The sequence below is a fragment of the Achromobacter sp. FW305-C-28 genome (assembly GCF_058783235.1).
Genome location: NZ_JBYSYL010000002.1, coordinates 503978 through 559907, shown reverse-complemented (window position 1 = coordinate 559907; position 55930 = coordinate 503978). Strand labels below are relative to the sequence as shown.

Sequence of the window (55930 nt, the reverse complement as noted above, 5' to 3'; positions counted from 1 at the left end):
CTGGACGTCCTGCTGTTCGACCGCTCGGGCCACCGGGCGCTGCTGACGCCGGCCGGCGAAACGCTGCTGAAGGACGGCCGCCACGTGCTGCAATCGCTGGACGACCTGGCCTGCCGGGTCAAACGTATCGCCACAGGTTGGGAGGTGGAGCTGCGCATCGCGGTGAGCGCGGTGCTGCCCTGGCGCCCGCTGTACGACCTGATCGAGGAATTCCAGGCGCTGGAGACGGCAACGACGCTGCGCTTTTCAACAGAAGTGCTGAGCGGCAACTGGGACGCACTGACGTCAGGCCGCGCAGACCTGGTGATCGGGGCCGGCGCGGCGGGCGAACCGACCGGCCCGTATCGATCCCAAGCAATGGGCCAGGCCCAGTTCGCGTTCTGCGTGGCGGCGCACCACCCGCTGGCCTCGGCCCCGCAACCGCTGAGCCGCGCGGACATCACGCGCTACTGCGCGGTCGTCGTCGCCGACACGTCACGCAATCTGCCGCCACAGTCGCGCGGCATCCTGGCGGAACAACCGACGCTGGTGATGCCGACGATGCAGGCAAAGATCGACGCGCAGATTCGCGGGCTGGGGTGCGGGTATCTTCCCCTGACGCTCGCGGCGCCTTACCTGTCACAAGGGGTGCTGGTGGTGTGCGAAACGGACGAAGGCATGTCGCTGACGGAACACGTGGCGTATGCATGGCGGGCCGAGGCGCCTGGCGAGGCGTTGAAGTGGTGGCTGCAGAAGATGAAGTCGCCGCGGCTGTGTGAGGGGTTGTTGGGGTTGGGGTAGATGGCTCTTGGCTGGCTTCGAGGTTCGTTCTTGGGCCGCTCGGGGCGCAGGGCATGTGTGGGGCGGGCGCCCACGATTGCGGTCCGGAGCCTTCGCTCCGGACTGCCCCGTCGTCATCGTCGTCCGCCTTCGGCTCCCTTCCGATTCCCTCGGGCGCATCGAGGTTGCCCGCCCCACACATGCCCTGCGCCCCGAGCTACATATCGGCGGGTTTGAGGCGCTGCTACGGTGGCTTAATGCGGCGAGACTTGCGGGGCCCGTCAGTTGGGGCCGCGCGGGCGGCCCCGCCTGACTTACGCGGTGGTTGGGCGTCGTGACAATGACGCTGCGCGCTGGCCAAGAAAAGTGCTCTTGCCAGTGGTGGTGGCGAGCAAACGCCGCGACTCGTCTTTCTCTCTTCTCCACAAGCGCGCAGCGTCCCTGCCACACTTTCCAACGCCGCAATGCCAAACGTGACCGCCCGCGCGGCCGCGGCTTGGCGGCCCTGTGGATCTCATACCCTGACCACGGGTCTAGCAGCGCGACAAACCAAGACGCACGTAGCCCCTCGCGGCGGAGGCATGCGGGGCGGGCAACCTCGATGCGCCCGAGGGAATCCGTAGATACCGTCTTGGCCGTCAAGTAGAAAAAGCGTAATCAGGCCTATAAGGTTGCCGCGTCTTGAGCACGCCGAAGCACAGATGAACCACCTTGCGCATGCCGCCGCCGCGAGGGGCGACCTACGAAGAGATAACGCCACGATTCACGATGACCCGCGACAAATCATCACCGAGTGGGCCGCAACTTCAACGCCACCCAGATGCCCGCCAAGCACGCCACACCGAAGATCCAACCTGACAGCGCACCCGCCATCACCCCCGACAGCAATGTCCCGACCGTACACCCCAATGCTGTCATGCCGCCCCACCCCATCAAGACGCCACCGGTAAAGTTACGCGCCACCTCTCGCCAACCAGGCAACTTCGGCCGAAATGCGCCGGCCGCCAACGCGGATGCCCATGCACCGATGATCAGAGCCAATACGAATGCGCCGTTGTTTGATAGCAGGGCTTGCTTAATTGCCGTGGCGCAACCGGCGAAGGTATCCAGGCCTTCGAGCCGGGAAGGCAGCCAACCGGCGGCGGATGCCGTGGTGCGCGCCACGCTGCCAAGTTCCGCTGTCACGCCTAGCGGTGCGATGCGCAGGTAGGCAATCACGCCGATGAAGGCCACCAGCAGGCCGCCCGTGACGGGAGACCAGCGTTGTTCCAGCACGCTGCGCCATAGTGGAGCAGACGCATTATTTGCGGGGACGGCCGGGGGCGAGCCGCTGCCGATAGCCGAACTTGCACCTCGGTTCCCCAGCTGGCTCAACATCAACGCCACTATCGCCAGCGCCGCGCATTGCAGCAGCGCCGTGCCGCCGTATCCCAGATGGCGGGGCAGCCAGATGACCGGCGCTTCCTGGATCATCGCCAGGTACAGCGTGTTCCAGGTGGCGAAACCCAGCATGAAGCCCACGGCTGCGCCCAGCAGCGCGAATGGTGATGCCAGTGCGCCCTCGCCCAGGCGATAGAAATGGGCGCTGATGCACGAGCCTGAGATTCGCATGCCGATGCCGAACGTGAAGGCGCCGGCGACCAGCGCCAGACTGATCGGACCGATGTGGGCGCCGGGCGGCAGACGCCCGGGGCCCGGCAGCGGCAGGAACGCGCCGAATACGGCGTGGTAGCCCAGCGTGCCGACCGCCAGCGCGATCAGTACCGCGTAGGCGCCGCGTGGGTCGCGGCGTTCGATGGCGTCGCGGGCGATGCAGTAGAAGCAGAAGCGCGAGCGTTGCAGGACGATGCCGAACGCTGCGCCCAGCAGGAGCGACAAGGACAGGTTGCGGCCACCATCGGGCAGCGGTGCGAGTTGCCAGGCGGCGAGAAACACCGCCGCCAACAGCGTGGCGGCGGCCGTGTAGCGCAGGGCTGCATGGGTCGAGGGCACGGCATCATGCGGCGCCGCCGTCTCCAGCGGCGCGGAGTATCCCGGAACGCTCACCTTACGTCTTGCCCCATACCGTGCCGGACGGATTGCTGATCGGCGAGCCGACGCTGTTGCCGTATTCCGTCCACGAGCCGTCGTAGTTGCGTACGTCGTAGCCCAGCAGCTTGCGCAGCGCGAACCAGGAATGGCTGGAGCGTTCGCCGATGCGGCAGTAGGTGATGATGGGCTTGCTGCCGTCCACCCCCACGGCCTGGTAGATGGCGCGCAGTTCGTCGGCGGACTTGAAGGTGCCGTCTTCGGCGACCAGCTTGCTCCAGGTGACGTTCACGGCGCCAGGCACGTGGCCGGCGCGTACCGCCAGTTCGGGCACGCCGTTGGGCGCGAAGATCTTGCCGTTGTATTCGTCAGCCGAGCGGATGTCCACCAGCACACCCTGCTTGTCCTTGCGGGCCACGGCCAGCACGTCCTGCAAGTGGGCGCGCAGCGCGGGGTTGGCGTCCTTGATGCGGACGTTGCCGGCGGCCTGGGTCTTGGCGCTGGTCGAGAGCGGGCGGCCTTCGGCTTCCCACTTCTTGCGGCCGCCGTCCAGGATCTTGACGTTGTCGATGCCGTAGATGTCGAAGATCCAGGCGCCCCAGGCGGCGAACCAGTTGTTGTTGTCGCCGTACAGCACGGTGGTCGTGTCGGTGTTGATGCCGGTGCGTTCCAGCAGCCCCTGGAACTGCTTGGGCGGGGCGATATCGCGGTTGACGGTGTCGACCAGGTCGGTGTGCCAGTTCACGTTGCTGGCGCCGGGAATGTGGCCGCGCTCGAACAGGCCGGGGTTGACGCTGACTTCGACCACGCGCACCTTGGGGTCGTTCAGGTTCTTTTCCAGCCACTCGGTGGTGACCAGGAACTTGGCGTGCTGCGCCGTGGCGGGAAACGCCAGCAGGCTGGCCAGCGCGGCGAAGGCGCCCGCCAGCAGTTTGGATAGGGACATCATGTTCTCCGGAAGCAGGCGCGAACAGGCCTGGGAATCCGGAGAATATGTGTTCAGCTTACAGTCAGGAACAACTTTGTAGGCATAACCTGATTACTGGGATGCAATCAGCCGGATGTCTGCGCTGCCGTCGCGTTCCAGTTGCGCCACCAGGCCCAGTTCCCAGTCCAGGTAATCGCGAAAGCCCTGGTCGCGCGCCGACAGGTCGTCGAACAGGTAGGGGCTGATGCTCTGGTCGTCGTCCCCCGTCAGCACGCCGTCGGCGCCCTTGCCCAGCGCCAGGCCCTGGGCCTGCCAGGCGCGGGTGCCGCCCAGCAGGTAACGCACCGGCCGGCCGGTGCGCCAGGCGAGGTCGGCCGCGACCACGCTGGCCAGCACGCCATCGGGCGACGTCAGCACGATGGCGCGCTGCGTGTCGGTCGGCAGGAATTCCTGCAGGCGGTCGGGTGTGGCGTAGCGGGCGCCGGGCACGTGGCCGCGTTCGTAGGCCAGGCGCGATTCGACGTCGAAGACGTCGACCTCGCCCGCATCGAGCGCGGCTTGCAGCGCCTGGGCGCGCAGGGCCGGCGCGTCGGGCCGGTGGCGCAGCACGCGGCGCGGTTCCGCACCGCGTTCCAATGCAGCCAGGGCCGGCGGCTGGTACAGGTAGACCTCGACCGCGCCCAGTTGCGCCAGCCAGGCGCCGGTGGTCTGCGCCCGCACGCCGTCCCAGTCCACCAGCACCACGCGCGCACGGCGCGTGGCCAGGTATTCGTCGGTGGCCTGCACCAGCTGGCCGCCGGGCGCCCAGCGCCAGCCCGGCAGGTGGCCCGTTTCATACTCTTCGCGCGTGCGCACGTCGAACTTGTACAGCGTGCGCGACGCTTGTTCGGCCTCGAAGGCTTGCAGCGTGGCCGCGTCGATGTAGCCGATGCCGGCACGCTGCGCCACGTCGCGGGCCTGCTCGCGGGCGGCGGCGATGCTGTCGGCCGACGGTTCCGGCAACGCCGCCTGGCGGCCATAGGCCAGCTCGCGGCCGGACAGCAGCCATTCCATGGTGCCGTTGCGCAGCGAGGCCACGCGGTTGGGAATGCCGGCGTCGATCAGCGTCTGCGCGCCGACGATGCTGCGCGTGCGGCCGGCACAGTTCACCACCACGAAGGTCTTGGGGTCCGGCGCCAGTTCGCGGATGCGATACACCAGTTCGGCGCCCGGCAGGCTGTGCGAGAACGGCAGCGTGAAGTTGTGGAATTCCTCGGGCGTGCGGCTGTCGACCACCACGATGTCGTCGCCGCGGGCCACGCGTTCATGCAGTTCATCGACGTCGATCCACGGCGTGTGCTTCTCGTGTTCGATGACTTCGCCGAACGCCTTGCTGGGCACGTTGGTGCCCGAGAACAGTTCGCGCCCTTCTTTTTCCCAGGCATCGGTGCCGCCGGCCAGCACCGAGATGTCGGTCCAGCCCAGCCGCGTCAGCTTGGCGGCGGCCTGGTGCGCCAGGGTTTCGTCGTCGTCGACCAGCACGACGCGGGTGTCGCGGCGCGGCACCAGACGATCGGCCAGCACTTCCAGGCGCCACAACGGCGCAGGCACGGCGTACAGCAGGTGGCGGCGGGCGTAGCGGCCGGCCTCGCGCACGTCCAGCACCGCGATTTCGGCTTCGCCGCGCAGTTCGGCCTGCAGGCCCGCCGCCGACAGGCGTGCATGGTAGATGGCGGCCGGCGGCGAAAACGTGCGGTACGCGCCGCCCGCGGTGCTCTCGAACACCACGCGGCCGTGCAGGCGGTCCAGCGCCAGGCCATAGAAGTGCAGGTGCGCGCCGGGCGCGTCGTCGACCAGCTCGATGGTGTGCACGTCGTTCGGGCCCAGCACGATGGAATTGCCAGGGCCCACGTCCACGCGGCGCACGTGGGTCAGCACGTCGCGGCCCGGTTCGGTGCCGGCGCTGCGGGCATAGACCTCGTTGCGTTCGTTGCCGGATACGCCGGCGATGATGGCCCAGGTGGTGTGGTCGTGCGGCGGCTGGGCCTTGCCCGCTTCGCCCAGCGACAGGTACAGCGCATAGCCGCCGTCCACGTCTTCGGCGAGCCGGTAGATCGACGTGGGACGGCCCGGCACCACGGCGAAGGCGTCGGCGGGAAACAGTTCGCGGCGGCGGCCCAGGGCTTCGAGCAACGTGGCGACACGGGCCAATTGGTCGGGCGTGGCCTGGCGCGGGTCCGGCGCCACGGCCTTGACCTGGGCGATGAAGTCGCGCACGGCCTGGGCGCGCGCGCTGTCTTGGGACGTCGAGGTGGCGGCAGTGGCCGCGTGCAAAGAAGTGCTCATGGGATGGCCCGGAATTCCTAGGTTGAAGAACCGGACCAGCCTACGTCCGCGCCCCGGCGCGGACAACGTAGAAATGCGTCTATGGATATGCGGGCAGCGCACAGCCTTCCCGCTCAGCCCTCGCCTTTGAGCGCCTGGTCCACCACCGCGCGCGTCAGCGTCGGCACGAACATCTCGATGAAATGGAACGCGTAGCCGCGCAGCCAGGCGCCGCGGCGGATGGCCAGCCGGGTCAGGTTGATCTCGAACAGGTGGCGCGCATCGATGGCGCACAGACGCGTATCGCGCTCGGCGTCCCAGGCCACGGCGGCCACGATGCCCACGCCCAGTTCCAGTTCGACGTAGGTCTTGATCACGTCCGCGTCCATCGCGGTCATGACGATGTCCGGGGTGATGCCGGCGCGCGCGAAGGCCTCGTCGATGTGCGCCCGCCCCGTATAGCCGCGCCCATAGGTGATGATGGGGTAACGCGACAGCTGCGACAGGCTGATGCCGCCTTCGTGCGCGCTGAGCGGATGGCCCTTGGGCACGATGATGCTGTGGCTCCAGCGGTAGCACGGCAGGTTCAGCAGGCCCGGATAATCGGCCACCGCCTCGGTCGCCACGCCGATGTCGGCCTCGCCTTCCAGCAGCATTTCCGATACCTGCTTGGGCGAACCCTGGTGCAGGTGCAGCACCACCTCGGGGTAGCGCTGGCGAAATTCCTTGATGACCGGCGGCAAGGCGTAGCGGGCCTGGGAATGGGTCGCGGCAATCGACAGCACGCCCGTGCGGCTGTCAGCGTATTCGGCGCCCGCGTGGCGGATGTTGTCGGCGCACTGCAAGATCTGCTCGACCAGCGGCAGGATCAGTTCGCCGGGCGGGGTCAGGCCGATCAGGCGCTTGCCCGAACGCACGAAGATGTCCACGCCCACCTCTTCTTCCAGTTCGCGGATCTGGCGGCTGACGCCGGGCTGCGAGGTGTGCAGGCTTTCCGACACGTCGGTCAGATTGAAATCACGGCGCACCGTTTCGCGCACGGAACGCAATTGCTGGAAGTTCATGGATTCGCTGGGGCCTGGAAGGGTCCGGATTGAACCGGAAAAAGCCTTGCCCGGCCCTAGCCGAGAAAGGCCAGTTGGTTGCCGGAGGGGTCTTTGACGTACATGACGCGCTGGCCGGCGTCAGGCAGCGAACAGACGGGGTGATAGCCCGCATTGCGCAGGCGCAGCAGAATATCGTCGTAGGCGCGGGTCTTGATGGCCAGGTAGTCGGGCTTGACCTCGCGGCTGACCTCGGCCACCGGCGACAGCGACAGGGTCGCATCGCCCAGGGCGAACAGCAGCTGGCCGCCCGGGGCGGGCACTTCGTCCAGCCCGATGGCGCCGCGGTAGAACTCGCGTACCGCGTCCAGCCGCCGCGCCACAAAGGAAAGCTGTACCGAACCGATGGATGAAATAGTAGACATGCCCTGCCGCCAACCGTGGAACAAGGCAAATTCTAGTACCCGGGGGTACAACCGGACAAAGAGGTTGTAATTGCTTCTACATAATCAGAAACCCTTAAGACACGGAGTCATTTGCATATGCGTCAGGCGCTGCGGCGCAGGCTCTCGCGCACCACGCCAAAGGCCCGGTCCAGGTCGCCCACCAGGTCCAGCGGATGTTCCAGGCCGATGTGCAGACGCACCACTTCGCCCGTCCCTTCCCAGAAGCTGTGCTCGGCCAGGCGTTCGGGCGTGGCTTGCAGCGCCAGGCTTTCATAGCCGCCCCACGAGGCGCCGATCGAAAAGTAGCGCAGCGCATCGATGAAGCGCGCCGCCGCGCCCGGCTGCCCTGCCGGGAATGCGAAAGACACCAGGCCGCTGGCGCCGCTGAAATCGCGTTGCCACAGCGCGTGGCCGGGGTCGCCCGGCAGCGCCGGGTAGAACACCCGCGCCACGTCGGCATGGCGCGACAGGTATTCGGCCACGCTCAGCGCATTCTGGTGGTGGCGCGCCAGGCGCACGTCCAGCGTGCGGATGCCGCGCAGCGTCAGGTAGGCATCGTCCGCACCCACCGCCAGGCCCAGCGCGTCGTAAGTGGCGCCGATGCGCTGCGCCAGTTCGGCGCTGTCGACCGTCACCACGCCCATCATCACGTCTGAATGGCCGGCCAGGTATTTGGTGGCGGCCTGGATGGAGATGTGCGCGCCCAGCGCCAGCGGCTGGTAGTACAGGCCGCCGCTCCAGGTGTTGTCGGTGGCCACCAGCACGCCATGGCGGCGCGCGGTGGCGGCCAGGGCCGGCAGGTCCAGCACTTCGTACAGCAGCGAACTGGGCGATTCCAGGTAAAGGAGGCGCGTGGTGGGGCGAATCAGCGTTTCCAGGTCGTCACGGCCCGGCGAGAAATACTGCACCTCGATGCCATAACGCTGCAGCAGCGCCTTGTCGACCCGACGCAGCGGCGAATAGACGCTGTCCGACACCAACGCGTGTTCGCCCGGCGCCAGCGTTGCCAGCAGCACCAGCACGATGGCCGACAGGCCCGACGGCGCCAGGATGCTGCGATAGCCGCCTTCCAGCGACGCCACCGCGGCTTCCAGGGCCTGGTGCGTATCCAGGCCATGGCGGCCATAGGTGGCGACACGCTCGCCGGCCGCGCGCTGGCCGTTCAGCGCGGCATGCGTGGCGGTATCGGCAAAACGCACGGTGCTGGTGCGCACCACCGGCACGTTCACCGGCCCGGCGCCGCCAGTCAGGTCGGGGCTGCCGGCGTGCACCAGGCGGGTCTGCACGTGGGCTTGGTCCAGGCCGCTCATGCACGCTGCTCCTGGCCGGGCTTCATCTGAGTAGCGTTGTAGTTCACGATCTCGCCGGTGGCCAGGTCGATGCCGATGCGGCCCGACAAGGTTTCCAGCGGCTGGCCATACAGGTGAAAGTGCAGCGTCGGTTCGTCGCCGGTCACGTGGATGCTGTGGATGTCGTCCGGCAGGAACGACACCGGCTGGCCCGGCTGCACCACCACTTCACGCACCTGTTCCAGCGTGGCGCGGCCGGCCTGCGAGCCATCGTCGCTGCGGCGATAGACGCGGTTCAGTTCCTGCCCCGACAGCGCCACGATGGCCGCCCAGGTGGTGTGGTTGTGCGGCAAGGTGGTCTTGCCGGGGTTGATCGAATTCAGGTACAACGCCGGTTCGCCCGCGCCGTCGTCCGGATTCAGGCGGTAGCGGGTGGATGCGCCCACGCCCTGCCCCGGCGCTGGCGGCGGAAAGTCGGCCGAGGGAAACAGCGCCCGTTGCTCGGCCAACTGCTCCAGGCGTTCGGTCACGCGGGCCAGCAGGTCACGGGTCAGCGGCGCGGCGGCCAGCAAGCCGCGGATGTCTGCCAGGGCATCCTGCACCTGGCGGCGGCGTTCTTGGGAAACGGAAGTCTCGGTCGTCATGGCGGTTCTCCGGAAGGTCGGAAAAAAGGTCACACTGCAAGACGCAGCGGATCAAAGGTCAGGTAATCGTCGATCGGGTCGGGCTGCCCGCGCCTTGCCGGCGGTTCGGCCGACGCGCGTTGCAGGAATGCGCGGGTGCGTTCGCTGTCGGGATGGCTGAAGATGCGGGCCGGCGGGCCGTATTCCACGATGCGGCCGGCCTCGGTGAAGTACACCGTATCGCTGACTTCCTGCGCAAAGCGCATTTCGTGCGTCACCAGCACGCAGGTCAGGCCGTCGTTGACCAGGTCGCGGATGACGGTCAGCACTTCGCCCACCATCTCCGGGTCCAGCGCCGAGGTCACCTCGTCGAACAGGATCAGCTCGGGCCGCAGCGCCAGCGCCCGGGCGATCGCCACGCGCTGCTGCTGGCCACCCGACAGTTCACCGGGATAGGCGTTTTCCTTGTGATCCATGCGCACCTTGGCCAGCAGTTCGCGCGCCAGCGCCTGCGCCTGGGCGCGTGGCTGGCCGTTGACCTTGATGGGTGAGATCACCAGGTTTTCCAGCACGCTCAGGTGCGGAAACAGGTTGTACTGCTGGAATACGAAGCCGACCCGCTTGCGCAGCGCAATCAACTCGCTTTCGGATTTCAGGGCATCCACCCGGACGCCACCGACCTCGATTTCGCCGCGTTGCGGCCGCAACAGGCCGGTGATGCAGCGCAGGATGGTGGACTTGCCCGAGCCCGACGGCCCGATGATGGAAACGGCGTTGCCCGCCCGCACCTCGACGTCGATGCCCTTCAGGACCTCGGCCTGGCCAAAGGCCAGGTGCACGTCCCGCAAGCGGACCAGCGGGGTGTCGGCGGCGGCGCGCGCGCCGGTGTCAGTGGTGCGCATAGCGTCGCTCCAGGTAGCGCGTCCAGCGCGAGATGGGATAGCAATAGGCGAAAAACAGCGCCAATAGCGTGAAATAGACCAGCACGGTGAAGTCGCTGCGCGCCACCGTATTGCTGGCCACCGTGGCCGTATCGACCAGGTCGTGCACCCCCACCAGCGAGGCCAGCGAGGTGCTCATGGTGATGCTGGCGTACAGGTTCATCCACGACGGCAGCATGCGCCGCACGCACTGGGGCAGCACGATCATGCGCAGCACCTGGGTGCGGCGAAACGCCAGCGACTGCGCCGCTTCCCATTGCGCCTCGGGAATCGACTGGATCGCGCCGCGAAAGATCTCGGCCACGTTGGCGCTGGCCGGCAGGCCCAGTCCGATGACGACCTTGATCCAATCGGGAAACGGCAGGTTCCAGCGCCCCAGGTTCAGCTCGAACGGGAACACGTAGGTGGTGAAATACACCAGCACCAGGATCGGCGCGTTGCGAAACGCCAGCACATAGGCGCGCGTCAGACGCCGCAGCAGCGCCGACGGCGACAAGGACAGCGCGCCGATCACCAGGCCCAGCGCAGTGCCCAGCGCCATCGCCAGCACGCTGATCTGCACGTTCATGCCCAGCCCGCGCAGCAGCGCCGGCGACCATTGCCACAAAAAGCGCACCGCCGCGGGCGTGGTGTCCGTCAGCGCCCACCCGGCGCCCAGCGCAACCAGCGCCAGGAGCAGCACGAACCACGGATCGCGCAGCAGCGCGCCCGGCCCGAAACCACCTGTGCGGCGGGACGCCTGCGCATTCAATGCCAGATCATTGGCCATAACCGGGCATCCTCAAACGGGTTTCCAGCCAGCGCCCGCCCACGCTCACCAGCCAGGTGAGCAGGCCGAAATACAGCAGGATCAAGAGCAGCAGTTCCAGCACGTTGTCGCGGTGCGACCAGATCATGATCGACTCGTACGTCACGTCGCCCACCGCGATGGCCGATGCAATCGCGGTCATCTTCACCAGGTCGACCAGGTTGTTGACCAGCGCCGGCAAGGCAAAGCGCAGCGCCAGCGGCAGCTGCACCTGCGCCAGGATCTGGCGCCGCGAGAACGCCAGCGACCGCGCGGCCTCCAGCGTCACGGACGGCACGGCTTCGATCCCCGCGCGCAGGGCCTCGGCGTGGAACACGCCTTTGTGCAGCGCCACCACGATCACCACCCACATGAACGGGGTGATCGGACTGCCGCCGCCCAGCTTCTGCGTGATCAGCATGTTCAGCACCAGGAAGGCGCAGTACAGCTGCACCAGCGTGGGCGTGTTGCGGGTCAGTTCCACAAACGCCTGCAAGGGCCGCGCCAGCCAGCCCCGGCCACTGGTCAGCCCGGCGGCGATCAGCACGCCGAACGCGAGGCTGACGGGAATGGTCCAGAGGCACAGCTGCACCGTCACCAGCAGGCCATGGCCGAACGCGGCCAGTTCGCCGGGGTCCAGCACGAAGCTGTAGTTCAGGCCCAGGGGCTTGAAGAAATGCACCCAGGCCTGCAGCACCTGTTCGATCATGCAGCGGCCTCCAGCGTCTTGGCCGGCCGCAGCGCCGCGACCGCGCGGCCGATGCGCACCACCGCTTCCTGCAGCTTGGCATCCGACGCCGCGAACGACAGCCGCAGGTACGGCGACAGGCCGTAGGCCGCGCCGCGCACCACCGCCACGCCTTCGGCGTCGAGCAGCCAGTCGACCACGTCGCCGTCATCGGCGATGACACGGCCATCCGGACGCGCCAGGCCGATCAGCCCGGCCACGCCGATCCACGCAAAGAACGAGCCTTGCGGCACGGCCACGCGCAGCCCCGGCACGGCGCCCAGGCCATCCACCACCACGCGGGCGCGGCGCGCATAGGCCTGCCGCGCCGTCTCGACGAAATCGTCCGCCACGCCCTGCAAGGCGGCCAGCGCCGCGGCCTGGCCCAGCGAACTGGGGCCGGACGACACCTGCGACTGCACCGCTTCCAGCACGCCGATCAGCGCCGCCGGGCCCACGCCCCAGCCGATGCGCCAGCCGGTCATGGCGTAGGCCTTGGACACGCCGTTGACCGCCAGCGTGCGCCCGGCCAGGTCGGGCGCCGCACGCAACAGATGCGTCGGCGGCTCGCCAAACCAGATTTCCTCGTACATCTCGTCCCACAGCACCAGCACCGACGGATGCTCGCGCAGCACGGCGGCCAGCGCCGCCAGTTCGTCGTGGCGATAGACGGCACCCGACGGATTGCCGGGCGAATTCAGGATCAGCCACTTGGTGCGCGGCGTCAGCGCCTGGCGCAGGCCGTCGGGGGTGAGCTTGAATCCATCGGCCTGGTCGGTGGGCGCCAGCACCGGCGTGCCGCCGTTGACCCGCACCGAATCCAGGAAGGTCGGCCAGTACGGCGTCGGCACGACCACTTCGTCGCCTTCGTCCAGCGTGGCGGCCAGGGCCAGGTAGATCACCTGCTTGCCGCCGTTGGAAATGATGACGTGGCCGGCCTGCACGTCCAGGCCGTGACGCTGGCGATAATCGTCGGCCACCGCGCGGCGCAGCGCCGCGGTGCCGGCGGTGGGCGTGTATTTGGTCTGGCCCTGGGCCAGCGCCGCCGCGGCGGCGTCCTTGATGGCCTGGGGCGTATCGAAATCAGGCTCGCCCGACGTCAGCACGACAATCGAGCGGCCCTCGGCCGCCAGCCGCGCGGCGCGTGCGCCGGCAGCCGCGATGGGCGACAGTTCCACGCCGCGAGCGCGGCGCGAGAAAACGCCGGGAAACAGGGATTCAGTCATGACAGGACCTTTCCGGGATTCATCAGGTTCAGGGGGTCTAGCGCTTGCTTGACGCGACGCATCAGCGCCAGTTCCAGCGGGCTCTTGAAATGGGGTAAGGCGTCGCGCTTGACCTGGCCGATGCCGTGTTCGGCGCTGATCGAGCCGCCTTGGGCATGGGCCTGGGCGTGCACCAGGTCGTGGATGCGGGCTTCCTGCTCGAACAGGCGCCCCACCGGGCCGGCCTGGTCGTGCGAGACGTTGTAGTGCAGGTTGCCGTCGCCCAGATGGCCGAACGCCATCGGCCGCAGGCCTGGGTCCAGCGCGTGCAGCGCCTGCGCCGCGCCTTGCAGAAATGCCGGCACCCGCGACACGGGCACCGAGATGTCGTGCTTGACGTTGCCGCCGTCGCGCGCCTGCGCCAGGCCAATGGCTTCGTCGCGCAGCCGCCAGAACGCGGCGGCCTGCTGCAGGCTGTGCGCAATCGCCGCGTCTTCCAGTACGCCTTCGTGCAGCGCGGCTTGCGCCAGGCGCAGCAAGGCGTCGGCGGCGCCGGCCTCGTTGGCCGACACTTCCAGCAGCGCATACCAGGGTTGCGCCAGCGCCGGCAGCGGCTGCGGCTGCTCGGGCACGTGCCGCGCCACCAGGTCCAGCACCGGCCGGCCGATCAGTTCGAACGCCGTCAGTTGCGCGCCCAGCCGCCGCCGCGCCAGCGACAGCAACGCCAGCGCAGCTTCGATCGACGGCAGGCCCGCCAGCGCGCTGCCTTGCTCGACCGGCTTGGGAAACAGCTTCAGCGTGGCCGCGGTGATCACGCCCAGCGTGCCTTCGCTGCCGATGTACAGGTCGCGTAGCGAATAGCCGGTGTTGTCCTTGCGCAGTCCGCGCAGTCCATTCCAGATCTCGCCTTCGGCCGTCACCACTTCCAGCCCCAGCGTCAGGTCGCGCGCATTGCCGTAGCGCAGCACCTGCGTGCCGCCGGCATTGGTCGACAGATTGCCGCCGATGGTGCAGCTGCCCTCGGACCCCAGGCTCAGCGGAAACAGCCGGCCGGCCTGGCTGGCAGCCTCCTGCACCTGCGCCAGCACACAGCCCGCCTGCACCGTGATGGTGTCGTTGTCCGTGTCGATGGCCAGCACTTGGTTCAGGCGTCCCAGCGACAGCACCACGGCCCGGCCGCTGGCATCCGGCGTAGCACCGCCCATCAGGCCGGTATTGCCGCCCTGCGGCACCACCGGCACGCCGGCCGCCCGGCACAGCCGCAGCACGGCGGCCACGTCGTCCGCATGGGCCGGCCGCGCCACCGCCAGCGCCTGGCCGTGCAGTACGCGCCGATGATCGGTCAGGAACGGCGCGGCGTCCGATCCGGTTACCACCCAGTCCTGGCCCAGCCGCGCGCGCAGCGCGGCCAGCAATGGGGCGTGCGCCGTCATGGCTTGGCCTGCGCCTCCGGCGGCGCGCTGTCGAACTTGCCGGCCTGGGCGTCGGCCTGGGCCTGTTTCAGGTAGTCGGCGGGCACGCCGAATTTCTCGGCCTCTCGCACCAGCAAGCCCGACTTATGCCAATCGCGGATCACGCCGTCGACGAAAGCGCGCGTATCGGCTTCGTTGCGGCGCGTCCAGATCACCGTCGGCGACGGAATCAGCTGGTCGGACGTGGCCAGTTCGAAGCCGTCCCACTCCTTGCCATTGGGGCCATGCAGCGTCTCGTACAGCGCCGGCTGGATGTGCACCGACGCATCGCAACTGCCGCCCTTGAGCGCCAGGAGCGATTCCGGAATGTTGCGCAGGCCCTTCACCACCGCGCCGTAGGTATCCTGCAGCGGCTTGGCAAAATTGCTGCCTTGCGACACGCAGGCCACCTTGCCTTTCAGGTCTTCCCAGCGCTTGATGCCGCTGCGCTTGGACACCATCGCCGCGCCGCCCACCAGGTTGTAGGGCGTGGGCGCATAGCTCAGGATCTCGCTGCGTTCCTGGGTCCACTGGATGTTGGCAATCAGCAGGTCCACCTTGCCCGCTTGCAGAAACTGCACGCGGGTCGCCGCGGTCACGGGCACCGTTTCCAGCGCCACGCCCAGGCGCTGGGCGATGTCGCGGCCCAGTTCGGTCTGAAAGCCCCCGACTTTGCCGGTGGCCGGGTCCAGCACGCCGAACGGCGGGCTGGCGCCGTCCACGCCCACCACCAGTCTGCCGCGCTGCTTGACGCGATCCAGCGTCGCGTCGGCATGCGCCGCCGTCGTCGCCAGGGCCGCCAGCGCCAAGGCGGCGGCCCACTTCATTGCTTGCTTGGTCATCGTCTTATCCAACACGTGCTTGCCATTCACCGGGCTCAGCTGCCCTGCTTGTACTTGTCATGCAGCTCTTGCAGCAGCGGCTGCGCCGGCTCGATGTCCAGGCGCTTTTCCGTGGCGATCAGCCAGCCGGTGCGGTGCCAGCCCTGGATCACCTTGTCGACGGCGGCGATGGTGTCGGCCTCGCCCTTGCGGGTCCAGACCACCGAGTTGGCCGGCAACACCTCGCTGCCGATGGGCGCGTGGTAGGCCGCCCATTCGGGGTTGCTGCGCAACAAGGGGTGGATCAGCGTCGAATCGTGCACCGCCGCCACGCACTGGCCGCCGCGCAGCGCCAGCAGCGAATCCGACGAGCTCTTGTAGCCCTTGACCACCGCGCCGTAGTCGGCCTGCAAGGGGCGCGCGAAGCTGCTGCCCTGCGACACGCAGACGGGCTTGCCGCGCAGGTCTTCCCACTTGGTGATGCCGCTGTCGCGACGGGTCGCGGCCGCGCCGCCTACCCGGAAGAACGGCGTGGGCGCGTAGCCCAGGATCTCGGCGCGTTCGGGGTTCAGTTCCATCGACGCGATCAGCAGGTCGACCTTGCCCGAGATCAGGAATTGCGTGCGGGTGGCGGTCTGCACCTGCACCAGCTCGGCCTTCACACCCAGGCCCTTGGCCAGTTCACGCGCCAGGTCCGGGTTCCAGCCGACCAGTTCCTGCGTCTTCGGGTCGATCGAGCCGAACACGCCGCCATTGGCCAGCACGCCGATGGTGACGGTGCCGCGTTCCTTGATTTTGTCCAGCGTGGCATCCGCGTGGGCGGCGCCCACGCCGGCCGCCAGGGCCAGGGCGACAGCCGTGCGCAGGAACAGGCCGGGGGTATTGCGAGTTTTCATGTTGTCGTGCCGTATGCATTGAACGGAGTTCTATGCTGCGTGGCCGCGGCGCTCAACACAAAGAAGACTTTCAGATATGGATATGAAACCGCTGGCGCGCCGGGGGCGTGCTCCCGGCGCGCGCGCTCGGGGCGTGCTGCCGAACTTCGCGCCCGCCCCTCGCTCAATCGAGCTTGACGTCCGCCGTGGCGATCACGCGGCGGTAGGTCGCGATATCGTCCCGCACCGTCTGGTCGACCGCCTCGGGCGTGCTCGCCGCAATCGAAAACCCCAGGTTTTCCAGCAAGGCGGCCGTCTCCGGCTCGCGCAGCACCGCCACCACATCGCGATGAATGCGATCCACCAGCGGCTTGGGCGTGGAGGCCGGCACCACGAAACCCTGCCAGCTTTCCACCGCGTAATCCGCCAGGCCCGATTCCTGGATGGTCGGCACCTCTGGCAGCGCCTTGGACCGATATGGCGTGGTGACCGCCAGCGCCACCAGCTTGCCCGACCGCACGTTCTCGGTGGCGGCGGCGAGCGTGATCAGCATCGCATCCACGTGCCCGCCCAGCACGTCCAGCATGGCCGGGCCACCTCCCGGATAGGGAATCTGGTTGGTCCTGGCGCCGATGCGCTCGTTCAGCAGTTCCACCGCCAGGTGTTGCAGGCTGCCGTTGCCACCGGGCAGCGCCAGCGAAATCTCGCCGGGCCGCTGGCGCACCAGCGCCACGAATTCCTGGAAGGTCGTCACGCCCAGCCCAGGCCGCACCACCAGCAGTTGCGGGTTGATGACGGCCTTGGTCACGCCTTGCAGATCACGTACAGGGTCGTAGTGCTGCTTGCCGGGCTGCAGCGCATTCAGCGACAGGGCGTCGCCGCCCAGCAGCAGCGTGTAGCCGTCGCCGCGTGCGTGGGCCACGGCCGCGTTGCCGATCGCGCTGCTGGCGCCCGGCTGGTTCTCGACCACCACGCTTTGGCCCCACTTCTCGCCGAGCTTCTGCGCCACGGTGCGCGCCAGCTTGTCGGCGCTGCCGCCTGCGGCAATCGGCACAATCAGCTTTACCGGCCGGGTCGGATAGCGGCTCGCGTCGTCGCCGACCGCCGGCGCCGCGCCCGTCATGTTGCTCAATAGCCCCGCCCCCACCACCACGCCTGCCGCCAGGCCAAGTGCGGCCTTGAGGACGGATCTGCGTTGACTGCCCATCGAAAGACTCCTGGATTGCTTCACGAAAACCAGGATAGGGGCGCGCCAGGCGGCCACCAAATACCGATAGGCAATGTGGAAATGCCGCGCCGCCGTGGGTGAGATATGTGCGGCGGGCGTTGGGTGCCCTACGCCAGAAACGCCAGCATGCGCCGCGCCAGCTCGCGCGGCTGCTCTTCGGGCAGATAGTGGCCGCAGTCCGCCAGCACCCCGCCTTGCAGGTCGCGCGCCAGCGGCTGCAAGGCCTGGTACAGGTCGGGCGCGCTGCCCTGGTCGCCGCCCAGCGCCAGCACCGGCAGCGTCAGCGGCGTCTCGCGCAGCGCCCGGTTCTGGATGGCGTCCTGGTGCGCCGCGCGGTAATAGCCCAGCATCCCGCGCAGGCCGCCCAGCGTCTGGTACACGCGTTCGTATTCGTCGATGTCCTCGCGGCTGAACACGCCCGGCTTGTTCGCCGTCTTGCGGCTGAAGAACCATTCGATCAGCACCCGCTCGCGCCCGGCCAAGAGCGCTTCGGGGAGGTCGGGTACCGTGTTGAACAGGAAATGCCAGCTCTTCCAGTTGTCCGGCCCCAACTCGATGGCCGGCTTGAGCGTCACGCCCGGAATGTTCGCGTCCAGCAGCACCAGGCGTTCGACCTCGTGCGCATGGCGCGCCGCGTACGGGTAGGCGATCCACGCGCCGATGTCGTGGCCGGCCAGCGCATAGCGCGTCAGGCCCAGCGTATGGAACAGCGCCCGCAGGCGCTCGCCCGCCGTGTGGGTGTCGTAGCCGTCCAGTGGCTTGTCCGAATCGCCCTGGCCCGGCAGGTCCACCGCGTACAGGCGAAAGTGCGGCGCCAGCAGCGGCATCACGCGGCGCCAGGCATACCAGCTCTGCGGAAAGCCCGCCAGCAGGATCAGCGCCGGCCCCGCCCCGCCTTCCACCACGTGGTAGCCCAGGCCGTCCACCCGCACGCGGCGATGCCGAAACGGCACGCCATCCAGCGCGAACATATCGGCGTCATTGAACGTATCCATCTCTGTCACCCCGCTCAATGCAGCGCGCCGCCGCCGGCCTTGATGTCGGCCGTTACCGCCAGCGTCGTCGCCGCCATGATCTTGACCGCTTCGATCAGCGTGTCCAGCGCCAGGCTGGGCTGGCCGGGATGGTGCGCCGCCATTTCCGGCAAGTAAGGCACGTGCACGAAGCCGCCGCGCAGCGCCGGTTGCTCGGTGGCGATGTAGTGCGCCAGGCCGTAGAAAATCGTGTTGCAGTTATAGGTGCCTGCCGTCGACGACACCGACGCCGGCACGCCCGCGGCCCGCAGGTCGCGCACGATAGCCTTGATGGGCAGGGTCGAGAAATACGCCGCCGGGCCGCCTTCGACCACCGGCTCGTCGATCGGCTGACGCCCTTCGTTGTCGGGAATGCGCGCGTCCACCACGTTGATCGCCACGCGTTCGATCGACACATCGCTGCGGCCACCGGCCTGGCCCAGGCAGATGACCACGTCCGGCCGGGTCTCGGCAATGGCCTGGCGCAGCACGCCCACGACCTTGCCGATCACGCACGGCAACTGCCGCGCAACCAGCGTAGCGCCGGCCACCTGCGCGCCATCCAGCCGCCGCACGGCCTCCCACGAGGGGTTCAGCGTTTCGCCATCAAAGGGTTCGATTCCGGTAATCAATACAGTGGGCATTGCCGCATCCTTGCGTCTGAGTTCTGACAGCCATCGTAGGCGCGCGGCATGGAATTGTTGAAATCGATAATTGATATTCGTACTATTGATTGTATGAATCTATCCGCCGTCGACCTGAACCTGCTGGTCGCCTTCGAAGCCCTCTACGACACCCGTAACGTCACCCTGGCCGGCCAGCGCATCAACCGTGCGCAGCCGTCGGTCAGCAGCGCGCTGGGGCGCCTGCGCCTGCTGTTCCAGGACGAACTGTTCCTGCGCACCGCCGACGGCATGCAGCCCACGCCCAAGGCCACGGCGCTGATGCCGGCGGTGACGGCCGCGCTGGAGCACATTCGCGCCGCCCTGACGCAGGGCGCGGGTTTCGAGCCGCGCACGGCATCCGGGCGGCGCTTCACCCTGGCCGCCAGCGACTACGCCGACGTCGTCATCGTGCCCCACATCGTCGCCGCCCTGCGGCATGAAGCGCCGGGCATCGATCTGCGCGTGGCGCGGCTGGACCGCGCCGCCCTCTACGAACAGCTGGACAACGGCACGGTGGATCTCGCCATCGGCGGCCATCTGGCGCCGCCCAAGCGCATGCTGCAGGAAACGCTCTACACGGAAGATTTCGTCTGCATCGCCGACAAGCGCCACCCCACCTTGCGCAGCCGCAAGCTGGACCTGGCGCGTTACCTGGCCCTGCCCCATGCGCTCTTCACGCCCAGCGACGACGGCTCGGCCCGCGGCGTGGTCGACGCCGGCCTGGCGCGGCTGGGCCACCGCCGCCGGGTGGCCTGCACCTTTGCCCACATCGTCGCCCTGCCCCGCGCCGTGCAGGGCACGGACCTGATCGCCACCCTGGCGCGGCGCGCCGCGCAGCGGCTGGCGGGCGACGGCCTGACCCTGCGGCCCTTGCCGCCCGAGGTGGACCCGGGCCCGTTCAACATCGACATGGTATGCAGCCGGCGCGCGCCGGGGGATGCGGCGCTGGGGTGGTTGCAGGGGGTGGTTCGGCAGGCGGCCGCACGGCTGAATGAATAAAAGCCGGACCCAGTTTCCTGGATCCGGCTTGTCGGTCCGGCTACGCTTGCGAGGTCAGCGCCTCAATTGGGCTTTTCCTCGAAGCCCGCATACCCGTCGATGTATGCCCGCCCCGAGCAACGCACCATTGCCACGCAGTTCGGCGCGCCGGTCTTGCTGCTGCAGACGTCCCGGGCCGCATCGCGCGCCGCCTTGGGATCGGGGTTCAACGCCGTGAAGCCGGTGCCGCGGCCCTTGCTGCCCTTGGCCCAGGCCAGGCCCACGCAGCTATCCGTGTAGGTCAGCACCTTGGTGCAGCCCTCGCAGTCTTCCCACTCCAGCAACTTGTTGATGGCGTCCTTTTCGTTGGGATAGCCATCGGCATACGACAGGCCGCCCGTGTTCGTTTCGGCAATGGCGCCCCAATACTCGCGGTCGTTCAGCTTGGCCGACAGCGCTTCCAGCTGGGCGGGCGTGGCGGTCTTGGGGGCTTGCAGGTCTTGTGCGCTGTAGCCCGGGCCCACGCACAGCGGCATCGTGGCCAGGCGGCACTTGCCATCCGGGCTGCCGGCCGTGCAGCGACGCATCGCCTTCTTGGCCGCCAATTCGGGCGACACGCTGTTGCCGGGAAACAGGTCGTTGGACGTGAGGTTGCGCGCATACACCATGCAGCTGTCCGAGAACCAGCTCAGCGACTTGCAGTCTTTGCCGCCGGCGCGCCGGCATTCGGCCACCCCGGCCGCTTCCGCTTCCTTGCCCGTGTCTTCGGGCAGCGCCCAATAGATCTTGGCGTGCTTGCCGTCCGTGGCGATGCCGCCATACAGCGTGTCTGCATGCGCGGCCGGGGCAAATACCCCCGCCATCAACGCAAACGCGGCAATGGCCGAGCGAATCATCGGAACAAATCGGGCAAGCATCATCGTCGTTATCCGGATCGAGTGGATTTGGCGGCCACGATCTTAGCAAGCGGGTTACGCCTTCCGTCCCCCTGGGAATCCGCGCCCAGGCATATTGAGTAACAAATTTCACAGCAATCTGAAAGAAGCTGACCCCGATTTCCGGTAAAAATGGCGGACTTTTCTTAAGCAGGCAGTCAGCCTGCGGCCATCCTCCCGGCTTTACCGTGCTGACGGCCGCGCCCCCGCTTGTCACGAAGAGAAACAAACACGTTGCGCGCCCTGGCTCCGGCCAACCGCCGCGCCCGTCCGACCGCAACGGAGCATCGCCCGCACACCATGACGTCGCCCTTGAATGCCTTTCCCCGCCGGCCGTTCCGGCTTGCCGCAGGCCTGATCGCCGCCGCCAGCCTGGCCGGCTGCGCCCCGATGCCCACCGGGGGCAGTTCAGCCCTGCCGTCGCTGGGCAAGGTCTTCAGCGAAGGCCTGTCGTTCTCGCCCAGCGTCAACGTGGCTCGCAACATGGAAGGCCGTTCGATCAACGACGCCATCGCCGCCCTGGGTGAGCCGTCCAGGAAGCGCGCCGTCGGCAATACGATGGAATTGGAATGGTCGGACTACCAGACGGCGCCCTACCAGGAATGGGTGGTCACCGGCACCAGCCAGCAGGTGGTGGGCATGATTCCCGCCAGCAACACCACGGCCGCCACGCCGGTTTTCCAGCAAAGCAGCACCGGCTACATGCAGAACCGCTCGCGCGTCTATGAATGCAAGGTGCTGATGCGCATGAAAGACAGCGTCATTGTCGGTTCCACCGTCGATGGCAATGTCTGCCCGGAATTCATCGCGGCGCTGCGTAAATGGGCCGGTGAAAACGAAGCGCGCAATTATGTCGTGAAATAGGCGCGGCATAATGCCGCGCATTAACCGCGGGCGTGCGGGCTTTATTTTGATCGTCCGAAGCATTCAGCTTCAAGACAGCAAATAGCGGCCCCCGACAACCATTTGTCGACATTATTTCGTAGCCAATGACCTGCCGCCACGCCATCAATGAAAAACCCCACAATCAATCCCCCGACCCATTAATTTTCCGCGGCGCCTGCCGTTAGTCATTCTGAATATCCCCGGCCAGTCATCAGTGGGCAGTTGTTGCCCGCCAGGAATAACGCAGACATGACTATGATCTCCGCTTCACTGCCACCGCTCGTCATCGCGCCCACGGCGCCCGCGAGCGGGGCCTCCCGCGTTACCAACGTCAACCGCAGCGCCGAGCCGCCGGCGTCCACCTCGGTCACGCTGGGCCAGCAATCAACTGCCCCCCTGACCTATTCGCCGAACACGATTTCCGCCAACCCGGTGCAGGCGCCCGACACGCTGTCGCCGCTGATGTCCGACAACGTGCGCTCGTCGTCGCTGACCGGCCAGTTCAAGGGCCTGGCCGCCGCGCTGCTGTCGCGCTTCCAGACGGACGGCGGCAACTATGCGCAAACGGTCGCCTCGCCGCGCGCCGCGGCCGTGGACGGGCTGGAAGGCCCCGAAGCGAAAGCCCAGGCGGACAACACTGTCGCGCTGCGCATCACCACCGCCAGCGGCGCCAAGGTCAACATCACGCTCGACAGCACCGACAAGGGCCTGTCGGTGCAGATCGACGTAGGCGACGCCACGCTCACCGAAGAAGAACGCAACGCCATCGCCGGCCTGTCCAAGTCGTTCCAGGACGCCGTTGACGGCCTGGCGTCGGTGCCGCCCAAGCTGGCCCTGGGCGCGCTGTCCAAGATCAATTCCAATGTCTTGTCGTCGGTCACGCTGGAAGCCACGGTCGGCGCCGAAGGCCCCGACCGCGTCAGCTTCAATTTCAAGGCAGACGCCGGCCAGCGCTCGCTGACCATCAAGACCCTGGCCGGCTCGGCCCAGATCAATGTGGACGCCAGCCAACCCAGCCAGTTCGGCAGCGCCAAGCAGCAATCGGCCGCGATCGACAGCTACCTGACCAAATTCGACAGCGCCCAGAAGCGCGGCGAAGGCGACGCCGCCCTGATGTCGTATTTCAAGGCCGGTTTCTCGGACCTGCATCACAGCTACGGCGCGTGGTCTCCCCAGGGCGCCACCACCAGCCGCCTGGGCGTGCCCGCCGAGGTGCATCGCACGATGCTGTCCGGCCTGGCCGACTTCTCGGCGTCGATCAGCCAGGCCTCCGTCGCGTCCAATCCTGCCCAGCCACGCGAACTGGACAGCTTCTCGTACCAGACCTCGCAAACCACCAGCAGCAGCGGCCGTGCGCAGTTCGACCTGGCCGTCACGCAGCAACAGCAGTCGTCGTTGAACGCCAGTTTCCACCGCGCGCTGACGCCCGACCAGACGCTGAACCTGACCTCGGACCCGGAATCGCAGAACTACGCCTACTACCAGATCCGCGACAACTACGAGAACAAAACCCAGATCGGCTACGACGCCGGTAAACTGGCCCTGGCCTCGTTCACCGAGACCAGCACCCTGTCGACCACGGTGTCCAAGTTCATCAAGGGCAAGCTGGTTGACCAGAGTGCCATTCCGTCCACCGAGACCCGCACGCGCGACCTGATGGAACTGCTGCGCGCCGCGGACCTGGACGCGCCGCTCAAAGACACCAACACGCCGCGCGACCAGATCGAGGCCGCCTTGATCCGCAAGCAGGAAGACCTGGCGCAAGCCGTGGCCCGCGCCCGCGGTTGAACGGCTGCCGCCTTCCGGCACAGACAGGGCGCCCCGATTGGGGCGCCCTGTTTTTTGGCCGGATCTTGACCCGATCTCGGCCGTGTCTGACTGGCCTGCTACGCGCCTTCGGGCAGCTTCGCGATCACCTTGAGCTCGAAGTCAAAGCCGTACAGCCACGTCACGCCCACCGCCGTCAACGTCGGGTGCGGCGCCTGGCCCCAGTAGTCCGGCACGACTTGCCAGATGGTTTCGAATTTGGATGCCGGGTCCACCATGAACACGGTCACGTCGACCACGTCTTCGAACGTGGCGCCCGCGGCCTTCAAGATGGCGTTCAGGTTGTCGAACGCCCGGCGCACCTGGGCCTCCAGGTCCGGCTCGGGCGAACCGTCTTCGCGGCTGCCCACCTGGCCCGACACGAACAGAAATCCGTTGGACCGGATGGCCGGCGAATACCGGTTGCGTTCATACAGCGCCTGGCGCCCAGCCGGAAAAACCACATCACGTGTTGCCATTCAATTGCTCCCCGGGGCGTGTGCCCGCATTGATCATGCAGGCACTTTACGGACCCCTGGCCGTGCGATAAACGCGCAACCCTGCCCATCACTGTTTGTAAAATGCAAACAATCCCCCAGACCCCGGAGTGGCAATGGACCGTTTCGATGCCATGCAGGCATTCGCCCGCGTCGTGGAAACCGGCAGCTTCACCAAGGCGGCCGACACCCTGCACATGAGCAAGACCAGCGTCACGCAGCTGGTGCAGCAACTGGAAGCGCGCTTGCGCGTGCGGCTGTTGAACCGCACCACCCGCAAGGTCAATGTCACGGCGGACGGCGCGGTGTACTACGAACGCGTGCTGCGCCTCCTGGCCGACATGGACGACGCCGAAACCAGCCTGTCCAGCGCCGCCGCCGTGCCGCGCGGCCGGCTGCGGGTCGACGTGCCCAGCCCGCTTGCCCGCATGATTCTGGCGCCCGCCCTGCCCGCCTTCCATGCGCGCTACCCGGACATCCAGCTGGACATGGGTGTCAGCGATCGAATGGTGGACATCATCGGCGAGAACGTCGATTGCGTCGTGCGCGGCGGCGAGCTCACCGACCAATCGCTGATCGCCCGCCGCGTCGGCGATCTGCAGCTACGCGTGTACGCCGCGCCCAGCTACCTGCAACACGCCGGCAAGCCGGTGCATCCGGCCGACCTGGAAGATTCCCATCACCGCATCGTCGGCTTTCTGTGGTCACGCACCGGCAAACCCCTGCCCTACGCCATGCGCCGCGGCGACGAAAGCGTGCATGCCCAGGGCCGCTACATCGTGGCCATGGATGACGGCAATGCCTACCTGGCAGCCGGCCTGGCGGGCATGGGCATCCTGTGGCTGCCCGACTACATGGCCCTGGAACACTCGGCCCGAGGCGAATTGGTGCCCGTGTTCGAAGACTGGCGGCTGGACCCCATGCCCCTGTACATCGCCTATCCGCCCAACCGGCATGTCAGCGCCAAGCTGCGGGTATTCATCGAGTGGGTGGCGGAATTGATGGCGGAACACGCGCCACTGATGCGGCCCGGCGCCTAGCCGAACCACGGTACTGCATCGATGGCGGGCATGATGTCGCCCGCCCCCGCCGGCTCGATGACCCGTTCCGCTGCGGGGTCCCGATCGTCTTCGTCGACATGGGCGTGCAATTCGAACGGGGCAAACGCGCTGGCGAAATTTGAAACATCGACAAACGTTGTGTTTATCAATCCTCCGATAGCCGCGTCTGAATTTGGTTAGCATTCACCCGCAAAATGCGAAAAAAATACCCATCGGCGGCAAGCATTCCAACCGCCGGACGAATGCCCCTGTTCCTGCACCAAGGCCTCCCATGAACCCCATCGACCGCCTGCGCCTGCCCGACGATGACCCCACCTTCGGCGGCAACCGCATTTTCGACCTGTTCCAGTATTCGCCTGCCGTCACGGCCAACGGCATGGTGTTCATTGCGGGGCAGATCGGCCTGCGGGCCGACGGCACGATTCCCGAATCGGCCGCGGACCAGGCTGACCTGGCGTTCCAGCGCATTCAGGCCGTTCTTGCGCACCTGAGCCTGGACTTCACCGATCTCGTCGAGCTGGTGACCTATCACGTGGACGTAGGCGCGCAGCTGGCCGACTTTCGCGCCGTGAAGGAAAAGTACATCCGTTCGGATTTTCCGGCCTGGACGATCCTGGGCGTTGCGGCCCTGGCCCGGCCCGAACTGGTGATTGAAATCAAGGCGGTTGCCGCCACCCGACCTGCCGCCCCCCACAAAAAGGACTGAATTCCATGCCATTGACTTCCCTGCTTGCCCGCGCCTGCTTGCTTGCATTGTTCGCCCACGCAGCGGCATCGGCACATCCGACGGGTCAACCGGAACCGGTGGCCTCGGACGCGTCCTGGAACGAGCAGATGGACCAGCGCCGCGCCGGCATCGACGCCCTGCTGGGCAAGGCGCGGCAGGACGGCATGGCGCTGCTGGTGATTCCCACCCTGAACCTGGATGCCCAGGGCAAGCGCGATTTCCACGACCCGGCCACGCGGATGCGGTTCATGCAACAAAGCAGCACCATGATGCATTGGAATCACAAGGCCGACGACGGCTACGCGATCTCGGTCGGCCATGCCGAGCACAAGGCCGACATTCCCGACCTGGGGCCGCTGTTCCAGACCCCGCGCGGCAAGCTGACGTACCAGGTGATTCCGGTCTGGCCGGGCGAATACCGCTTGAATCGCATTGCCTACCACCAGATGGACGCCACCCCACCCAAGGCCGTCAGAAGCATTCCGTCGGCCGACATGCTGGCCAAGGTCGGCATTGCCGAACTCACTCCGACCACCGACCGGGACTTCAAGAAGACCGCCCCCTGGTCCAACTCGGCCGAACAAGGGGACGACGGCCTGGGCAATGGCTGCAGCCTGGTGCTGCGCCTGGGCGGCGGCTGCGACGAACTGGCCCGCGTGTTCCGCTGGGACGCAAGCGCGCGCATCGCGCTGCAACAACGCCAGGCCGAGGCCGTCCAGGTGCCCGGGATCGACGTGCTGCTCAGTTTTTCGCCCATCGCCGACATCACCCTGCACAAGGGCGAAGCCGTGCTGACCGATGGCTTCGTGCTGCTGGACGACCAGCCCGTGCTGGCCAAGAACCTGTGCGAGACATCGCTGGATTTCGTGCGCTGCGCGGTGCAGTCGATCACCGTGCAACGCCTGCCCGCCAGCCTGGAAGATTTTCGCCAGGCGCCGGGGGCCGACACCTTCAACTTGCCCCAGACGCATGCGGCCCTGCGCGACCTGGTCTACCGCGCGCCGACCGTGCATGCCAGGCCGGTGGCGGGCGGGTCACCGAATCTGCTGCGGGCGCAGTGACACTGCGCGCCTGAACGCGGGCGCCGTTTACAGGCGCCCGTCGTCCCGCAGCACGGCGTCACCCGTACGCGGATTCGTCAGCGTGACATTTTCCAGGGCCTTGATGCGCCACTCGCTGCCCTGCCGCGTCAGTACGGCCAGAATCAGCGTGTCGACCGAGTGCGCGCCGGCAGGATGCGCTGCGCCGGCGGTCAGGCGGCTCCAGAAATGCATGACCACCGCGTCCTGGCCGATGGGAACCACGTCGATCAGTTCGTTCTCCAGCGTGGAATCGCGATAGATCGTGGCGTGGATGGGCCCATGCAGCTCGATGATCTCATCGACGCCGCGCACGTAGTGGCCAAACCGGTTCACAAAGGTCGCATCGGCCTGGAACAGCGCGCCGAACGCCTGCATGTCGTGGCGATTCCAGGCGGCCTGGAAGGCGTGGGGGATGTCTTCGGGTTGCTTCAACGGGGTCATGGGCTTGCTCCGGCAGATGCAACCCTTTTATCGCAGATGGCGATCTGCCGGCAAACCCGCGCCATGCCTCCGCCCTCTACTTGTCCAACCCCGCCATCAACACGTATTTCACCTCGACGTATTCCTCGATCCCGTAATAGCTGCCCTCGCGCCCGTAGCCGGAATGCTTGACCCCGCCAAACGGCACCGACGCCGTTCCCACCGAACCGGAATTGAGCACCACCATGCCCGACTCGATGTTGCGTGACAGCCGAAAGGCCCTGGCCAGGTCGCGGGTGTAGGCATAGGCCACCAGGCCGTATTCCGACGCATTGGCGCGCTGCACGACCTCGTCTTCGGTGTGAAAGCGGTAGATCGGGAACACCGGCCCGAAGATTTCGGTGTGTGCGATGCGCATGCTGTCGTCCAGGCCGGCCAGCACCGTGGGCGAATAGAACAAGCCACCCTTGGCGTGCGGTTCGCCGCCCAGCACCACCTGCGCCCCGGCGGTCCTGGCGTCGTCGACCAGCGCGGCGACCTTGTCGATGCCAGCCTGGTTGATCATCGGCCCCACCACGAAGTCTTCCTGCAAGCCCTGGTCGACCCGGATGCGCGCGACTTTTTCGGCCACCGCGGCCACGAAACGGTCGTGGATGGCGTCCTGCACGTAGATGCGGTTGGGCGAGATGCAGACCTGGCCCGAGTTGCGCAGCTTGGCTGCCACCAAGGCAGTGGCAGCGTCTTCCAGGCTGGCGTCATCGAACACGATGAAGGGCGCATTGCCGCCCAGTTCCAGCGTCATTTTCTTCAGGTCACGGGCGCAGGCCGCGGCCAGCAGCTTGCCCACGGCGGTTGACCCGGTGAACGAGAGCTTGCGGATGCGCGGGTCGCCCGTGAACTGCTCGCCGATTTCCTTGGGGTTGCCGGTCACCATCTCGAACACGCCCTCGGGAATGCCGGCGCGGCGGGCGTATTCCAGCATCTTGTAGGCCGTCAGCGGGGTCAGTTCGGACGGCTTGATGATCATGGTGCAGCCGGCGGCCAGGGCCGTCGCGATCTTGCGCGCGATCATCATGAAAGGGAAATTCCACGGCGTGATGGCGGCCGTGGGCCCCGCCGCTTCCTTCACGACCAGCACCTGCGCATGGTCGGCATGGGACGGGATGGTGTCGCCATACACCCGCTTGGCTTCTTCGGCATACCACTCGATGAAGCCCAGGCCGTAGTCGATTTCGCCCAGGGCCTCGACCCGGCATTTGCCGTTTTCCTTGACCAGAATGTCGGCGAACGCCGCCCTGTCGGCGCGGATCAGTTCAAACCAGCGGCGCAGCAGGTCGCCGCGTTCACGGGCCAGCTTGCGCGACCAGGCGGGAAATGCGGCGCAGGTACGGTCGATGGCGGCCTTGACCTCGGCCGTGCTCAGGTCGGGTGCGGTGCCCACCAGGGAACCATCGGCGGGATTCAATACGTTGATCATGAGGTTTGCAGTCCTATCGGGGTGAAAAAGCATGGATGAAATGATAGGATTGCCAACATCAATGATCGATGGCCTGTAGTCTCGTTTTATTGCCTAAAACTATTGTGTTGAATATTTTTACCTGACACCCCAGCCCACGCGCGGTGCGCCCCCGATGCCCGACCACCTCACTCCGGATTCCGCAGCCCTGCCTGCGCAACGCCAGCGCATGGCCACCCTGCTGCAAGTCCTGGCGCCACAAGAGGGCTACAACCTGACCGTGCTGCCGGACGTACGCTTCCTGCGCTCGAACCGCCCCTTGACCTCGGTGCCGGTGCTGTACGACCCCGGCATCGTCATCGTGTGCCAGGGCCGCAAGCGCGGCTACTTCGGCGGACAGACCTATGTCTACGACGAACGGCAATGCCTGGTGGTGTCCGTGCCGGTGCCCTTCACGATGGAAACCGACGCCAGCCAAGAGGAACCACTGCTGGCCATCTACATGCACCTGGATTTCAAGCTGGCCGCCGACCTGATGCTGCAGATCGACCAGGCCGGCGGCTTCCAGGCGGCTGAACCGAAAGGCATGCTGTCCAGCCCCATGGACGCGCCGCTCAGCGCCTCGGTGCTGCGCTTCCTGGAGGCCATGGGCTCGCCGATGCAGGCGCAGATCCTGGGTCCGTCGCTGGTGCGCGAGATCTATTTCCACATTCTCACGGGCGACCAGGGGCCGTCGATGCGCGCGGCGCTGACGATGCAGGGGCAGTTCGGCAAGGTGGTGCGGGCGCTGCGCCGCATCCACGCCTCGTTCAAGGAAGCGCTGGGCGTGGACCAACTGGCCCGCGAGGCGGGCATGAGCGTGCCCGCCTTCCATGTGCACTTCAAGGCTGTCACCGGCACGTCGCCGATGCAGTACCTGAAGTCCACCCGGCTGCATCAGGCACGGTTGCTGATGGTGCGCAACGCCATCACCGCGGCCGCCGCCAGCGCCGATGTCGGCTACGACAGCCCGTCGCAGTTCAGCCGCGAATTCAAGCGCCTGTTCGGGCGCAGCCCCGTGGAAGAGGTCAAGCGCATGCGCGCCGAATTCGCCGTGCCGCCGGCATTTGCGGCCTCGGCGTATGTGTCATCGCACTAATGACGAACATGACAATTTGCCGACAGTTTTATCGCGCTGGCGATAAATCACTGCAAGCTGGCGTTCAGGCCACGTCACTACAATCGGAAGCGTCCAGGTCGTTGATTTGCGCAGGAAAATCGCCCTGGCTGCCGTGCTGAAATAGTTGTTCACGCCAGCTTGCAGCTTGATGGGAACTCTGCCCGGCCTGCACTGATCCATACTGATTCCTGCCGCTTTTCGATTCGTATTTCATGCCGTCTTCCCCGCAGTCGCCGAATCAGCCTCACCCAGGCGGGATTCGCATCGAAGTCTCCGATTCACGCCAGGCCGCCGCTGCGCTGGACGCGGCAGAGCAGTTGCTTTCCGAGCTGGGCTTGCGCGCCGCCGCCCACTGCGACCTGTTGACCGGCCACGTGCCCGGCGTGCATGCCGCATTGAACGCGGGCTTCGCCGCCATCTACCTGCCCGACCACGACACCACCGGCGTTGCCCGCGCGCTCAGCCTGCGCACCGATGCCAGCACGGCGGATCTGGATCGCGAGATCGTGCTGACCATGCTGGCCAGCCCGGTCGCCTTCGCCTTCCCCAGCGTGGCCGAGCTTGAATCCGCGGTGCGCATCCGCCGCTATATCGTGCAGGCCGCGAGCAAGACGGCGCTGGCCTTCGACACCGAACACGCCGAGCGGCCCGACGACTACTTCACCTATGACGACGCACGCGGTTTCACGGTGCTGCCGGGGCGCTCGCTGATCGACGGCCTGCGCAAGGCGACGCAGCCCGAGGCCTCGGGCCAACTGTATTCGTTCTCGTGCTACCGGGCGACGGAATACGTCACCGTGCTGGGCATTGCGCAGGAACTGCACAGCGCCAACCCCGACCTGGCGCGGCGCCTGCAACGCCAATGGGAAACGCGCGCCGTCATGTCCGGCAGTTTCCACGAGACCTTCCTGCACGAATACGGCTCGCTGGCAGAACCGCTGCCGCAACGCTTCTACGTGCCGGGCGACCGCCTGTGGTTCCGCAATCCCGACGCCGAATCGTCGGACGTCGAGGGCTACGAAGGGTCCTGGGTGTTCTACCTGGGCGGCGGCCAGTTCAACAATTTCTGGGAACGCGGCGTGCCCTATACGCTGACGTCCAAGTGCGTCGAGATCTTCCATTGGCGCGACGGCCTGCGCACCGACGCGGACGGCAAGCGCTATATGGACGAAGACGTCGTCAAGGCTCGCGTGCACGACACCTTGGCCGATCCCAAGGCCACCGCCGCGATTCTGGAACGCATGATGCGCATCCGCGATCCGCAGGGCGTCTACGACCAGGGCGGCTGCATCGATGCCACCCGCGAACGGGTCCGGTGGGTGCGGCCCGGCCACAGCGATATTGCGCTACCGGATTTTCCGGGGTCGGCGCGCCCGCTGTCCATCGCGGCCTGATCCGGTACGTCGTGCAGTGACCGCAGCGTGATTCGCTGCGGTCATTTTTCATTGTCGACGGCCAGAGCGCCCTGCCGGCAGGCCATCCCGTCACTTGACGTGCCGCTTATCACGCAACATCATATGTTATATGATATGCGCCTGCCGTCATGGCTCACGCGCCCTACCCCCGGAGTCCCCATGTCCTTTTCCAATTCGCCTGGCGCCTCGGAAGACTACGCAGAACGCGTCGCCCGCCACGTGCCCGGCCTGCGCGACTTGCACCGCATGGTAGGCCTGCTGATGGCGGAACAGGTGGCGGGCGACGGTCGTATCCTGGTACTGGGCGCCGGCGGGGGGCTGGAATTGAAAGCCCTCGCCGACACACGGCCGGGCTGGCAACTGGACGGCGTGGACCCATCGGCCGAGATGCTGCGCCAGGCGACGGACACGCTGGGCGCCCAGGCGCCGCGCGCCACCCTGCACCTAGGCTATATCGACGATGCGCCCGACGGGCCGTTCGACGGCGCCACCTGCCTTTTGACGCTGCATTTCCTGCCGCATGAAGAGCGGCTGAGAACCGTGCGGGAAGTGGCCCGGCGGCTCAAGCCCGGCGCCCCCTTCATCGTGGCCCATCACAGCTTTCCACTGGACCGGCAGGACGCCTGGCTGGCCCGCAACGCAGCCTTCGTGGTGGCGGCCGGCGTGCCGGCCGAGCAGGCGCAGAACAGTATCAGGACGATGAAAGAGAAACTGCCGGTGCTGGCCCCCGCTACCGACGAAGCCGTGCTGCATGCCGCGGGATTTACCGATATTGAACTGTTCTACGCGGCGTTTACGTTCAAAGGCTGGGTTTGCCGCAAGGCCGGCATATAAGGGGTATAGCCAAGCCGTCCGAAAATACTCGCACCTTTATTACAAACGCGATAAGTCCGTGGTAATGTCCGCAGATAACCTTCCCATAATCCTGTCGACAGGCCATGGCTTATATCGGCCCAGGCGATGTCGATGCTCTTGACCGGCAACGATAGCCTGCGGCGTTGCGATCCCATGCTGCCAACTCTGCTGTTTTCCCGATCGGCCCGGTGCACCACGCCATGACGCTCCCGGCGCAGTGCCCCATTGTCGGGGTGGGGGCCTCTGCCGGCGGCATCGAGGCGCTTGAGGGGTTTTTCCGCGGGCTGCCGCCGTCTCCCGGCCTGGCGCTCGTGGTGATCACCCACCTGAGCCCGTCCCGAGAAAGCCATCTGCCCGAAGTCCTGGCGCGATTCACCGCGCTGCCGGTGCTGCCTGCCGTGGACAATCTGCAGATCGAGGTCAACTGCGTCTACGTGCTGCCCCAGGACGCACTCATGTCCATCAGCCACGGCCGTCTGCGGGTGCTCAAGCGGCCCGCCGATCTGCCCGGCCGCCGCCCCATAGACCTGTTCTTTTCGGCCCTGGCGCGTGATTGCGGCGATTTTGCGGCAGGCGTGATCCTTTCCGGCAGCAATTCCGACGGCACCCTGGGTATCAAGGCCATCAAGGAACACGGCGGTTTGACGTTGGCGCAGGCTTCCAATGAATACGGCCCGCACAACCCCGAAATGCCCGACAGCGCCATCGCCAGCGGCCTGGTCGATTTCGTCCTTCCGGCCGACCAGATGGGCCCCCGGTTGGTGCAATTCGCCCGGCACACCCCCCCGCCCGAACCGCAGACCAGCGGCCCGGTACGCCTGGACGCCGCCGGCCTCGAAATCAGCAATTTGCTGCGCAGCCGCATCGGCCACGATTTCAGCGGCTACAAGAACAAGACCTTCATGCGAAGGGTGCAGCGCCGCATGCAAGTGAATCAGGTCGACAACATCGATACCTATATCGAACTCTTGAAGCAAGCCCCGCAGGAAGCGGGCGCCTTGTTTCGCGACCTGTTGATCAGCGTGACCAACTTCTTTCGCGACGCGGACGCGTTCGATTCGTTGCAGCGCCTTGTCATTCCCAAGCTGCTGGAAGGCCGTAGCGCGGCCGAATCCGTACGCATCTGGGTGCCGGGCTGCGCGACGGGCGAAGAGGTCTATTCCCTGGCCATCCTGCTGCGCGAGCACATGGACGGCACGCCGTCTGCGCCCCAGGTCCAACTGTTTGCCACCGACATCGACGACCGGGCGCTGGCAGTGGCCCGGGCGGCGCGCTACCCCGGCCAATTGCTCGAAGGCATGTCGCAAGAGCGGCGTGAACGCCATTTCTTTGCCGACGGCGACGGCTACGTGGTCAATAAACAGGTGCGCGAACTCTGCATCTTCTCGCCACACAGCGTGCTGCGTGACCCGCCCTTTTCCCGCATCGACCTGATTTCCTGTCGCAATCTGCTGATCTATCTGGGTGGTGAAGTCCAGAAGCAGGTCATTCCGACATTCCATTATTCCTTGCGTCCCGGCGGCTATCTGTTCCTGGGCATGTCCGAAAACGTCAGCCAGTTCGGCGAGCTGTTCAGCCCCATCGAGAAAAAGCACCGCATTTTCCAGCGACGCACCGATGTCGCCGCGCCACCTCGGCCTGCGCTGCCGCTGGCGTCCCTGCAAACGCGGGACCAGCCTCGCAGCGGCGTTGCACGCGCCCCCACCGGCACCGCCGCACTGCGCCAGGCGATCGATGCCCAGGTGCTATCGCAACATGCGCCGGCGCACGTGCTGGTCAATCGCGACGGCGACGTCGTCTATTACTCGAACCGCACGGGCAAGTACCTGGAAGCGGCGGCCGGCGTGCCGACCCGCCAGGTCCTGACATTGGCCCGCAAGGGCCTGCGGCTGGACTTGCGCACCCTGCTGCACGAAGCCGTCGAAACCGGCCAGGCCGCCGTACGCAAGGATGTCGCCGTGGAAGACGACGAAGGCCGCGTGCAACGGGTATCGCTGACCGTCGAACCGCTGGCGGCCCGCCACGAAGGCGAACCGCTCTACCTCATCCTGTTCGACGACCAGGGCCCCGTCCTGCCCCGCGACGAGGCCCAGGGCCAGGCCCCGCGCCACGACGCGGCCCACCACATGGAAACCGAGCTGCGCGACACCCGTGAACGCCTGCAATCCATGATCGAGGAATACGAGACGGCCCTTGAAGAACTGAAGTCATCGAACGAAGAACTGCTGTCCGTCAACGAAGAGCTGCAATCCACCAACGAGGAACTCGAAGCCTCGAAAGAAGAACTGGTGTCGCTCAATGAAGAACTGCACACCGTCAATGCCGAACTGCACGGCAAGGTCGACGAACTGGACCGCAGCAACAGCGACCTGCACAACCTGTTCGAAAGCACGGCCATCGCCACGCTTTTCCTGGACCAGGACCTGATCATCCGCAGCTTCACCCCCGCGGTCAGCGACGTGTTCAACATCCTGCCCAGCGATTGCGGCCGCCCCATCACCGACTTGGCCAGCCGCTTTGACCTGCCGTCGTTCGCCAACGACATCCAACAGGTCTACAACCGCTACCAACCCATCGAACGCCGCATCGCCGGCACCCTGGATGGCAAGCACTACCTGCTGCGGCTGGTGCCTTACCGTGGCAGCGATAGCCAGGTGGACGGCGTGGTCGTGACGTTCATCGACGTCACCCAGATCACCCGGGCCGAGCGGCGTCACCGCATCCTGATCTCGGAATTGCAGCACCGCACCCGCAACCTGCTGGCCTTGGTGAAGAACGTGGCCAGGCGCACGCTGGGCGAAGGCGAACCCTTCCAGCAGCTCGACACGCGCCTGACCGCGCTGGATCGGGTGCAAGGCCTGCTTGGTGAAAGCGGCAACGAAAAAATCGAATTCGGCGGCATGCTGCGCCGCGAACTGGAGCCCGTGGGCAACGACAGCCAGATCACGCTGACGGGGCCGCAGGTACAGGTCATGCCTGAACGCATCCAGACCCTGGCGCTGGCCATACACGAGCTGGCCACCAACGCGGTCAAATACGGCGCCCTGAGCCATGCAGCCGGCCAGCTGGACATCACCTGGCGGGCGCAACCCCAGGACGGCAAAGACCATCTGGTCATCGACTGGACGGAAACCGGCCTGCCCACGCCGCCCGACGCAACCCACCGCGGCTATGGCCGCGAACTGATCGAGCACGCACTGGCTTTTACACTGCGTGCCAGGACGACGCTGGAATTCACGCAGGACGGCATGGTTTGCCGTATCGATGTGCCGCTGGAAAACGAGGACGGCGCGGCGGCGGGCGAAGCTGACTGATCCGTTGCTGACGAAGCGGCCCAGGTCAGATCCGACGATCCCGCAGGCGAGATCGCATCCTGGCCCCTTCTGCCGACATGGCCTGGACCACCCGATAGCCTTACCGCCGGTAATCCACCGCAGGCAAGGCAACGGGTTTCGGATTGCGCGCCACCCATTGCACCGCCATTTCGCACAACCGCGCGGGCTCACCCGTTTTTTGCTTGACGGCTTTGGCGGTGACCGCGGCCGCGTCCAGCAGTTCCGCGGGCAACGAGGCGCCTGAACCCAGATGCCCCAGCAGCGCATCGACCATGCGACGAAAGTCCGCGTCCCAGTTAACGCCGCCGTTGCCGTCGAGTTCGTTGGCGATGCGGCCTGAAAGACGGATCACTTCGCCCTGCACGGTGGCGGCGGGTCCGTTTGAAGGAACCAGCAAGTCCCATAGCGCTTCGTGCTGGTCTTGCCAGGCGCCCGCCTTGACGGCGATGGGCGAACGGCCGTCATGCATGGCGCGCCGCGGGACCGGGGCCACGGCGAACAGGCTGTACAGCCGATCGAGCGCGGCGCTGTACTCGTCCACAGAATCACGATTGAAGTTAGCGCGATGGAATTCGAACTGGGTGCCGATCCGCGTGATGAATGCTTCCATGCGCGGCGTCTGGCGTGCGCCGGCAGCCAGCATGGCGGGCGCCACGTTGGCGATGCCGACAATGCCGGTATTGCTGCAGCGCTGCAGCGCCCATTCCAGGGGCGTGAGGCCGTCGGCCGTCAATGCATCAGGGTTGGCGCCACGCTGCAATAGCAGGCGAACGTTGTCCGCATGGCCGACGCCGCAGGCTTTGTGCAGTGCCGTGCCACGCCCCCCTTCGCCGCTGTGGACGTCGGCGCCCAGGTCCAGCAGGATATCCAGCCGACCCTGCCAATGCCCGGCGCGCGACTGCAAGGGCGTGTCGCCGTCGCTATCTGCCGCGGAAACATCCGCACCCTGCTCCACCAGCCAGCGGCAGAGTTCGTCCGGAAATTCATTGAACGCCAAGGCTGTCTGCTTGGAATACCCGCCACGGGCATCCACGCTGCACGTCGCGAATACCGCCTTCAAGGCATCGACATCGCCTTCAGCCAGCAAATCATCAAAGTTCTTGGGCAGCAGTTTCTTCAGTTTCATGGTGTGGTTGGCGTGGTAGCGGGACGGCTTGATCGAAGCCGGGAGTCAGACCTTGGCCAGGAACGCGTCCGCGTCGCCGGCTTCGCACTTCCATTCTGCAAACACGCCCACCAGGTTGCAGTCGACGCAGCGGCAGCCGATGTAGTACCAGCGTACGTCGTTGCTGTCGGCATAGAGCGCCACGCCGGACATCAATTCGAAGGTGTCTTCGTCGCACACGCAGACATGGCCGCCCAGGTCGGCCTCGTCGGCGAATTCGGCGCTGTCTCCCATGAAATGGACGATCCCGCACTCGGCGCAGGTGCGTTGGGCAACGCCAGCTTCCTCGTCGGATTCCAGGTTGAACGTGCGGTTGCCGCAAGCGCAGACCGATTGCGCGTAGCGGGTGGCGGGATATTCATCGTGGCTGAACTTGGCGATCTCGGTCTTGATGTCTTCGGGCGAGGTGCCGTACCAGTAGTCGCCTTTTTTCTTCAGTGTCATAGCGTTCCAGGAAAATTGATGGATCCCAAGATCCGATGTGAGAAATGGCCTGACCGTTCCTAGCGCTTGCCGAAATCCTTCTGCTTGAAATCGGTTTCGCCGCGGTAGCCGTACATCTGCGAGACTTTCTGGAAGTCGTCGGGCGAAAAGCCCGTCCAGGAATAGTTGCGGACGTTGCGTTGGGTTTGAGCATCGCGCACGTAGAACGACAGGGACGCCTTTTTTTCAGGCAGGTTCATGGCCTTGTGCAGCGACGGCACGAATTCGTATTGCGCGGTGGAATAGGTTTTCTTCACGCCCAGCAAGGTGCTGACCGAGATTTCCGCATCGCTGAAGGCGTAGCGGTTCACGAACACATAGTCTTTGCGGATGATCAGAAAGGTAATCAGGCCCAGCACGATGGTGACGACGTAGAACGTCGGGGTATTGATGTGGCGGTCAACCGTGTAGCGATAGGCATAGTTGAAGACCAGCGACAACAGGCCGACGGCAATGACCAATTGGCCCAATTGCGAAAACAGCCACTTGGGTTTGTTCTGGATAGTGACGATCATCTTTACCTCTCTCGGGCATTTCGGTGATGGAGGCCGGAAGACTTGCCGGAAAATGGGCTTGCCGGCATTCAGCCCGGCCGTAGTGTGCCCCAACGCCGCTTGCGATGGATCGTCAAAAAACGGTTTGTTACCCCTTGGCCAAGGCCTCGGCCAGGGCCAGGGCATGTGCCAGGAACGGCGACCCGTCGTCCTTGCGGTAGCTGGCGATGACCGGCGAAACAAACGCGTCGGCGTCAATGCGCACGTGGGCCACGTCGCGCCGCTGCAGGCGTTCGACTGACGCCGGCACCACGGTCACGCCCAGCCCGGCAGCCACCAGGCCGATGGCGGTCTGCAATTCGTTGGCCTCTTGCACCACCTGCGGCGCATGGCCGGCGGCGCGGAACAGGCCCAGCACGTGGTCGGCAAAATTGGGCCGCGGGCGGGCCGGGTACAGCACAAAGGGTTCCTGGGCCAGGCGGTCGACCGAGACGCTGGCGCTGCCGGCCAGCGCGTGGTGCAGCGGCACGGCGGCCATCAAGGGTTCGGTCATCAGCACGCGCCGTTCAATCGCCGGGTCGTCCAGCAGGATGCGGCCGATGCCCAGGTCGATGCGGCCGGCCTTCAGGGCTTCCAGTTGCGGCAGCGTGGTCATCTCGGCCAGGCCGACTTCCACCAGCGGGTCAGCGCTGCGCAGTTGGCGAATCAGTTCGGGCACGAAGCCATACAGGGTGGACGGCACGAAGCCGATGCCGAACCAGCGGCGCTGGGTCTGACCCAGCCGGCGGGTGCCTTCGAGCACTTCGTCCAGCCGCGCGGTCAACAGGCGCGATTGTTCGAGCAGGAAGCGGCCGGCCTCGGTCAGGCGCAGCGCCCGGGTGGTGCGTTCGAACAGCGCCACGCCCAGTTCTTCCTCGAACTGGCGGATCTGGCGGCTGAGCGGCGGCTGGGCCATGTGCAGCCTGTCGGCGGCGCGGGTGAAGCTGCCCTCTTCTGCCACCGCCTGGAAGTACCGAAGTTGCCTGAGTTGCATGGCTTATTCAGACCTTAAAGGTATCAATAGAGACCGATATAGTCTTGGACTTTGCTTCAGCGCGCAAGCGATACTGCGGCCTGTTGTTCAAACTGGCTGTAAAAAGTATGAATCCGGTAAGCATAGTCTCGGTCGAAGCGGTCTTGGTGGACCTGCCGACCATCCGCGCCCACCAACTGGCCATGGCGGTGATGCAGCGCCAGACGCTGGTGATCGTGCGGCTGCGCTGCAGCGACGGCATCGAGGGCATCGGCGAAGCCACGACCATCGGCGGCCTGTCGTACGGCGAAGAAAGCCCTGAAGGCATCAAGCTGGCGATCGATACCTACCTGGCACCCGCCCTGGCAGGCCTGGACGCGGCCAACATCCACGGCGCGATGCGGCGCCTGGAAACCGTGGCGCGCGGCAACCGCTTTGCCAAGTCGGCGCTGGAAAGCGCCCTGCTGGATGCCCAGGGCAAGCGCCTGGGCGTGCCGGTGTCGACGCTGCTGGGCGGCGCCGTACGCACCCGCCTGCCGGTACTGTGGACGCTGGCCAGCGGCGATACCGCACGCGACATCGAAGAAGCCGAATCGCTGCTCGCCAGCCGCCGCCACAATACGTTCAAGCTGAAGGTCGGACGCCGTGCGGTGGCCGACGACGTGGCGCACGTGTCGCGCATCAAGCAGGCGCTGGGCGACCGCGCCCGGGTGACCGTGGACGTGAACCAGGCCTGGAACGAAGCCGACGCCGCCGGCGCGATCGCGCGCCTGGAAGCGGCCGGCGTGGACCTGATCGAGCAGCCGATTCCGCGCGCCAACCTGGCCGGCATGGCCCGGCTGGCCGCGCGCTTCGTGGTGCCGATCATGGCCGACGAAGCCATCAACGGCCCCGAAGACGCGCTGGACATCGCGCGACTGGGCGCGGCCGACGTGCTGGCGCTGAAGATCGCCAAATCGGGCGGCATCCATGAAATGCTGCGCACCGCCGCGGTGGGCGACGCGGCCGGCATGTCGCTGTATGGCGGCACGATGCTGGAAGGCTCGGTAGGGTCGATCGCCTCGGCCCACGGCTTTGCCTGCCTGCCGCGCCTGTCGTGGGGCACCGAACTGTTCGGGCCGCTGCTGCTCAAGGACGACATCGTCGCCAACCCGCCGCGCTACACGGATTTCGAGATGGAGATTCCCAGCGGCCCCGGCCTGGGGCTGGAACTGGACGAAGACAAACTGACTTTCTATCGCAGGGGCAACTGACCGCCCCCTGCCCGATCACCCCCGCGCGCACAGCCTCACGGCCGATGCGCCGGCAACAATAATTCAAGCACCACGGAGACAGCATGCCATTTCGCCACGCCTTCAAACACCTTGCCCGGGCCTGCATGGGCCTGGCCCTGCTGGGGGCCGCCAGCGGCGCCTGCGCAGACGGCTACCCGGACCGTCCGGTCAAATGGATCGTGCCGTTCCCGCCGGGCGGCGCGATGGACAGCATCGCCCGCACGCTGGGCGAATCGATGGGCAAGCAGCTCAATACTTCGTTCATCGTCGAAAACCGCGCGGGCGCGGGCGGCAACATCGGCGCGGCCAGCGTGGCGCGGTCCAAGCCGGACGGCTACACGATCCTGATCGTGGCCAACGGCATGGCCGTGAACCCGGCGCTGTACGCCGACCTGAACTACGACCCGATCAAGGATTTCGCGCCGATCTCGCTGCTGGCGGTGGTGCCGAACGTGCTGGTGACCAACCCCGCGCGCAATGACGTCAAGAGCGTGGACGACGTGATCGCCAAGGCGAAGGCGCAGCCCAACCACTACACCTTTGCGTCGGCCGGCGTGGGCACGTCGATTCACCTGGCGGGCGAGCTGTTCGTGTCGATGGCCAAGATCGACATGCTGCACGTGCCCTACAAGGGCAGCGGCCCGGCCATCGCGGACCTGCTGGGCGGACAGGTCGACTACATGTTCGACAGCATCACGTCGGCCAAGCCGCACATCGAAGCCGGCAAGCTGCGCGCGCTGGCGGTGACCACCAGCAAGCGTTCGGCGGCGCTGCCCAACGTGCCCACGGTGGCCGAAAGCGGCCTGCCCGGCTACGAACTGATGCCCTGGTTCGCCGCCTTTGCGCCGGCCGGCACGCCGCCGGAAGTGGTGGCCAAGCTGAACGCCGCCATGCGCCAGGCGCTGAACGAGCCCAAGGTGAAGGCCACGCTCGATTCGATCGGCGCGGAATCCATCGGCGGTTCGCCCGACGAACTGCGCGACCACCTGGCCAAGGAGACGGCGCAGTGGAAGGTGCTGGTCAAGGAACGCAACATCAAGATCAATTGAGCCGCTTGCGGACTTGAACCTAAACCGCTTGTGGACTTGAGCGGCGGCCTTCGGGCTGCCGCAGATGCGCCGGCCGGACTTTGTCCCGGCCGGCGCTGTCGCATTGGATTTGGCCATCGCGCCGGTTGTCGTGACGCCGCGCCCGCGTTGACGTGTGACGATTCCGTGCGGCGATTCCGTGCCGGCCGCTAGGCCGGCGCCGTCGCATCCAGCAGATGATCGACGATGACCAGGATCTGGTCGGCCGCCTGGGCGATGTGGTGTTCCAAGGCGGCCTCGGCCTTGTCGGCCTGGCCTTGGCGGCTGAGCGCGATGAGTTCGGAATGTTCGTCGTGGGCCTGCTGGCGGATGGGCGCGTTGACGATCTGGAAGCGGAAATAGCGCTCGGATTTTTCGTGCAGCGCGCGCACCATCGCCAGGGCGGCAGGCCGCTGCGCGGCGCGGTACAGAAGCTCATGCAATTGCCAGTTCAACCGGCCCCACTGCTCGGGTTCGGCGCTGTCCATCTGCGTCACCACCTGCGCGGCGCGGTCCAGATCGCCGACGTCGTGCTGCTGCACGGCCAGGCGGAACAGCCACGGTTCCAGCCGTAGCCGGACATCGAAGAATTCCTGCACTTCAGCGCGCGACAGCATCGACACATAGGCGCCGCGGTGCGCGATCATGTCGACCAGCCCTTCGGCGCTGAGCTGGCGGATGGCTTCGCGCACCGGCAGGCGGCTCACCCCCAGTTCATCGGCCAGCAATTCCTGGCGCAGCGCGGAGCCGGGCGGAATCGCCCCCGACAGGATACGGTCGCGCAGTTCGTCGACCACCAGATCGACAGCGGTCTTGCGCACGAGGCGGCCAGCTGGGCCGGACGAGGAAGAAGGGGAAGCAGCGGTGGAATTCCGGGTCACGTGATACCTGATGCATGAAGCCGCCCGGCAGGCGCCGCGCGGCAAGAGAGGCTGGCAAAAAAACTGCCGCGGCCGCCATGCCCAGGAAAACCCCGAGAGACAGCGGGTGCCGGCAGCCCGTTTAATGCGAAGTATATTGGATCCATGATCCAGTTGAAACCGACAGCCCCGGCCGTCGGGCAGCACAGGCCAAGCGCCTGTTTTTTCTAGGCTTTTTATTTTGGATCCAATATCCAATAACAATGATCCGACGGGAGCGGCCCGGCGGACCTCGCAACAGGAGCAGCAGCATGAGCATTCAATGGCAAGGCGTATTCCCCGCCGTCACCACCAAGCTGAAACCCGATTTCTCGTTGGACCTGGACGCCATCCGCCAGGGCCTGGAACGGCTGATCGCCAACGGCGTGGGCGGTGTGGTGATGATGGGCATGGTGGGCGAAAACGCCCAGCTGGCCGCCGATGAAAAGCTGGCGGTGCTGCGCACGGCGGTCGAGACGGTGCGTGGCCGCGTGCCGGTGGTGTCGGGCGTGGCCGAAACCGGCACCGCCCGCGCGGCGGCCTTCGCCCAGGAAGCGGCCCGGATCGGCGTGGACGGCCTCATGGTGTTTCCCGGGCTGACGTACAAGTCGGACGACCGCGAGACGATCGCGTTCTACCGCAGCGTGGCGCAGGCCAGCCCGCTGCCGATCCTGCTGTACAACAATCCGCGCGGCTACGGCGTGGACCTGACGCCGGAGGTGGTCGCCCAGCTGCTGCAGGAACCCACCATTGTCGCCATCAAGGAAGAGTCGTACGACACGACCCGCGTCACTGACCTGATCACGCGCTTCGGCGACCGCCTGGCGGTGGTCTGCGGGGTCGACGACCTGGTGCTGGAAAGCGCCGCGCTGGGCGTCACGGCCTGGGTGTCCGGCATGGCCAACGCGGTGCCCAAGGCGTCGGTGGACCTGCTGCGACTGGCGGCCGAAGGCGATTTCGTGCGCGCCCGCAAGCTGTACGCCGCGCTGACGCCGCTGTTCCACCTGGATACGGTGGTCAAGCTGGTGCAGCACATCAAGCTGGCCGAGCACCTGATCACCGGCAGCGCCGAAACCGTCAAGCCGCCGCGCCTGGACCTGGCCGGCGCCGAACGCGAACGCACCCTCGCCATCACCCGCCAGACGCTGGCGGACCTGGCTGCCCTGGGCTACTGATACTGGAACCGCCATGACACCCTTACGCCTGCCCGCGCTGGCCTTCAGCGCCCTGACCTGCCTGTCCGCCCTGGCGCCCGCGGCCGCCGCCGACTACCCGACCCGTTCGATAGAACTGGTGGTGGCCTACCAGCCCGGCGGCGGCAGCGACAATACGGCGCGCGCCATCGCCGAAGCCGTGCGCCCGCCCTTGCTGGCGCAGCCCACGGTCGTGATCAACAAGCCTGGCGCCAGCGGCTCGATCGGCTGGGCGTATGTCGCCAATGCGCAGCCCGACGGCTACAAGCTGGTGTTGATGACGCCCGAAATGCTGGTGGTGCCGCTGATGGGCATCGGCAAGACCACGGTGAAGGATTTCCAGCCCATCGCCCGCTTCACCGACGACCCGTCGTCAGTGACCGTGCGCGCCGATGCGCCCTGGAAGACGGTGGAGGAATTCCTGGAATACGCCAGGAAGAACCCTGAGCGCGTGGCGGTATCCAACGCCGGCATCGGCACGGTGCCGCACATGGCCGCGGCCGCGTTGGGCGAACAGACCGGCGTGAAGTTCGTGCATGTGCCCTACCAGGGCTCGGCGCCGGCCATCATGGGCCTGCTGTCGGGCGACGTGCAGGCCACCACGGTGGCCTACGCCGAATTGCAGCAGCACGTGGACACCGGCAAGCTGCGCACGCTGGCGGTCATGGCGCCCAAGCGGCTGGACACCCTGCCGGATGTGCCGACCATGAAGGAGCGCGGCGCCGATTTGCAGTTCAGCGTGTGGCGCGGCATCGGCCTGCCGAAGGCCGCGCCTGCCGACGTGGCCGAAAAGTGGCGCGCCGCCGCCCGCCAGGTGGCGCAATCGCAGGACCTCCAGGCCTTGATGCGCAAGCAGAACCTGACGCCATCGTATGCCGACCAACCGCAGTTTGCCGCGGACGTGGCCCGGCAGGAGCAGGCGTTCAATGCGTTGGTGCCAAAGTTGAATTTGAAGCCTTGAGGGCGTGCCGGATAGTGCCCCGGCTCAAGGCCGGGGCTGAAAACTCCTTTACGCATTCAAGCCAGAAGATTCAAGCAGACGCCGCGCCGCATTCAATTCTTTCTGGAGCAATTCGGCATCTGGCAACACGGTGCGGTAGTTGGCCGCCATGACTTGGGTCGGCAGGCCATCCAGCGCATGGCGCCCTTGGCGAGCATGCTGGATTTGTCTTTCGACAACGCCGTCCGCTCGTAGAACTGGCTGCCGATCTGCCGATCGAGCTGGCGTACGCTCCAGCCTCCGCGGAGGGCCTCTGCTTCGTAGAATTGGCGCGCGTGGACATCCTGGACTGACAAAAGACGCACATAGGCCGACCACGGCAGCACGAAAGCTTGTGCCAGGTCGGACAAGCAAGAAATCCCGGACGGTGTCTGGGAATTCCCGACGGCGATATCCTTTCCCAAATTCCCAGACGGTGTCTGGGAAATCTTGGCAAGCGGATAAATCGGTGAATCGGTCTGCTTCGTCGACGTCTACAACGCCCAGGCGGTTCAGCCCCCCCTCTTCTACTCCACCGTCGCCCCCGACTGCTTCACCACTTGCGCCCAACGCGGAATCTCGGTGGCCATCAGGGCGCGCAGTTCGTCGGGCGTGCTGCCGACCAGTTCCATGCCCATGGTCTTGCCCAGCTTTTCCTGCACGTCGGGTTCTTTCAGGATGACGGCGATCTCGGCGGCGAGCTTGTCCAGGATGGGCTTGGGCGTGCCCTTGGGCGCGTAGACGGCCTGCCACGAAGCCATCTGGAAGCCGGGCACGCCGGCCTCCTGCATGGTGGGCACGTCGGGCGCGAGCGAGATGCGGTCTTTCGTGGTGACGGCCAGCAGCTTGAGCTTGCCGGTCTGCAACAGCGGCAGCGCGGCAGTCATCTGGTCGAACATGAAGGTGACCGCGCCCGAGGACACATCCACCATGGCGGGCGGCGTGCCCTTGTAGGGCACATGCGTGAGCGGCACGCCGATCATGCTGGCGAACAGCTCGCCGGCCAGGTGCGTGGACGTGCCGGCGCCGGACGAGGCGAAGGTGCGCCTGGACGGGTCGCGCTTGAGCAGCGCGATCAGGTCGGCCACGGAATTGACGCCCAGGTTGGGGTCCACCAGCAGCACGTTGGGCAGGTAGGCGATCAGCGAGACGGGCTCGAAGTCCTTGACCGGGTCGTACTTCAGGTTCTTGTACAGGCTGGCGTTGATGGCGTGGGTGCTGATGGTGCCGCCGAACAGCGTGTAGCCGTCGGGCGCGGCCTTGGCCACGTAGGTGGCGCCGATGCCGCCGGCCGCGCCGGGCTTGTTCTCGACGATGACGTTCTGGTGCAGCCGGTCGCCCAGCTTCTGCGCCAGCACGCGGCCGACCACGTCGGTGGACCCGCCCACGGTGAACGGCACCACATAAGAGATCGGCTTTTGCGCGGGCCACTCGGCGGCGAAGGCCGGCAGCGCCAGCGCGCCCAGCAGCGGTCCTGCCAGCAGCGCGGCCAGCGCGCTGCGACGTTGCGTGTTCATGGTTTGTCTCCTGCCTTGTCTATGTGCGGGCGCAGGCACCGCCGGCGGGATTGCCGGCATGTGCATGGCCCGTTTTCAGCGCCGCCCGGCCAAGGCTCGACGGCCTTGTTGGGGATGCCAGGCGGCGAATGCGGCGTGACGCCTCAGCGGCCGTGCTGCTGGCGCCAGGCGGCGAATTTGTCCTTGGTGCCGGGGTCGGTGGGCGGGTATAGGCCCAGGATGGACGCGCCGTCCTGCACCTGGCTGGTGACGAAGTCTTCGAAGGCGGTCATTTCCACCGCTTCGACGGCGATCTCGTCGGCCAGGTGCGCCGGAATGATCACGACACCCTCGCGATCGCCCACCACGATGTCGCCGGGGAACACGGCCACGTCGCCGCAGCCGATGGGCGCGTTGAGGTCCAGCGCCTGGTGCAGCGTCAGGTTGGTCGGCGCCGACGGGCGGTTGTGATAGGCCGGATAGCCGAGTTCGGCGATTTCGGGCGAATCGCGAAAGCCGCCGTCGGTGACCACGCCGGCCACGCCGCGCTTCATCAGGCGGGTCACCAGGATCGAGCCGGCCGAGGCCGCGCGCGGATCCTTGCGGCTGTCCATGACCAGCACCGCGCCCGCCGGGCAGGTCTCGACCGCGACGCGCTGGGGGTGGGCGCGGTCTTCGAACACCTTGATGGTGTTCAGGTCTTCGCGGGCGGGGATGTAGCGCAGCGTGAAGGCGGGGCCGACCATATTGGGCAGCGTGGCGTTCAGCGGACGCACGTCCTGGATGAACTGGTTGCGCAGGCCGCGCTTGAACAAGGCGGTGCACAGCGTGGCGGTGCTGATGCCAGCCAGGCGGGCGCGGGTTTCGGGATTCATGTCGGACACGTCGGAAGCTCCAGGGATCGGATGCGAAAACAGGTTCAGAAGATTTCGGGTTCGGGTACGGGCGCGCCGAAGCTGGTTTCCAGGAAGTCGAAATCGCAGCCTTCGTTGGCCTGCAGGATGTGTTGCGAATACATCCAGCCGTAGCCGCGCTCGTAGCGCTTGGGCGGCGGCGTCCAGGCGGCGCGGCGCGCGGCCAGTTCTTCGTCGCTGATGTTCAGGTGGATGCTGCGGGCCGGTACGTCGACGGTGATGAGGTCGCCGGTCTTGACCAGCGCCAGCGGGCCGCCGATATAGGCTTCGGGCGCGGCGTGCAGGATGCAGGCGCCGTAGCTGGTGCCGCTCATGCGGGCATCGGACAGGCGCAGCATGTCGCGCACGCCCTGTTTCACCAGCTTGGTGGGAATGGGCAGCATGCCCCATTCGGGCATGCCCGGCCCGCCTTGCGGCCCGGCATTGCGCAGGATCATGATGTGGTCGGCGGTGACGTCCAGGTTCTCGTCGTCGACCGCGGCCTTCATGCTGGGGTAGTCGTCGAACACCAGCGCCGGACCGGTGTGCTGCAGGTATTGCGGCGCGCAGGCGCTGGGCTTGATGACGCAACCGTCGGGCGCGATATTGCCGCGCAGCACGGCCAGCGCGCCTTCGTCGTAGATGGCGGTGTCCAGCTTGCGGATGACATCGTCGTTGTAGACCTCGGCGCCGGCGATGTTCTCGCCCAGCGTCTTGCCGGTGACGGTCAGGGCGGACGGATCCAGGTGGTCTTGAAGGCGCGACATCAGCGCCGGCAGGCCGCCGGCGTAGTAGAAGTCTTCCATCAGGTATGTGTCGCCGCTAGGCCGGATATTGGCGATGACGGGCACCTTGCGGCTGGCGGCGTCGAAGTCGTCCAGCCCCACGGGGTGGCCGGCGCGGCGCGACATGGCCACCAGGTGCACGATGGCATTGGTGGAGCAGCCCATGGCCATGGCCACGTTGATGGCGTTCTTGAACGAGGCCAGCGTCAGGATGCGCTGCGGGGTCAGGTCTTCCCAGACCATGTCGACCACGCGGCGGCCGCATTCGGCCGACATGCGCATGTGGCCGACGTCGGCCGCGGGAATGGACGAGGCGCCCGGCAAGGTCATGCCGATGGCTTCGGCGATGGCGGTCATGGTGCTGGCTGTGCCCATCGTCATGCAGGTGCCGTAGCTGCGGGCGATGCCGCCTTCGACTTCGGTCCATTGTTCCTGGGTGATCTTGCCGGCGCGGCGCTCGTCCCAGAGTTTCCAGGCGTCGGAGCCGGACCCCAGGATCTTGCCCTTCCAGTTGCCGCGCAGCATGGGGCCGGCGGGCACGTAGACACAGGGCAGCCCGGCGCTGATGGCGCCCATGAGCAGGCCCGGGGTGGTCTTGTCGCAACCGCCCATGAGCACGGCGCCATCGACCGGATGGCTGCGCAGCAGCTCTTCGGTTTCCATGGCCAGCATGTTGCGGTAGAGCATGGTGGTGGGCTTGACGAACGATTCCGACACCGAGATGGCCGGCAGTTCCACCGGAAAGCCGCCCGCCTGGAACACGCCGCGCTTGACGTCTTCGACCCGCTGCTTGAAGTGGCTGTGGCAGGGGTTGAGGTCGGACCAGGTGTTGATGATGGCGATGATGGGCCGGTTGACCCAGTCTTCGGGGGCATAGCCCATTTGCATCATGCGGGAGCGGTGACCGAACGAGCGCAGATCGTCTTTGGCCATCCAGGCGGCGCTGCGCAGGCTTTCGTAGGAGCGTTTCATAGGCGGGGGCAAGGGGAAAAGGGACGGGGCGGAATCGTAGACAGGCCATTTAAACACTAATACATTAGTGCGTCAGCTAGGGAGAAACCCGCTACACTCCCGTTCCACACGCCTTCACTTGATTTCGCCTGATGCACAGCCAAAAGCTCAGACTGGACCGCTCGCGACACGCCGCGCCGCAGGTCTTCGAACATCTTCGCGAACAGATCGTCTCGCTGGAGCTGGCGCCAGGCGCCCCGCTGTCGCGCGTGACGCTGGCCGAGGCCTATGGCCTGAGCCAGACGCCGATCCGCGACGCGCTCATGAAGCTGGCCGAGGAAGCGCTGGTCGAGATCTATCCGCAGCACACCACGGTGGTCAGCCGCATCGACATCGCCGCGGCGCGCCAGGCGCATTTCCTGCGCCGCTCACTGGAACTGGAAATCGCCCACATTCTGGCGCAGCGGCCCGATCCGCTGTTGATCCAGCGCCTGCAGGCCAGCATCGAGCGCCAGCGGGTCAGCCACGCGAGCGGCCAGTCGCAGCAGTTCATGGACGCCGACCAGGCGTTTCACCGCGACATGCACGAGGCCGCCGGCATGATCGGGCTGTGGCACATGGCCCAGCGCTACAGCGGCCACCTGGACCGCCTGCGGCGCCTGCACCTGCCCGAAGCCGGCAAGGCCGAACGCATCATGGACGACCACCAGCGGGTGCTGGACGCAATCGCCGCCCAGGACGCGCCCCGGGCGCAACAGGCGCTGCGCGAACATCTGTCGGGCACGCTCAGCCAGGTGGCCGAGATCTGCAAGCGCTATCCGGATTACGTGCTGGCCGAGTAAGGCAAGCGCGGCGTAGCAATCCCGCCAACCCGCTGCACGCCGCGGGTCAAGCGTGCGTGTCGCGGGATGGCATCCGGTTCAAGGTGCGCGACCCGCGTCGTCCAGCGCGTAGCGCAGAATGACGGTCTTGCCGCCCTGCTCGGCATGCACCAGCAGCCCCTGCCCCGCCGCGTCCAGCCCGAGCAGGCCGCGTTCCTGGTCGGGCGACAGCTGGAACGGGCGCCAGGTGCGGCCCTGGTCGCCGGTGTAGAAATAGGTGCGGGTGTCGTCGCCGAACGAGAGCAGGTGCCTGGCGTAGGTCTTGACCACCCAGCCATTGCGGCCGAACCAGGCCTGGCCGATCCGGGTGCGAGCGCCGCGGACGGTGGGCGTGGCGGCCATGGCGTGCCAGGTCTTGTCGGCGGGGTCGAGCCGATAGACGCGGTTGCCCGCGGTCTCGAAAATGGGCAGGCCCAGTTGCACCTGGGCCTCGGGGTCCTGCGCCGGCACGGGTGGCGGCACCGGCGCGATACGGAAGGCCGGCGAGGCGCCATCCTGCAAGCGCACCTCGAAACGGCGAGTCTCGATGCGTTCAGAGCCGGCGGGGCCGACACGTTCGCGCCAACTCCAGCCCACCGCCAGGTCGGACGCCAGCGGATACAGCGACCAGCCGTAAGCCAGGGTGTTGTCTTCGTCGCGAAGGCGGGCGGCCTGCTCGCGAAAGGCCTTGTCGTAGCGGGCCGCGTCGGGCCAGACCTGTTCGCGCAGCGAGATGGCCCACCAGGTGCGCGCGCCGTCTTCGCTATGCAGCAGGCGTTCGCCGTCGGGGCCGTCCTGCAGCGCCACGGCGCGGGCCGGGGTCAGGAATGCGGTGTGGCGTTGCGGCGGCCCCAGGGCCACATCAGGTTCGTAGCGCCAGCTGGCGCCCTGGTCATCGGAACGCAGCGTGTCGGACACCGCGCCCGGCGCCCCCAGGCGGGCATCGCGCGACGGGCCAGCCACCAGATACAGCGTCTGGCCTTGCGGGTCGGCAATCAAGCTGACGCCGGTGTCGCCGCCGATGGAACCCAGCAATGCATAGCGGCCGTTGTCGCGGCCCCCATAGACCAGGTTGCGGACCTCTCGGGCAGCGGCGGCGTTGCGCAGCGGGCTGTCCGCGTGCGTGGGCAGCAAGGCGTCCAGCACAGGGGCTTGTTGCAGCGGTTCGATGTCGCGAGGGCCGGCGATCAGCTGGCCGGTCAGGAACTGCTGGGCGCCGAAGCGGTAAAGGCGCGTGCGGGAATAACCGGCCAGCGGCGGGCCATCGAGCTCGCCGATGACCTCGCTGCGGGCCAGCGGCTGGCCCGGCGGGATCTGTTGATACAAGCCGTAGGCCAGCACCCCGGTCACGGCGATGGCGGCCGCGCCGGCCAGCACCCTGATATTCATCGCTATCGCCTCATCTCCCGACATTCAGGCGGCCTGAACACACGCCTGCAACGGAACGAGACTATACAGGGATGACAAGCCCCGGGGGGTAAGCCCCGGGGGGTAAGCCCCGGGGGGTAAGCCCCCACGCTGCGCACTGCGCGCTTGCTGCCCCCCACGGGGGCTGCCCGGCCTTCGGGCGGCCGGGCGGCCGGGCGGGCGGGCGGGCGGGCGGGCCACTCTATACTTGGATGTTGACGATATCGATGTCTCACACGGAACGCCCCATGACAGCACGGCATGCGCATCTCACCCTGGTCCTGGCATTGCTGGCGGGGCCGGCCTGGGCCCAGGCGACGGCCGAGCCGGCTGACGTCTGCAAGGCGGTGACGGTGCGCGAGGGCGATCCGATTCCGGACAACGCCTGCGCGGTGAACATCGTGCCGCGCACGCCCGGCGTCGAAGGCATCGTGTTCGGCACCCCGCCGGCCTGGCAGCCCGTGGATTCGCAGGCCATGCCGGGCGTGTTCTACGACAGCGAGTCGATCGCGGCGCTGTCCGAGCGGCCGCTCGTGATGCGGGTGACGGTGGCCTGGTTCTATGCCCAGCCGCGGGTCTCGGAAGCCAACGGCCAGCCCTACGGATCGGTGACGCAGCCCGTCACGCTGAACTGCGGCAACAACACCTATACGGTCACCGAGACCCAGCACTACGCCGGCCCCAATGCCAATGGCGGGCTGGTGGAATCGATCCCCGTTGCCGGCATCGTCAATGCGCCGGTGGCGCGCGACCCGGTGCAGCGCAAGCTGCGCGGGGTGGTCTGCCCGGCAGGCGGCAAGAGCGCACGCAAATAAAAAACGGGCGCTGCGGGCGCCCGTGCATCGCGATGGCGGGCGGCAACGCGCCCACAGACAGACCCGCGCGGCGCCCCGCCCTACCCTCGCCAGTACCGATACAGCCCGCGCGCGGCCGCATCCAGCAAGAAGCCCAGCACGCCGATCAACAGCACCATGGCCATCAGTTCCGAATAGGCCAGGCGGTCGCGCGTGTCCAGGATGAAATAACCCATGCCGGCCGACACGCCCAGCATTTCGCAGGGCACCAGCACGATCCACAGGATGCCGATGGCCAGCCGCACGCCGGTCAGGATGTGGCCCAGCACGCCCGGCAGGATCACGTGGCACAGCGTTTCCCAACGCGTCGCGGCCACGCTTTGCGCCAGTTGCAGCCAGCGTGCGTCCAGCTGCTGCACGCCGGCGGCGGTGTTGAGCACGATGGGCCAGACCGCGGCGAAGGTCAGCAGGAAATAGACCGGGTCGTCGCCCACGCCGAACACCATGACGGCAATCGGCATCCACGACAGCGGCGAGATCATGCGCAGGAACTGCATGGCGGGCGACACGGCCGCCTCCAGCCGCCGGTAGCTGCCGATCGCCAGGCCCAGCGGCACGCCGATGGCCAGCGCCAGCCCCAGGCCCACCGCGATGCGGCGCAGGCTGACCCACACGTGCATGGGCAGATCGGACCCGGTCAGGAGCTCGCCCAGGCTGACGAAGGTGGGCCCCGGTGCGAAGCGGCGCGCCATGCCGCCGGCCGGCGCCAGCACGTCGGTGCCCAGCCACCACAGCGCCAGCAGCGCCGCCAGGCCGGCCAGGCCCAGGCCGCAGCGCGCGGCCAGGCGCGGCCGACGCGGCAGGGTTGCCCCGGAAGCCGCCGTCACGCCTGCACCGTCTCGGTCCGGCGGTACGAATCCGGGAAGCCGAAACGCTGCAAACCGCCCGCGGATTCGATGGCGCGCTTGACGAAGCGATCGTCGACCAGCTCGGCCGCGGCGCGGGCCGGGTCCAGGCTGGCCAGGAAGCCGCGATCGGCCTCGATCAGCGTGTCGCGCAGGCGGCGCACCAGTTCTTCGGTGTAGCTGGGGAACGGGTACGGCTGGAAGTCGATGCGGCGCTCGTCCCAGTCGGCATGGCGGATGGCGCCGCTGGCCAGGTACTGCTCGCGGTCCGACGGCGGCGGCGCCAGCACCTTGCTCAGCGCCGGCAAGGCGTGCGGCGTGTAGCGGTTGATGCCTTCCTTGGACAGCAGCTTGGCGGTCTCTTCGCGGTTGTCGCGAATCCAGAGCTGGGCCTGGACGATGGCGTCCACCACTTTCTGCGACCACTCGGGGCGCTGTTGCAGGTCGCGCTCGTGCATGAAGACGACGCAGCAGGCGTGGTTGCGCCAGATGTCGCCCGTGAAGCGCAGCACCTTGCCCACGCCCAGCGTCTCGGCGACGGCGTTGAAGGGTTCGGCCACGATGTAGCCGGCGATGCGGTTCTGCGCCAGCGCGGGCGGCATGTCGGACGGCGCCATCACCACCAGATTGACCTCGTTGGCCGCCACGGCGGCATCCTTGCGCGACACGGGCGTCAAGCCGTTTTCACGCAGCAGGTATTGCAGCATGACGTTGTGGATGGAATACCAGAACGGAATCGCGACCGTCTTGCCGCCCAGTTCCTTGACGCTGTTGATGGCCGGGGCCACCGTCAGGCCAGAGCCGCCTACATGGTTCCAGGCCACTACCTTTGCGGGCACCTGGCTGCCAAAACGCGCCCAGACCGTCATGGGCGACAAGAGATGCACCACGTTCACCTGGCCGGAAATGAAGGCTTCGATCACCTGCGCCCAGCTGCGCAGCAGCGTGGGCTTTTCGGCCTTGACGCCCGCCTTGTCGAAAAGACCATTGTTGTGTGCCACCAGCAGCGGGGCCGCATCGGTGATGGGCAGATAGCCGATGCGCACGGGCGCGTCGGGCTCGCTTTGCGCCCGCGCATTGAAGGCCGACAGCAGCGGCGCGGCGCCGCCCACGGTCAGCAGGGCCGAGAGTTTCAACCAGTCGCGACGCGACATGTGTTCAAGGCACATCCATAGTCTCCTTGGCGCTTTCAGTGTTGATCGGCCCCAGGCCGCGTACATCCCGCAGCGCGGCGCGCAGGCGGGTCAGGATTTCCAGGCGCAATGCGCCCATTTCAGACAACAGGTCGACGCGCGGCTGCGGCAGGTCCACCGGCCACACCCCCAGGATGCGGCCGGGCGCGCCGCCCAGCAGCACGATGCGGTCGGCCAGCAGCAGCGCTTCGTCGATATCGTGGGTGATCAGGACCACCGCGGTATGGAAGTCGGCCACCACCTTGCACAGCAGCGCCTGCATTTCGCCACGGGTGACTTCGTCCAGCGCGCCGAAGGGTTCGTCCATCAGCAGCACCGACGGCTGGCGCGCCAGGCAGCGGGCCAGCGCGGCGCGCTGGGCCATGCCGCCGGACAACTGCGACGGGCGCAACTGCCGGGCATGCGACAGGCCGACTTCGTCGATGGCCTGGTCGACGCGCAGGCGGCGTTCGGCGGCGCTCAGGGCGGGCTGATGCTTGAAGTCCAGGCCAAAGGCCACATTGCGTTCCAGCGACAGCCAGGGCAGCAGGCTGGGGTCCTGGAAGGCCACGGCCACGCGCGGATGCACGCCGGTCAACGGCGCGCCTTCCATCAACAGGGAACCCGTGCTGGCCGCTTGCAGGCCCGCCAGCACGCGCAGCAGGCTGGATTTTCCCGCGCCGCTGGCGCCCAGCACCGCCACCACTTCGCCGCGGTCCAGCGCCAGGTCCACGCCCTGGAACACGTCGGCGGGCGCGCCGGCATAGCGCAGCGACAGCCCGCTGGCTTGCAGCACGGGACGCGGCGGCGTCGTCATCGGGCGGCCTCGGACGTGGCGCCGCGCGATGCCGCGCCCGCCGATGCGCTGCCTTCGGCCGCCAGCCGCGCCTGGCGCTTGGCCAGTTCGGTCTTCAATTGCACCAGGCTGGGCGTGACGATGGGCAGGAACGCGGCCTCGCGCCAGCGCCGCGCAAAACCGTTGCCCGCGGGTTTCAGGTAGGCCGCTCCGCCGCTGGCCTGCAGTTCGAGCTGCACCGCCTGGCTGGCGACGTCGGCCAGGCCGATGCGCAATTCGAACAGGCACCACGGCTCGGCCACGAAACGTTCGCTGCGCACGCCGTCGATGAGGCGTGCGGTCAGGTCATCGAGTTGGGCGGCCAGCGCTTGCAGCGGTTCGCCCAGGATGCCGCGCGAGGCCTGGCCCTGCCCCGCTTCCTGCGCCGCGCGCAGCGCGCGCCGGGCCAGGCCGATGGACAGGCCGCATTGCAGGCCCGCAAAGGCCGGCCGCGCCTGCGGCAGGTATTGTCGCGCGTCCGGGTGGATCAGCCATTCGGGGCCGATGCGCACGCCGCGTACGTCCAGCGCCGCGGTATTGCTCGATTGCAGCGCCAGCAGGTCGAGGTCGGCGCTGCGTGCCAGGCCGTCGATATCGTGCGGCAAGGCCACGACAGCAGGCGTGCCGTCCGGCGCCGACACCGCGGCGGCCACCAGGAAGCCCTGCTTGCGCAGATTGGTGACCCAGGGCAAGCGGCCGTCCAGCAGCCATTGCCCGCCGTCCTGGCGAGCGCTGATCTGCAGCGATTCGATGCCGCTCAGGAATTTCATGGCGTTGGACAGCGCGGTGGCGCCGGCCTGCTCGCCCGCCAGCAGCGGCGCCAGCCAGGTCTGCGCCAGCAGCGTGTTGGGACTGCGCAGCAGGTATTCGATGAAGACCCGCTGACCCCACGCGACAAAGGCGCTGGCCACGGAATGCTCGGCGACCTGCGACACGGCTTCGATGGCGTCGCCGATGTCGGTGCCCGGCAGGCCGCCCAGGGCCTCGGGCACGCCTTGGCGGAACAGGCCGGCGGCGGCCAGGCGCGGCAGCACGCTGGCCGGGTCCTGGGTGCCATCGTCCAGCGCGCCGGCGTGCTGGTCCAGCCAGGCGGCGAGTGCCGGCGTCAACCGATCGGGCTGGCGCGCCGTCATCGGTCGCCGCTCCAGGCGTAGGCGCTCAGTTGCTCGTTCAGCGGCGTCTGCGCCAGGTTGTTGCCGAAATTGCAGATCGTGGCCAGGCCCACGCCGACGATGACTTCCAGGGCATTGCCATCGGTGTAGCCGGCGTCGCGCAGCGCGTGCAGGGCCTCGTCGCTGACGCGGCCGCGGGTCTGGATGACGGCTTCGGTGAAGGCGGCCAGCGCTTGCAGGCGGGCGTCGGGCAAGATGCCCTGGGCGCGCAGCGCGTCCACCACGTCGGGCGACAGCTTGGCCTTGTTGCGGGCCAGCGCCGTGTGGCCGGCCACGCAGAAGGTGCAGCCGTGGCGCGTGCCAGCCACCAGTTGCACCACCTCGCGTTCCTGCAGCGTCAGCCCGGCGCG

The 55930-nt window shown here is 67.0% G+C and carries 53 protein-coding genes and 1 pseudogene (2 of these 54 cut by a window edge); 17 read left to right on the top strand and 37 right to left on the bottom strand.

Annotated elements, in window-relative coordinates; all coding sequences use genetic code 11:
* On the top strand, positions 1 to 780 hold the 3' portion of the coding sequence (locus tag AC3WMR_RS07545) for a LysR family transcriptional regulator (protein ID WP_492263426.1). 135 nt of this gene lie to the left of the window's left edge; the window shows 780 of its 915 coding nt (coding positions 136-915); the start codon falls outside the window, past its left edge; the stop codon is at positions 778 to 780.
* Between the two features lie 765 nt (positions 781 to 1545).
* Here AC3WMR_RS07545 and AC3WMR_RS07540 read toward each other — a convergent pair.
* The 17 genes from AC3WMR_RS07540 to pcp form a co-directional block, all read right to left on the bottom strand.
* A complete protein-coding gene (locus tag AC3WMR_RS07540; protein ID WP_492263425.1) occupies positions 1546 to 2751 on the bottom strand; it encodes a YeeE/YedE family protein in 1206 nt (401 codons plus the stop codon).
* Positions 2752 to 2806: 55 nt separating this feature from the next.
* Positions 2807 to 3736 carry a sulfurtransferase gene (locus AC3WMR_RS07535; protein ID WP_492263424.1) on the bottom strand — a complete coding sequence of 310 codons (930 nt, stop codon included), beginning with the start codon at positions 3734 to 3736 and terminating at the stop codon, positions 2807 to 2809.
* A gap of 90 nt (positions 3737 to 3826) precedes the next feature.
* Positions 3827 to 6040: a rhodanese-like domain-containing protein gene (locus tag AC3WMR_RS07530; RefSeq protein ID WP_492263423.1), complete on the bottom strand. Its 2214-nt coding sequence runs from the start codon at positions 6038 to 6040 to the stop codon at positions 3827 to 3829.
* Between the two features lie 113 nt (positions 6041 to 6153).
* A complete protein-coding gene (locus tag AC3WMR_RS07525; protein ID WP_492263422.1) occupies positions 6154 to 7083 on the bottom strand; it encodes a CysB family HTH-type transcriptional regulator in 930 nt (309 codons plus the stop codon).
* Positions 7084 to 7139: 56 nt separating this feature from the next.
* Complete coding sequence (locus tag AC3WMR_RS07520; protein ID WP_175193533.1) at positions 7140 to 7487, bottom strand: VOC family protein; 348 nt, start codon at positions 7485 to 7487, stop codon at positions 7140 to 7142.
* Positions 7488 to 7609: 122 nt separating this feature from the next.
* Positions 7610 to 8818, bottom strand: coding sequence for a cystathionine beta-lyase (metC, locus tag AC3WMR_RS07515; protein ID WP_492263421.1), 1209 nt, complete (start codon positions 8816 to 8818; stop codon positions 7610 to 7612).
* Positions 8815 to 9441, bottom strand: coding sequence for a cysteine dioxygenase family protein (locus tag AC3WMR_RS07510; RefSeq protein WP_492263420.1), 627 nt, complete (start codon positions 9439 to 9441; stop codon positions 8815 to 8817). The genes metC and AC3WMR_RS07510 overlap by 4 nt, the downstream gene beginning before the upstream one ends.
* A gap of 29 nt (positions 9442 to 9470) precedes the next feature.
* Positions 9471 to 10322, bottom strand: coding sequence for an amino acid ABC transporter ATP-binding protein (locus AC3WMR_RS07505; protein WP_492263419.1), 852 nt, complete (start codon positions 10320 to 10322; stop codon positions 9471 to 9473).
* Positions 10309 to 11130, bottom strand: a complete 822-nt coding sequence (locus tag AC3WMR_RS07500) for an amino acid ABC transporter permease (protein ID WP_492263418.1) — start codon at positions 11128 to 11130, stop codon at positions 10309 to 10311. The genes AC3WMR_RS07505 and AC3WMR_RS07500 overlap by 14 nt, the downstream gene beginning before the upstream one ends.
* A complete protein-coding gene (locus tag AC3WMR_RS07495) occupies positions 11120 to 11857 on the bottom strand; it encodes an amino acid ABC transporter permease (protein ID WP_025138491.1) in 738 nt (245 codons plus the stop codon). The genes AC3WMR_RS07500 and AC3WMR_RS07495 overlap by 11 nt, the downstream gene beginning before the upstream one ends.
* A complete protein-coding gene (locus AC3WMR_RS07490; protein WP_492263417.1) occupies positions 11854 to 13101 on the bottom strand; it encodes an aminotransferase class I/II-fold pyridoxal phosphate-dependent enzyme in 1248 nt (415 codons plus the stop codon). The genes AC3WMR_RS07495 and AC3WMR_RS07490 overlap by 4 nt, the downstream gene beginning before the upstream one ends.
* A complete protein-coding gene (locus AC3WMR_RS07485; RefSeq protein ID WP_492263416.1) occupies positions 13098 to 14513 on the bottom strand; it encodes an FAD-binding oxidoreductase in 1416 nt (471 codons plus the stop codon). Before AC3WMR_RS07485 ends, AC3WMR_RS07490 begins: the two co-directional genes overlap by 4 nt.
* Positions 14510 to 15373, bottom strand: coding sequence for a transporter substrate-binding domain-containing protein (locus AC3WMR_RS07480; protein WP_492263415.1), 864 nt, complete (start codon positions 15371 to 15373; stop codon positions 14510 to 14512). The genes AC3WMR_RS07485 and AC3WMR_RS07480 overlap by 4 nt, the downstream gene beginning before the upstream one ends.
* Positions 15374 to 15408: 35 nt before the next feature.
* Positions 15409 to 16248, bottom strand: coding sequence for a transporter substrate-binding domain-containing protein (locus AC3WMR_RS07475; protein WP_492263414.1), 840 nt, complete (start codon positions 16246 to 16248; stop codon positions 15409 to 15411).
* A gap of 163 nt (positions 16249 to 16411) precedes the next feature.
* A complete protein-coding gene (locus tag AC3WMR_RS07470) occupies positions 16412 to 17434 on the bottom strand; it encodes a Bug family tripartite tricarboxylate transporter substrate binding protein (protein ID WP_492263413.1) in 1023 nt (340 codons plus the stop codon).
* Positions 17435 to 17562: 128 nt separating this feature from the next.
* Positions 17563 to 18450, bottom strand: a complete 888-nt coding sequence (locus AC3WMR_RS07465) for an alpha/beta fold hydrolase (protein WP_492263412.1) — start codon at positions 18448 to 18450, stop codon at positions 17563 to 17565.
* A gap of 14 nt (positions 18451 to 18464) precedes the next feature.
* Positions 18465 to 19112: a pyroglutamyl-peptidase I gene (pcp, locus tag AC3WMR_RS07460; protein ID WP_025138497.1), complete on the bottom strand. Its 648-nt coding sequence runs from the start codon at positions 19110 to 19112 to the stop codon at positions 18465 to 18467.
* Between the two features lie 93 nt (positions 19113 to 19205).
* On the opposite strand from pcp, the gene AC3WMR_RS07455 reads away from it, so the two are divergent.
* Positions 19206 to 20132, top strand: a complete 927-nt coding sequence (locus AC3WMR_RS07455) for a LysR family transcriptional regulator (protein ID WP_492263411.1) — start codon at positions 19206 to 19208, stop codon at positions 20130 to 20132.
* A gap of 62 nt (positions 20133 to 20194) precedes the next feature.
* On the opposite strand, the gene AC3WMR_RS07450 is transcribed toward AC3WMR_RS07455, so the two are convergent.
* Positions 20195 to 21031, bottom strand: coding sequence for a DUF4189 domain-containing protein (locus AC3WMR_RS07450; protein ID WP_492263410.1), 837 nt, complete (start codon positions 21029 to 21031; stop codon positions 20195 to 20197).
* A gap of 315 nt (positions 21032 to 21346) precedes the next feature.
* Between AC3WMR_RS07450 and AC3WMR_RS07445 the strand changes: the two genes are divergently transcribed.
* Both AC3WMR_RS07445 and AC3WMR_RS07440 read left to right on the top strand, forming a co-directional pair.
* A complete protein-coding gene (locus tag AC3WMR_RS07445; protein ID WP_492263409.1) occupies positions 21347 to 21910 on the top strand; it encodes a hypothetical protein in 564 nt (187 codons plus the stop codon).
* A gap of 270 nt (positions 21911 to 22180) precedes the next feature.
* Entirely contained in the window at positions 22181 to 23719 is a 1539-nt protein-coding gene (locus AC3WMR_RS07440) for a hypothetical protein (protein ID WP_492263408.1), read from the top strand.
* A 98-nt stretch (positions 23720 to 23817) separates the two neighbouring features.
* Here AC3WMR_RS07440 and AC3WMR_RS07435 read toward each other — a convergent pair whose 3' ends face one another.
* On the bottom strand, positions 23818 to 24216 hold the full coding sequence (locus tag AC3WMR_RS07435) for a RidA family protein (RefSeq protein ID WP_492263407.1): 399 nt from the start codon (positions 24214 to 24216) through the stop codon (positions 23818 to 23820).
* A 134-nt stretch (positions 24217 to 24350) separates the two neighbouring features.
* Here AC3WMR_RS07435 and AC3WMR_RS07430 point away from each other — a divergent pair, with 134 nt between their 5' ends.
* The 3 genes from AC3WMR_RS07430 to AC3WMR_RS07420 all read left to right on the top strand — a co-directional run bounded on the left by AC3WMR_RS07430 (position 24351) and on the right by AC3WMR_RS07420 (position 27083).
* On the top strand, positions 24351 to 25274 hold the full coding sequence (locus AC3WMR_RS07430) for a LysR family transcriptional regulator (protein ID WP_492263406.1): 924 nt from the start codon (positions 24351 to 24353) through the stop codon (positions 25272 to 25274).
* A 292-nt stretch (positions 25275 to 25566) separates the two neighbouring features.
* Positions 25567 to 26001, top strand: a complete 435-nt coding sequence (locus AC3WMR_RS07425; RefSeq protein WP_492263405.1) for a RidA family protein — start codon at positions 25567 to 25569, stop codon at positions 25999 to 26001.
* 5 nt (positions 26002 to 26006) lie between these two features.
* Positions 26007 to 27083: a hypothetical protein gene (locus AC3WMR_RS07420; RefSeq protein ID WP_492263404.1), complete on the top strand. Its 1077-nt coding sequence runs from the start codon at positions 26007 to 26009 to the stop codon at positions 27081 to 27083.
* Positions 27084 to 27110: 27 nt separating this feature from the next.
* On the opposite strand, the gene AC3WMR_RS07415 is transcribed toward AC3WMR_RS07420, so the two are convergent.
* The gene (locus tag AC3WMR_RS07415) at positions 27111 to 27545 is read right to left on the bottom strand and encodes an SgcJ/EcaC family oxidoreductase (protein ID WP_492263403.1); all 435 of its coding nucleotides are present in this window, start codon (positions 27543 to 27545) and stop codon (positions 27111 to 27113) included.
* A 76-nt stretch (positions 27546 to 27621) separates the two neighbouring features.
* Positions 27622 to 29001: an NAD-dependent succinate-semialdehyde dehydrogenase gene (locus AC3WMR_RS07410; protein ID WP_492263402.1), complete on the bottom strand. Its 1380-nt coding sequence runs from the start codon at positions 28999 to 29001 to the stop codon at positions 27622 to 27624.
* Between the two features lie 154 nt (positions 29002 to 29155).
* Between AC3WMR_RS07410 and AC3WMR_RS07405 the strand changes: the two genes are divergently transcribed.
* Complete coding sequence (locus AC3WMR_RS07405; RefSeq protein ID WP_492263401.1) at positions 29156 to 30118, top strand: AraC family transcriptional regulator; 963 nt, start codon at positions 29156 to 29158, stop codon at positions 30116 to 30118.
* A gap of 64 nt (positions 30119 to 30182) precedes the next feature.
* On the opposite strand, the gene AC3WMR_RS07400 is transcribed toward AC3WMR_RS07405, so the two are convergent.
* A complete protein-coding gene (locus AC3WMR_RS07400) occupies positions 30183 to 30353 on the bottom strand; it encodes a hypothetical protein (protein WP_492263400.1) in 171 nt (56 codons plus the stop codon).
* Here AC3WMR_RS07400 and AC3WMR_RS07395 point away from each other — a divergent pair.
* The 3 genes from AC3WMR_RS07395 (at position 30352) to AC3WMR_RS07385 (ending at position 35723) form a co-directional block, all read left to right on the top strand.
* The gene (locus AC3WMR_RS07395; RefSeq protein ID WP_492263399.1) at positions 30352 to 31533 is read left to right on the top strand and encodes a hypothetical protein; all 1182 of its coding nucleotides are present in this window, start codon (positions 30352 to 30354) and stop codon (positions 31531 to 31533) included. The two genes, AC3WMR_RS07400 and AC3WMR_RS07395, sit on opposite strands and share 2 nt — an antisense overlap.
* Positions 31534 to 31713: 180 nt before the next feature.
* The gene (locus AC3WMR_RS07390) at positions 31714 to 32388 is read left to right on the top strand and encodes a class I SAM-dependent methyltransferase (RefSeq protein WP_492263398.1); all 675 of its coding nucleotides are present in this window, start codon (positions 31714 to 31716) and stop codon (positions 32386 to 32388) included.
* Positions 32389 to 32609: 221 nt separating this feature from the next.
* Positions 32610 to 35723: a CheR family methyltransferase gene (locus AC3WMR_RS07385; RefSeq protein WP_492263397.1), complete on the top strand. Its 3114-nt coding sequence runs from the start codon at positions 32610 to 32612 to the stop codon at positions 35721 to 35723.
* A 100-nt stretch (positions 35724 to 35823) separates the two neighbouring features.
* Here AC3WMR_RS07385 and AC3WMR_RS07380 read toward each other — a convergent pair whose 3' ends face one another.
* From AC3WMR_RS07380 to AC3WMR_RS07365, 4 genes are all read right to left on the bottom strand, one after another.
* Entirely contained in the window at positions 35824 to 36870 is a 1047-nt protein-coding gene (locus tag AC3WMR_RS07380) for an ankyrin repeat domain-containing protein (RefSeq protein ID WP_492263396.1), read from the bottom strand.
* Positions 36871 to 36915: 45 nt separating this feature from the next.
* The gene (locus AC3WMR_RS07375; RefSeq protein WP_492263395.1) at positions 36916 to 37353 is read right to left on the bottom strand and encodes a hypothetical protein; all 438 of its coding nucleotides are present in this window, start codon (positions 37351 to 37353) and stop codon (positions 36916 to 36918) included.
* A 59-nt stretch (positions 37354 to 37412) separates the two neighbouring features.
* Positions 37413 to 37907 carry a hypothetical protein gene (locus tag AC3WMR_RS07370; RefSeq protein WP_492263394.1) on the bottom strand — a complete coding sequence of 165 codons (495 nt, stop codon included), beginning with the start codon at positions 37905 to 37907 and terminating at the stop codon, positions 37413 to 37415.
* Positions 37908 to 38034: 127 nt separating this feature from the next.
* Positions 38035 to 38919 (bottom strand): LysR family transcriptional regulator, encoded by an 885-nt coding sequence (locus AC3WMR_RS07365; RefSeq protein WP_492263393.1) that lies wholly within the window; start codon positions 38917 to 38919, stop codon positions 38035 to 38037.
* A 107-nt stretch (positions 38920 to 39026) separates the two neighbouring features.
* Here AC3WMR_RS07365 and AC3WMR_RS07360 point away from each other — a divergent pair, with 107 nt between their 5' ends.
* Positions 39027 to 40151: a muconate/chloromuconate family cycloisomerase gene (locus tag AC3WMR_RS07360; protein ID WP_492263392.1), complete on the top strand. Its 1125-nt coding sequence runs from the start codon at positions 39027 to 39029 to the stop codon at positions 40149 to 40151.
* Positions 40152 to 40234: 83 nt separating this feature from the next.
* Positions 40235 to 41221, top strand: a complete 987-nt coding sequence (locus AC3WMR_RS07355; protein WP_492263391.1) for a Bug family tripartite tricarboxylate transporter substrate binding protein — start codon at positions 40235 to 40237, stop codon at positions 41219 to 41221.
* Positions 41222 to 41409: 188 nt separating this feature from the next.
* On the opposite strand, the gene AC3WMR_RS07350 is transcribed toward AC3WMR_RS07355, so the two are convergent.
* On the bottom strand, positions 41410 to 42060 hold the full coding sequence (locus AC3WMR_RS07350) for a GntR family transcriptional regulator (RefSeq protein WP_492263390.1): 651 nt from the start codon (positions 42058 to 42060) through the stop codon (positions 41410 to 41412).
* A 350-nt stretch (positions 42061 to 42410) separates the two neighbouring features.
* Here AC3WMR_RS07350 and AC3WMR_RS07345 point away from each other — a divergent pair, with 350 nt between their 5' ends.
* Positions 42411 to 43313 carry a dihydrodipicolinate synthase family protein gene (locus AC3WMR_RS07345; RefSeq protein ID WP_492263389.1) on the top strand — a complete coding sequence of 301 codons (903 nt, stop codon included), beginning with the start codon at positions 42411 to 42413 and terminating at the stop codon, positions 43311 to 43313.
* A 13-nt stretch (positions 43314 to 43326) separates the two neighbouring features.
* Positions 43327 to 44292, top strand: coding sequence for a tripartite tricarboxylate transporter substrate binding protein (locus AC3WMR_RS07340; protein ID WP_492263388.1), 966 nt, complete (start codon positions 43327 to 43329; stop codon positions 44290 to 44292).
* Positions 44293 to 44468: 176 nt separating this feature from the next.
* On the opposite strand, the pseudogene AC3WMR_RS07335 reads toward AC3WMR_RS07340, so the two are convergent.
* From AC3WMR_RS07335 to araD, 4 genes and pseudogenes are all read right to left on the bottom strand, one after another.
* A pseudogene (locus AC3WMR_RS07335) lies at positions 44469 to 44681 on the bottom strand (DUF1016 N-terminal domain-containing protein); the annotation flags it as partial.
* A 156-nt stretch (positions 44682 to 44837) separates the two neighbouring features.
* The gene (locus tag AC3WMR_RS07330) at positions 44838 to 45827 is read right to left on the bottom strand and encodes a Bug family tripartite tricarboxylate transporter substrate binding protein (RefSeq protein ID WP_492263387.1); all 990 of its coding nucleotides are present in this window, start codon (positions 45825 to 45827) and stop codon (positions 44838 to 44840) included.
* A 143-nt stretch (positions 45828 to 45970) separates the two neighbouring features.
* Positions 45971 to 46681 (bottom strand): ribonuclease activity regulator RraA, encoded by a 711-nt coding sequence (locus tag AC3WMR_RS07325; RefSeq protein WP_492263644.1) that lies wholly within the window; start codon positions 46679 to 46681, stop codon positions 45971 to 45973.
* Between the two features lie 44 nt (positions 46682 to 46725).
* The gene (gene araD, locus AC3WMR_RS07320; RefSeq protein WP_492263386.1) at positions 46726 to 48456 is read right to left on the bottom strand and encodes an L-arabinonate dehydratase; all 1731 of its coding nucleotides are present in this window, start codon (positions 48454 to 48456) and stop codon (positions 46726 to 46728) included.
* Positions 48457 to 48587: 131 nt separating this feature from the next.
* On the opposite strand from araD, the gene AC3WMR_RS07315 reads away from it, so the two are divergent.
* A complete protein-coding gene (locus AC3WMR_RS07315) occupies positions 48588 to 49277 on the top strand; it encodes a GntR family transcriptional regulator (protein WP_025138524.1) in 690 nt (229 codons plus the stop codon).
* Positions 49278 to 49355: 78 nt separating this feature from the next.
* Here the strand turns inward: AC3WMR_RS07315 and AC3WMR_RS07310 are convergent, their stop codons facing one another.
* Positions 49356 to 50684, bottom strand: a complete 1329-nt coding sequence (locus AC3WMR_RS07310) for a beta propeller repeat protein (protein ID WP_492263385.1) — start codon at positions 50682 to 50684, stop codon at positions 49356 to 49358.
* A gap of 266 nt (positions 50685 to 50950) precedes the next feature.
* Between AC3WMR_RS07310 and AC3WMR_RS07305 the strand changes: the two genes are divergently transcribed.
* On the top strand, positions 50951 to 51517 hold the full coding sequence (locus AC3WMR_RS07305) for a surface-adhesin E family protein (protein ID WP_492263384.1): 567 nt from the start codon (positions 50951 to 50953) through the stop codon (positions 51515 to 51517).
* 80 nt (positions 51518 to 51597) lie between these two features.
* Here the strand turns inward: AC3WMR_RS07305 and AC3WMR_RS07300 are convergent, their stop codons facing one another.
* The 5 genes in view from AC3WMR_RS07300 to AC3WMR_RS07280 are tightly spaced (each overlapping or abutting the next) and all read right to left on the bottom strand, a layout consistent with a single transcriptional unit that may run on beyond the window.
* Positions 51598 to 52383: an ABC transporter permease gene (locus AC3WMR_RS07300; RefSeq protein ID WP_492263383.1), complete on the bottom strand. Its 786-nt coding sequence runs from the start codon at positions 52381 to 52383 to the stop codon at positions 51598 to 51600.
* Positions 52380 to 53570, bottom strand: a complete 1191-nt coding sequence (locus AC3WMR_RS07295) for an ABC transporter substrate-binding protein (RefSeq protein WP_175193570.1) — start codon at positions 53568 to 53570, stop codon at positions 52380 to 52382. Before AC3WMR_RS07295 ends, AC3WMR_RS07300 begins: the two co-directional genes overlap by 4 nt.
* Positions 53560 to 54390, bottom strand: a complete 831-nt coding sequence (locus tag AC3WMR_RS07290) for an ABC transporter ATP-binding protein (RefSeq protein WP_492263382.1) — start codon at positions 54388 to 54390, stop codon at positions 53560 to 53562. Before AC3WMR_RS07290 ends, AC3WMR_RS07295 begins: the two co-directional genes overlap by 11 nt.
* The gene (locus AC3WMR_RS07285; protein ID WP_492263381.1) at positions 54387 to 55541 is read right to left on the bottom strand and encodes an acyl-CoA dehydrogenase family protein; all 1155 of its coding nucleotides are present in this window, start codon (positions 55539 to 55541) and stop codon (positions 54387 to 54389) included. Before AC3WMR_RS07285 ends, AC3WMR_RS07290 begins: the two co-directional genes overlap by 4 nt.
* Positions 55538 to 55930, bottom strand: the 3' portion of a protein-coding gene (locus AC3WMR_RS07280) for a carboxymuconolactone decarboxylase family protein (protein ID WP_492263380.1). The gene runs 165 nt beyond the window's last position; the window shows 393 of its 558 coding nt (coding positions 166-558); its start codon lies beyond the right edge, outside the window; the stop codon is at positions 55538 to 55540. The genes AC3WMR_RS07285 and AC3WMR_RS07280 overlap by 4 nt, the downstream gene beginning before the upstream one ends.

Coding starts and splice junctions, on each gene's coding strand:
- AC3WMR_RS07535 (WP_492263424.1), bottom strand. CDS start 3,736: ATGATGTCCCTATCCAAACTGCTGGCGGGCGCCTTCGCCGCGCTGGCC.
- AC3WMR_RS07530 (WP_492263423.1), bottom strand. CDS start 6,040: ATGAGCACTTCTTTGCACGCGGCCACTGCCGCCACCTCGACGTCCCAA.
- AC3WMR_RS07525 (WP_492263422.1), bottom strand. CDS start 7,083: ATGAACTTCCAGCAATTGCGTTCCGTGCGCGAAACGGTGCGCCGTGAT.
- AC3WMR_RS07520 (WP_175193533.1), bottom strand. CDS start 7,487: ATGTCTACTATTTCATCCATCGGTTCGGTACAGCTTTCCTTTGTGGCG.
- metC (WP_492263421.1), bottom strand. CDS start 8,818: ATGAGCGGCCTGGACCAAGCCCACGTGCAGACCCGCCTGGTGCACGCC.
- AC3WMR_RS07510 (WP_492263420.1), bottom strand. CDS start 9,441: ATGACGACCGAGACTTCCGTTTCCCAAGAACGCCGCCGCCAGGTGCAG.
- AC3WMR_RS07505 (WP_492263419.1), bottom strand. CDS start 10,322: ATGCGCACCACTGACACCGGCGCGCGCGCCGCCGCCGACACCCCGCTG.
- AC3WMR_RS07500 (WP_492263418.1), bottom strand. CDS start 11,130: ATGGCCAATGATCTGGCATTGAATGCGCAGGCGTCCCGCCGCACAGGT.
- AC3WMR_RS07495 (WP_025138491.1), bottom strand. CDS start 11,857: ATGATCGAACAGGTGCTGCAGGCCTGGGTGCATTTCTTCAAGCCCCTG.
- AC3WMR_RS07490 (WP_492263417.1), bottom strand. CDS start 13,101: ATGACTGAATCCCTGTTTCCCGGCGTTTTCTCGCGCCGCGCTCGCGGC.
- AC3WMR_RS07485 (WP_492263416.1), bottom strand. CDS start 14,513: ATGACGGCGCACGCCCCATTGCTGGCCGCGCTGCGCGCGCGGCTGGGC.
- AC3WMR_RS07480 (WP_492263415.1), bottom strand. CDS start 15,373: ATGACCAAGCAAGCAATGAAGTGGGCCGCCGCCTTGGCGCTGGCGGCC.
- AC3WMR_RS07475 (WP_492263414.1), bottom strand. CDS start 16,248: ATGAAAACTCGCAATACCCCCGGCCTGTTCCTGCGCACGGCTGTCGCC.
- AC3WMR_RS07470 (WP_492263413.1), bottom strand. CDS start 17,434: ATGGGCAGTCAACGCAGATCCGTCCTCAAGGCCGCACTTGGCCTGGCG.
- AC3WMR_RS07465 (WP_492263412.1), bottom strand. CDS start 18,450: ATGGATACGTTCAATGACGCCGATATGTTCGCGCTGGATGGCGTGCCG.
- pcp (WP_025138497.1), bottom strand. CDS start 19,112: ATGCCCACTGTATTGATTACCGGAATCGAACCCTTTGATGGCGAAACG.
- AC3WMR_RS07455 (WP_492263411.1), top strand. CDS start 19,206: ATGAATCTATCCGCCGTCGACCTGAACCTGCTGGTCGCCTTCGAAGCC.
- AC3WMR_RS07450 (WP_492263410.1), bottom strand. CDS start 21,031: ATGATGCTTGCCCGATTTGTTCCGATGATTCGCTCGGCCATTGCCGCG.
- AC3WMR_RS07445 (WP_492263409.1), top strand. CDS start 21,347: ATGACGTCGCCCTTGAATGCCTTTCCCCGCCGGCCGTTCCGGCTTGCC.
- AC3WMR_RS07440 (WP_492263408.1), top strand. CDS start 22,181: ATGACTATGATCTCCGCTTCACTGCCACCGCTCGTCATCGCGCCCACG.
- AC3WMR_RS07435 (WP_492263407.1), bottom strand. CDS start 24,216: ATGGCAACACGTGATGTGGTTTTTCCGGCTGGGCGCCAGGCGCTGTAT.
- AC3WMR_RS07430 (WP_492263406.1), top strand. CDS start 24,351: ATGGACCGTTTCGATGCCATGCAGGCATTCGCCCGCGTCGTGGAAACC.
- AC3WMR_RS07425 (WP_492263405.1), top strand. CDS start 25,567: ATGAACCCCATCGACCGCCTGCGCCTGCCCGACGATGACCCCACCTTC.
- AC3WMR_RS07420 (WP_492263404.1), top strand. CDS start 26,007: ATGCCATTGACTTCCCTGCTTGCCCGCGCCTGCTTGCTTGCATTGTTC.
- AC3WMR_RS07415 (WP_492263403.1), bottom strand. CDS start 27,545: ATGACCCCGTTGAAGCAACCCGAAGACATCCCCCACGCCTTCCAGGCC.
- AC3WMR_RS07410 (WP_492263402.1), bottom strand. CDS start 29,001: ATGATCAACGTATTGAATCCCGCCGATGGTTCCCTGGTGGGCACCGCA.
- AC3WMR_RS07405 (WP_492263401.1), top strand. CDS start 29,156: ATGCCCGACCACCTCACTCCGGATTCCGCAGCCCTGCCTGCGCAACGC.
- AC3WMR_RS07395 (WP_492263399.1), top strand. CDS start 30,352: ATGCCGTCTTCCCCGCAGTCGCCGAATCAGCCTCACCCAGGCGGGATT.
- AC3WMR_RS07400 (WP_492263400.1), bottom strand. CDS start 30,353: ATGAAATACGAATCGAAAAGCGGCAGGAATCAGTATGGATCAGTGCAG.
- AC3WMR_RS07390 (WP_492263398.1), top strand. CDS start 31,714: ATGTCCTTTTCCAATTCGCCTGGCGCCTCGGAAGACTACGCAGAACGC.
- AC3WMR_RS07385 (WP_492263397.1), top strand. CDS start 32,610: ATGACGCTCCCGGCGCAGTGCCCCATTGTCGGGGTGGGGGCCTCTGCC.
- AC3WMR_RS07380 (WP_492263396.1), bottom strand. CDS start 36,870: ATGAAACTGAAGAAACTGCTGCCCAAGAACTTTGATGATTTGCTGGCT.
- AC3WMR_RS07375 (WP_492263395.1), bottom strand. CDS start 37,353: ATGACACTGAAGAAAAAAGGCGACTACTGGTACGGCACCTCGCCCGAA.
- AC3WMR_RS07370 (WP_492263394.1), bottom strand. CDS start 37,907: ATGATCGTCACTATCCAGAACAAACCCAAGTGGCTGTTTTCGCAATTG.
- AC3WMR_RS07365 (WP_492263393.1), bottom strand. CDS start 38,919: ATGCAACTCAGGCAACTTCGGTACTTCCAGGCGGTGGCAGAAGAGGGC.
- AC3WMR_RS07360 (WP_492263392.1), top strand. CDS start 39,027: ATGAATCCGGTAAGCATAGTCTCGGTCGAAGCGGTCTTGGTGGACCTG.
- AC3WMR_RS07355 (WP_492263391.1), top strand. CDS start 40,235: ATGCCATTTCGCCACGCCTTCAAACACCTTGCCCGGGCCTGCATGGGC.
- AC3WMR_RS07345 (WP_492263389.1), top strand. CDS start 42,411: ATGAGCATTCAATGGCAAGGCGTATTCCCCGCCGTCACCACCAAGCTG.
- AC3WMR_RS07340 (WP_492263388.1), top strand. CDS start 43,327: ATGACACCCTTACGCCTGCCCGCGCTGGCCTTCAGCGCCCTGACCTGC.
- AC3WMR_RS07330 (WP_492263387.1), bottom strand. CDS start 45,827: ATGAACACGCAACGTCGCAGCGCGCTGGCCGCGCTGCTGGCAGGACCG.
- AC3WMR_RS07325 (WP_492263644.1), bottom strand. CDS start 46,681: ATGAATCCCGAAACCCGCGCCCGCCTGGCTGGCATCAGCACCGCCACG.
- araD (WP_492263386.1), bottom strand. CDS start 48,456: ATGAAACGCTCCTACGAAAGCCTGCGCAGCGCCGCCTGGATGGCCAAA.
- AC3WMR_RS07315 (WP_025138524.1), top strand. CDS start 48,588: ATGCACAGCCAAAAGCTCAGACTGGACCGCTCGCGACACGCCGCGCCG.
- AC3WMR_RS07310 (WP_492263385.1), bottom strand. CDS start 50,684: ATGAATATCAGGGTGCTGGCCGGCGCGGCCGCCATCGCCGTGACCGGG.
- AC3WMR_RS07305 (WP_492263384.1), top strand. CDS start 50,951: ATGACAGCACGGCATGCGCATCTCACCCTGGTCCTGGCATTGCTGGCG.
- AC3WMR_RS07295 (WP_175193570.1), bottom strand. CDS start 53,570: ATGTGCCTTGAACACATGTCGCGTCGCGACTGGTTGAAACTCTCGGCC.
- AC3WMR_RS07290 (WP_492263382.1), bottom strand. CDS start 54,390: ATGACGACGCCGCCGCGTCCCGTGCTGCAAGCCAGCGGGCTGTCGCTG.
- AC3WMR_RS07285 (WP_492263381.1), bottom strand. CDS start 55,541: ATGACGGCGCGCCAGCCCGATCGGTTGACGCCGGCACTCGCCGCCTGG.